General features: G+C 69.0%; 49 protein-coding genes (2 of these 49 cut by a window edge). 23 read left to right on the top strand and 26 right to left on the bottom strand.

Annotation, left to right across the window (positions count from 1 at the left end):
- The 3 genes in view from WT53_RS21135 to WT53_RS21125 are tightly spaced (at most 31 nt apart) and all read right to left on the bottom strand, a layout consistent with a single transcriptional unit that may run on beyond the window.
- Window positions 1-630: the 5' portion of an ABC transporter substrate-binding protein gene (locus tag WT53_RS21135; RefSeq protein ID WP_060261265.1), read on the bottom strand. It extends 405 nt beyond the left edge of the window; 630 of the gene's 1,035 nt are visible here — the first part of the coding sequence; its start codon is at window positions 628-630; the stop codon falls past the left edge of the window.
- A 31-nt stretch (window positions 631-661) separates the two neighbouring features.
- On the bottom strand, window positions 662-1,501 hold the full coding sequence (locus WT53_RS21130) for a class II aldolase/adducin family protein (RefSeq protein WP_060261262.1): 840 nt from the start codon (window positions 1,499-1,501) through the stop codon (window positions 662-664).
- A gap of 16 nt (window positions 1,502-1,517) precedes the next feature.
- A complete protein-coding gene (locus tag WT53_RS21125; RefSeq protein WP_034204934.1) occupies window positions 1,518-2,603 on the bottom strand; it encodes an LLM class flavin-dependent oxidoreductase in 1,086 nt (361 codons plus the stop codon).
- Window positions 2,604-2,849: 246 nt separating this feature from the next.
- On the opposite strand from WT53_RS21125, the gene WT53_RS21120 reads away from it, so the two are divergent.
- Entirely contained in the window at window positions 2,850-4,196 is a 1,347-nt protein-coding gene (locus WT53_RS21120) for an acyl-CoA dehydrogenase family protein (RefSeq protein ID WP_060262091.1), read from the top strand.
- A gap of 70 nt (window positions 4,197-4,266) precedes the next feature.
- Here the strand turns inward: WT53_RS21120 and WT53_RS21115 are convergent, their stop codons facing one another.
- The gene (locus tag WT53_RS21115; RefSeq protein ID WP_179949039.1) at window positions 4,267-5,241 is read right to left on the bottom strand and encodes a LysR family transcriptional regulator; all 975 of its coding nucleotides are present in this window, start codon (window positions 5,239-5,241) and stop codon (window positions 4,267-4,269) included.
- A gap of 17 nt (window positions 5,242-5,258) precedes the next feature.
- On the opposite strand from WT53_RS21115, the gene WT53_RS21110 reads away from it, so the two are divergent.
- A complete protein-coding gene (locus WT53_RS21110; RefSeq protein WP_060261255.1) occupies window positions 5,259-5,825 on the top strand; it encodes a cysteine dioxygenase in 567 nt (188 codons plus the stop codon).
- Window positions 5,826-5,930: 105 nt separating this feature from the next.
- The gene (locus tag WT53_RS21105; protein WP_060261252.1) at window positions 5,931-7,556 is read left to right on the top strand and encodes a rhodanese-related sulfurtransferase; all 1,626 of its coding nucleotides are present in this window, start codon (window positions 5,931-5,933) and stop codon (window positions 7,554-7,556) included.
- A 70-nt stretch (window positions 7,557-7,626) separates the two neighbouring features.
- Here WT53_RS21105 and WT53_RS21100 read toward each other — a convergent pair whose 3' ends face one another.
- Window positions 7,627-8,772 carry a glycerophosphodiester phosphodiesterase gene (locus tag WT53_RS21100; RefSeq protein WP_059783645.1) on the bottom strand — a complete coding sequence of 382 codons (1,146 nt, stop codon included), beginning with the start codon at window positions 8,770-8,772 and terminating at the stop codon, window positions 7,627-7,629.
- Window positions 8,773-9,123: 351 nt separating this feature from the next.
- On the opposite strand from WT53_RS21100, the gene WT53_RS21095 reads away from it, so the two are divergent.
- Together WT53_RS21095 and WT53_RS21090 are read left to right on the top strand one after the other, a co-directional pair.
- On the top strand, window positions 9,124-10,191 hold the full coding sequence (locus WT53_RS21095) for a phytoene/squalene synthase family protein (RefSeq protein WP_059783643.1): 1,068 nt from the start codon (window positions 9,124-9,126) through the stop codon (window positions 10,189-10,191).
- Between the two features lie 480 nt (window positions 10,192-10,671).
- Window positions 10,672-11,892, top strand: coding sequence for a porin (locus WT53_RS21090; protein ID WP_059822509.1), 1,221 nt, complete (start codon window positions 10,672-10,674; stop codon window positions 11,890-11,892).
- A 104-nt stretch (window positions 11,893-11,996) separates the two neighbouring features.
- Here WT53_RS21090 and WT53_RS21085 read toward each other — a convergent pair whose 3' ends face one another.
- From WT53_RS21085 to WT53_RS21075, 3 genes are all read right to left on the bottom strand, one after another.
- A complete protein-coding gene (locus WT53_RS21085) occupies window positions 11,997-12,416 on the bottom strand; it encodes a cupin domain-containing protein (RefSeq protein WP_059822507.1) in 420 nt (139 codons plus the stop codon).
- A gap of 10 nt (window positions 12,417-12,426) precedes the next feature.
- Window positions 12,427-12,864, bottom strand: a complete 438-nt coding sequence (locus WT53_RS21080; RefSeq protein ID WP_006479143.1) for a carboxymuconolactone decarboxylase family protein — start codon at window positions 12,862-12,864, stop codon at window positions 12,427-12,429.
- 96 nt (window positions 12,865-12,960) lie between these two features.
- Window positions 12,961-14,445 (bottom strand): PLP-dependent aminotransferase family protein, encoded by a 1,485-nt coding sequence (locus WT53_RS21075; protein ID WP_060261249.1) that lies wholly within the window; start codon window positions 14,443-14,445, stop codon window positions 12,961-12,963.
- Between the two features lie 225 nt (window positions 14,446-14,670).
- On the opposite strand from WT53_RS21075, the gene WT53_RS21070 reads away from it, so the two are divergent.
- Together WT53_RS21070 and WT53_RS21065 are read left to right on the top strand one after the other, a co-directional pair.
- Window positions 14,671-15,588, top strand: a complete 918-nt coding sequence (locus tag WT53_RS21070) for a LysR family transcriptional regulator (RefSeq protein ID WP_034204925.1) — start codon at window positions 14,671-14,673, stop codon at window positions 15,586-15,588.
- Window positions 15,589-15,710: 122 nt separating this feature from the next.
- Entirely contained in the window at window positions 15,711-16,460 is a 750-nt protein-coding gene (locus WT53_RS21065) for an SDR family oxidoreductase (RefSeq protein WP_059822799.1), read from the top strand.
- A 67-nt stretch (window positions 16,461-16,527) separates the two neighbouring features.
- Here the strand turns inward: WT53_RS21065 and WT53_RS21060 are convergent, their stop codons facing one another.
- Together WT53_RS21060 and WT53_RS21055 are read right to left on the bottom strand one after the other, a co-directional pair.
- Entirely contained in the window at window positions 16,528-18,165 is a 1,638-nt protein-coding gene (locus WT53_RS21060; protein ID WP_060261246.1) for a glycoside hydrolase family 32 protein, read from the bottom strand.
- A gap of 196 nt (window positions 18,166-18,361) precedes the next feature.
- Window positions 18,362-19,945 carry a glycoside hydrolase family 68 protein gene (locus WT53_RS21055; RefSeq protein ID WP_034204922.1) on the bottom strand — a complete coding sequence of 528 codons (1,584 nt, stop codon included), beginning with the start codon at window positions 19,943-19,945 and terminating at the stop codon, window positions 18,362-18,364.
- Window positions 19,946-20,141: 196 nt separating this feature from the next.
- On the opposite strand from WT53_RS21055, the gene WT53_RS21050 reads away from it, so the two are divergent.
- The 5 genes from WT53_RS21050 (at window position 20,142) to WT53_RS21030 (ending at window position 25,272) form a co-directional block, all read left to right on the top strand.
- The gene (locus WT53_RS21050; protein WP_060261242.1) at window positions 20,142-21,167 is read left to right on the top strand and encodes a substrate-binding domain-containing protein; all 1,026 of its coding nucleotides are present in this window, start codon (window positions 20,142-20,144) and stop codon (window positions 21,165-21,167) included.
- Between the two features lie 361 nt (window positions 21,168-21,528).
- The gene (locus WT53_RS21045) at window positions 21,529-22,215 is read left to right on the top strand and encodes a type 1 glutamine amidotransferase domain-containing protein (protein ID WP_059783628.1); all 687 of its coding nucleotides are present in this window, start codon (window positions 21,529-21,531) and stop codon (window positions 22,213-22,215) included.
- 140 nt (window positions 22,216-22,355) lie between these two features.
- Window positions 22,356-23,465 carry an NADH:flavin oxidoreductase/NADH oxidase gene (locus WT53_RS21040; protein WP_034204919.1) on the top strand — a complete coding sequence of 370 codons (1,110 nt, stop codon included), beginning with the start codon at window positions 22,356-22,358 and terminating at the stop codon, window positions 23,463-23,465.
- A 137-nt stretch (window positions 23,466-23,602) separates the two neighbouring features.
- A complete protein-coding gene (locus WT53_RS21035) occupies window positions 23,603-24,673 on the top strand; it encodes an AI-2E family transporter (RefSeq protein ID WP_034204918.1) in 1,071 nt (356 codons plus the stop codon).
- Window positions 24,674-24,897: 224 nt separating this feature from the next.
- Window positions 24,898-25,272, top strand: coding sequence for a hypothetical protein (locus WT53_RS21030; protein WP_034204917.1), 375 nt, complete (start codon window positions 24,898-24,900; stop codon window positions 25,270-25,272).
- A 45-nt stretch (window positions 25,273-25,317) separates the two neighbouring features.
- Here the strand turns inward: WT53_RS21030 and WT53_RS21025 are convergent, their stop codons facing one another.
- The gene (locus WT53_RS21025; RefSeq protein WP_034204916.1) at window positions 25,318-26,112 is read right to left on the bottom strand and encodes an SDR family NAD(P)-dependent oxidoreductase; all 795 of its coding nucleotides are present in this window, start codon (window positions 26,110-26,112) and stop codon (window positions 25,318-25,320) included.
- 362 nt (window positions 26,113-26,474) lie between these two features.
- Between WT53_RS21025 and WT53_RS21020 the strand changes: the two genes are divergently transcribed.
- Complete coding sequence (locus tag WT53_RS21020; RefSeq protein ID WP_060261238.1) at window positions 26,475-27,320, top strand: AraC family transcriptional regulator; 846 nt, start codon at window positions 26,475-26,477, stop codon at window positions 27,318-27,320.
- Between the two features lie 20 nt (window positions 27,321-27,340).
- Here the strand turns inward: WT53_RS21020 and WT53_RS21015 are convergent, their stop codons facing one another.
- The 7 genes from WT53_RS21015 to WT53_RS20985 all read right to left on the bottom strand — a co-directional run bounded on the left by WT53_RS21015 (window position 27,341) and on the right by WT53_RS20985 (window position 37,201).
- The gene (locus tag WT53_RS21015; RefSeq protein ID WP_034204914.1) at window positions 27,341-27,928 is read right to left on the bottom strand and encodes a LysE family translocator; all 588 of its coding nucleotides are present in this window, start codon (window positions 27,926-27,928) and stop codon (window positions 27,341-27,343) included.
- A gap of 99 nt (window positions 27,929-28,027) precedes the next feature.
- On the bottom strand, window positions 28,028-29,512 hold the full coding sequence (locus WT53_RS21010) for a heavy metal sensor histidine kinase (protein ID WP_060261235.1): 1,485 nt from the start codon (window positions 29,510-29,512) through the stop codon (window positions 28,028-28,030).
- Window positions 29,509-30,204 carry a heavy metal response regulator transcription factor gene (locus tag WT53_RS21005; RefSeq protein ID WP_059505120.1) on the bottom strand — a complete coding sequence of 232 codons (696 nt, stop codon included), beginning with the start codon at window positions 30,202-30,204 and terminating at the stop codon, window positions 29,509-29,511. Before WT53_RS21005 ends, WT53_RS21010 begins: the two co-directional genes overlap by 4 nt.
- A 33-nt stretch (window positions 30,205-30,237) precedes the next feature.
- On the bottom strand, window positions 30,238-31,749 hold the full coding sequence (locus WT53_RS21000; RefSeq protein WP_060262087.1) for an efflux transporter outer membrane subunit: 1,512 nt from the start codon (window positions 31,747-31,749) through the stop codon (window positions 30,238-30,240).
- A gap of 5 nt (window positions 31,750-31,754) precedes the next feature.
- Window positions 31,755-32,987 carry an efflux RND transporter periplasmic adaptor subunit gene (locus WT53_RS20995; protein WP_034204911.1) on the bottom strand — a complete coding sequence of 411 codons (1,233 nt, stop codon included), beginning with the start codon at window positions 32,985-32,987 and terminating at the stop codon, window positions 31,755-31,757.
- A 36-nt stretch (window positions 32,988-33,023) separates the two neighbouring features.
- Window positions 33,024-36,272, bottom strand: coding sequence for an efflux RND transporter permease subunit (locus WT53_RS20990; RefSeq protein ID WP_034204910.1), 3,249 nt, complete (start codon window positions 36,270-36,272; stop codon window positions 33,024-33,026).
- A gap of 185 nt (window positions 36,273-36,457) precedes the next feature.
- Window positions 36,458-37,201: a Crp/Fnr family transcriptional regulator gene (locus WT53_RS20985; RefSeq protein WP_034204909.1), complete on the bottom strand. Its 744-nt coding sequence runs from the start codon at window positions 37,199-37,201 to the stop codon at window positions 36,458-36,460.
- Between the two features lie 168 nt (window positions 37,202-37,369).
- On the opposite strand from WT53_RS20985, the gene WT53_RS20980 reads away from it, so the two are divergent.
- Window positions 37,370-39,022, top strand: coding sequence for an acyl-CoA synthetase (locus tag WT53_RS20980; RefSeq protein ID WP_060261230.1), 1,653 nt, complete (start codon window positions 37,370-37,372; stop codon window positions 39,020-39,022).
- A 46-nt stretch (window positions 39,023-39,068) separates the two neighbouring features.
- On the opposite strand, the gene WT53_RS20975 is transcribed toward WT53_RS20980, so the two are convergent.
- The 3 genes from WT53_RS20975 to WT53_RS20965 form a co-directional block, all read right to left on the bottom strand.
- Window positions 39,069-41,051: a methyl-accepting chemotaxis protein gene (locus tag WT53_RS20975; protein WP_034204907.1), complete on the bottom strand. Its 1,983-nt coding sequence runs from the start codon at window positions 41,049-41,051 to the stop codon at window positions 39,069-39,071.
- Window positions 41,052-41,198: 147 nt separating this feature from the next.
- Window positions 41,199-41,630: a YqaA family protein gene (locus WT53_RS20970; RefSeq protein ID WP_034204906.1), complete on the bottom strand. Its 432-nt coding sequence runs from the start codon at window positions 41,628-41,630 to the stop codon at window positions 41,199-41,201.
- Between the two features lie 242 nt (window positions 41,631-41,872).
- On the bottom strand, window positions 41,873-42,529 hold the full coding sequence (locus WT53_RS20965) for a LysE family translocator (RefSeq protein ID WP_034204905.1): 657 nt from the start codon (window positions 42,527-42,529) through the stop codon (window positions 41,873-41,875).
- A gap of 283 nt (window positions 42,530-42,812) precedes the next feature.
- On the opposite strand from WT53_RS20965, the gene WT53_RS20960 reads away from it, so the two are divergent.
- Window positions 42,813-43,295 (top strand): Lrp/AsnC family transcriptional regulator, encoded by a 483-nt coding sequence (locus tag WT53_RS20960; RefSeq protein WP_006479115.1) that lies wholly within the window; start codon window positions 42,813-42,815, stop codon window positions 43,293-43,295.
- 423 nt (window positions 43,296-43,718) lie between these two features.
- Here the strand turns inward: WT53_RS20960 and WT53_RS20955 are convergent, their stop codons facing one another.
- Window positions 43,719-43,862 carry a hypothetical protein gene (locus WT53_RS20955; protein WP_230624783.1) on the bottom strand — a complete coding sequence of 48 codons (144 nt, stop codon included), beginning with the start codon at window positions 43,860-43,862 and terminating at the stop codon, window positions 43,719-43,721.
- Between the two features lie 225 nt (window positions 43,863-44,087).
- Complete coding sequence (locus tag WT53_RS20950) at window positions 44,088-45,737, bottom strand: IclR family transcriptional regulator (RefSeq protein ID WP_034204903.1); 1,650 nt, start codon at window positions 45,735-45,737, stop codon at window positions 44,088-44,090.
- Between the two features lie 177 nt (window positions 45,738-45,914).
- Between WT53_RS20950 and WT53_RS20945 the strand changes: the two genes are divergently transcribed.
- Both WT53_RS20945 and WT53_RS20940 read left to right on the top strand, forming a co-directional pair.
- Complete coding sequence (locus tag WT53_RS20945) at window positions 45,915-46,874, top strand: MBL fold metallo-hydrolase (protein WP_034204902.1); 960 nt, start codon at window positions 45,915-45,917, stop codon at window positions 46,872-46,874.
- 186 nt (window positions 46,875-47,060) lie between these two features.
- On the top strand, window positions 47,061-48,407 hold the full coding sequence (locus WT53_RS20940; protein WP_034204901.1) for an MFS transporter: 1,347 nt from the start codon (window positions 47,061-47,063) through the stop codon (window positions 48,405-48,407).
- A 250-nt stretch (window positions 48,408-48,657) separates the two neighbouring features.
- On the opposite strand, the gene WT53_RS20935 is transcribed toward WT53_RS20940, so the two are convergent.
- On the bottom strand, window positions 48,658-49,458 hold the full coding sequence (locus WT53_RS20935; RefSeq protein WP_034206194.1) for an SDR family oxidoreductase: 801 nt from the start codon (window positions 49,456-49,458) through the stop codon (window positions 48,658-48,660).
- A gap of 132 nt (window positions 49,459-49,590) precedes the next feature.
- Here WT53_RS20935 and WT53_RS20930 point away from each other — a divergent pair, with 132 nt between their 5' ends.
- Together WT53_RS20930 and WT53_RS20925 are read left to right on the top strand one after the other, a co-directional pair.
- Window positions 49,591-50,550, top strand: coding sequence for a GlxA family transcriptional regulator (locus tag WT53_RS20930; RefSeq protein WP_034204900.1), 960 nt, complete (start codon window positions 49,591-49,593; stop codon window positions 50,548-50,550).
- Between the two features lie 87 nt (window positions 50,551-50,637).
- Window positions 50,638-51,786, top strand: a complete 1,149-nt coding sequence (locus WT53_RS20925; RefSeq protein ID WP_034204899.1) for an epoxide hydrolase family protein — start codon at window positions 50,638-50,640, stop codon at window positions 51,784-51,786.
- A gap of 84 nt (window positions 51,787-51,870) precedes the next feature.
- Here the strand turns inward: WT53_RS20925 and WT53_RS20920 are convergent, their stop codons facing one another.
- The gene (locus WT53_RS20920; protein ID WP_034204898.1) at window positions 51,871-52,362 is read right to left on the bottom strand and encodes a 2,4'-dihydroxyacetophenone dioxygenase family protein; all 492 of its coding nucleotides are present in this window, start codon (window positions 52,360-52,362) and stop codon (window positions 51,871-51,873) included.
- A 167-nt stretch (window positions 52,363-52,529) separates the two neighbouring features.
- On the opposite strand from WT53_RS20920, the gene WT53_RS20915 reads away from it, so the two are divergent.
- The 3 genes from WT53_RS20915 to WT53_RS20905 are packed head-to-tail and all read left to right on the top strand — an operon-like array spanning window position 52,530 to window position 54,608.
- A complete protein-coding gene (locus tag WT53_RS20915; protein WP_034206193.1) occupies window positions 52,530-53,000 on the top strand; it encodes a MarR family winged helix-turn-helix transcriptional regulator in 471 nt (156 codons plus the stop codon).
- A gap of 37 nt (window positions 53,001-53,037) precedes the next feature.
- Window positions 53,038-53,373, top strand: a complete 336-nt coding sequence (locus WT53_RS20910) for a hypothetical protein (protein ID WP_034204897.1) — start codon at window positions 53,038-53,040, stop codon at window positions 53,371-53,373.
- Window positions 53,370-54,608: an MFS transporter gene (locus tag WT53_RS20905; RefSeq protein ID WP_034204896.1), complete on the top strand. Its 1,239-nt coding sequence runs from the start codon at window positions 53,370-53,372 to the stop codon at window positions 54,606-54,608. Before WT53_RS20910 ends, WT53_RS20905 begins: the two co-directional genes overlap by 4 nt.
- A gap of 18 nt (window positions 54,609-54,626) precedes the next feature.
- On the opposite strand, the gene WT53_RS20900 is transcribed toward WT53_RS20905, so the two are convergent.
- Window positions 54,627-55,577 carry a LysR family transcriptional regulator gene (locus WT53_RS20900; RefSeq protein ID WP_034206192.1) on the bottom strand — a complete coding sequence of 317 codons (951 nt, stop codon included), beginning with the start codon at window positions 55,575-55,577 and terminating at the stop codon, window positions 54,627-54,629.
- A gap of 105 nt (window positions 55,578-55,682) precedes the next feature.
- Between WT53_RS20900 and WT53_RS20895 the strand changes: the two genes are divergently transcribed.
- Window positions 55,683-56,015: the 5' portion of an aspartate aminotransferase family protein gene (locus tag WT53_RS20895; RefSeq protein WP_034204895.1), read on the top strand. The gene runs 1,023 nt beyond the window's last position; 333 of the gene's 1,356 nt are visible here — the first part of the coding sequence; the start codon lies at window positions 55,683-55,685; the stop codon falls past the right edge of the window.

The raw sequence follows: 56,015 nt of genomic DNA, 5'->3' as shown, positions 1-56,015 counted from the left end.
GTAGAGATTCGGGTCGCCGTCGGCGATCGCATGGATTTCGCCCTTGTCGACCGCGACGCCGAGCAGGTCGGCCGGATACTGCCGCCACGTGACGTCGCGCTCGGGATCGATGCCGTTCTTCGCGAGCAGGATCGAGAAGAAGTGCTTGCCGGGCGCGGCCAGATCGCTGACGCCGACCGTCTTGCCCTTGAGCGCCTGCAACGTCGTGACGCCGGCCGCCTTCGCGCCGAGCAGCCGCACGCAGCCGCCGTGCGAGCTGCCGATGATCTTCACGTCGAAGCCGGCTTCGAGCGGCTTCAGCCAGCGGTGGATCATCCCGACCGCCGCATCGGCCTTGCCGGTCGCGATCGATTCGAGCAACTGGTCGGTCGAGCCGCTGTAGTTGATCAGCTCGACTTTCAGCCCGTTTTTCTCGAAGAAGCCGCGCTCCTGCGCGACGACGATCGGTGTCAGGCAGAACGCGTTCTGGTTCCACGCGAACGTGAGTTTCTTCAGCGGCGGCGCGGACCAGGCCTTGCGGCCGAGCGTGATCGCCGGCACGGCGAGCGCGGCGGCGCCGGCCGCGCGCAGCAGCCGGCGGCGTCGGTCGTCGTGCGCGTCGGCGGGGATGGGTGCGGTGGTGTCGGTCATGGTCTGGTCTCCGGTGTGGCGCGAGAGCGGCTCAGTCGAGCAGGTCGGGTTCGTCGGCGACGACGCGTGCGAACAGGCTGTCGAACGCATGCAGCGCGCCGTCGGGGCCGCCGATCTGGCCGTGCGTGTGGCGCGCGGTTTCGTGATCGATCGGCTGCGGCGTGCCGGCCGCTTCGGCCAGCAACTGCGTGTGCGCGGCGTTGTCGAGCGCGATGTACCACCACGCGGCGGCCTCGACCGTCGGGCCGGCCGTCAGGATGCCGTGGTTCTTCAGGATCACGCCCTTGTGCGTGGTGCCGTCCGGCTTCGCGAGCGCATCGGCGATCCGTGCGCCTTCGCCGGTGTCGACGACCATCCCCGTGAAGTCGTCGAACAGCGCGTGGTCTTCGTAGAACACGCAGGCGTCCTGCGTGAGCGGGTCGAGCGGGCGGCCGAGCGTCGACCACGCCTTGCCGTACGTCGAATGCGTGTGCGCGGCGGCGACGACGTGCGGATGGGCTTCGTGGATCGCCGCATGGACCGCGAACGCGGCCTTGTTCAGCGGCCGCTTGCCGATCGCGGTTTCGCCGCGCGCGTTGACGAGCAGCAGGTCGGAGACCTTGATCTGCGAGAAATGCACGCCGAGCGGGTTCACCCAGAAATGATCGGGCAGCTCCGGATCGCGCGCGGTGATGTGGCCGGCGAGGCCCGACGCGAAGCCGAAGCGCGCGAACAGGCGGAACGCGGCCGCGAGCCGCTCCTGGCGGTGGCGGCGCTCGGCGGCCACGTCGACGCGCGGCGCGGGCGGATCGAACCAGAAGTGCTGGCGCGGGGTGTCGGCGAGCACGAGGCCCGATGCGGTGCGCCCGGGCGAGGAAAGGACGGCGGACATGATCAGGTATCGCTCCTCAGGCGGCACGGCGCGCCGCGTCGCGGGCGGCGACGGCGCTGCGCACGCGCGGAATCAGTTCGCGGCCGTAGTCGATCGCGTCGTCCAGCGGATCGAAGCCGCGGATCAGGAAGGTCGTCACGCCGAGGTCGTAGTAGTCGAGCAGCGCGTCGGCGACCTGTTCGGGCGTGCCGACGAGCGCCGTCGAATTCGAGCGCGCGCCGGTGAGCTTCGCGATCTCGGTCCACAGCCGCTTGTCCACCCGCGAGCCGCGTTCGGCCGCGGCGAGCAGGCGGCGTGCGCCTTCGCTCTGCTGCGGGCCGCCGGCGCCCAGGCCGGCCGCTTCGCGCAGCCGGCGCGTTTCGTCGAGGATGCGGTGCGCACGCGCCCACGCTTCGTCCTCGGTCGCCGCGAGGATCGGCCGGAACGACACGGAGAAGCGCACCTGGCGGCCGTGCTTCGCGGCTTCGGCACGCACGCGCGTCGTCAGGTCGCGCACCTGGTCGAGCGATTCGCCCCACAGCGCGTAGACGTCCGCGTGCTTGCCGGCCACCGCGAGCGCGGCTTCCGACGCGCCGCCGAAGTAGATCGGCACGTGCGGCTGCTGGAACGGCTTCACTTCCGAAAAGCCCTGCTTGAAGCGGTAATGCGCGCCGTCGTGATCGAACGGCTGCGTTTCCGTCCAGATCCGCCGCAGGATGCCGAGGTATTCGTCGGTGCGTGCATAGCGCGCGTCGTGATCGAGGAAATCGCCGTCGCGCTGCTGTTCGCTGTCCGAGCCGCCGGAGATGAAGTGCACGGCGAGCCGGCCGCGGCTGAACTGATCGAGCGTCGCGATCTGCCGCGCGGCGAGCGTCGGCGCGGTGAAGCCCGGGCGATGCGCGAGCATGAAATGAATGCGCTCGGTCGCGGCCGCCGCGAACGCGATCGTCAGCGTCGCCGACGGGCCGGTCGAGTGATGCGGCACGAGGATCCGGTCGAAGCCGGCCGTTTCGTGGGCGCGGGCAAAGTCGCGCACATAGTCGGGATCGACCGCGGGGCCGGACGCCGGGTGGATTTCCGACTGCTTCTGGCTCTGGATCATGCCGATGAATTCGACGCTCATCTGGGTCTCCGGTGCAGGGACGTTTCCGGCGCGCGGCCGGGCAGGAATGGAGCGCAGGTTAACGCCGGGATCATGCGGAATGGAAATAATCAATCCCGATTTGAATATCAGATTTGCATGGTTTGGGGCCGCATGCGTTACGCATACGCTGTGGGCTCGCGAATGATCGGGCGCGCGTTGGCGCAGGCTTTGCCGCCGCTGTCGTTTTACGCCGCCGTGTTCGAACTACCCAGGGAATCCGTTTCGATGTCCGCCAGCCTTGCCGCTTCCTCGCCGTCACGGCAGCCTGCACTGCACGTCCTGCCTGCCTCTGCCGAAGCCACTGCCGAAGCCTCCGCCGAGACGAGCGACGCGCGCCTCGCCGCGCTGCTCGAGCGCCTCGCCCCCGAATTTGCCGCCGATGCGGCCCGCAACGACGTCGAAGGCCGCTTTCCGCACGAGAATTTCGCGCGGCTGCATCGTGCCGGGCTGATCGCGCAGGTCGTGCCGCGCGAGCATGGCGGCGCGGGGGCGACGCTTGCGCGGGCGAGCCGGATCGTCGCCGCCGTCGCGCGGGCCGATCCGGCGACCGCGCTGGTGCTGACGATGACGTATCTGCAGCATCGCGCGCTCGGCCGCGCCGACAACCGCTGGCCGGCCCAGGTGCGGCGCGCGGTGTTCGACAGCGCGGTCGCGCACGGCGCGCTGATCAATGCGTTGCGCGTCGAGCCTGCGCTCGGTTCGCCGTCGCGCGGCGGGCTGCCGGCGACCGTTGCGCGCCGCGTTGCCGACGGCTGGCGGCTGTCGGGCCACAAGCTCTACAGCACCGGGATTCCGGCGCTGCGCTGGCTGGCCGTGTGGGCGCGCACCGACGAACCGGCGCCGCGCGTCGGCGTGTTTCTCGTGCCGCGCGACCGCGATACCGACGGCGAGCGCATCCGCGTGATCGAAAGCTGGAATCACCTCGGCCTGCGCGCATCCGGAAGCCATGAAGTCGTATTCGACGAGGTGCCGCTGCCGGCCGATCACGCGGTCGACGTGCGCGCGCCGGACGCATGGGCCGTGTCGGCTGCCACGCACGCGGATGCCGACGCGCAGGCGGACCAGCAGGCATGGATGGTCGCGCTGCTCGGCAGCCTGTACGACGCGGTCGCGCGCGCGTCGCGCGACTGGCTGGTCGAATTCGCGACGACGCGAGCCCCGAGCGGGCTCGGCGCACCGCTCGCGACGCTGCCGCGCGTACAGGAAGCGGTCGGCGAAATCGAGGGCTGGCTGCACACGAATCGCGTGCTGCTCGACGATCACATCGCGCGCACCGATGCGGGCGACGCGCCGTCGGCGACGACCAGCGGCCTCGTCAAACGCACCGTGACCGAGCAGGCGATCCGGACGGTCGAGCAGGCGCTGAAGCTGTCGGGCAATCACGGGCTGAGCCGCGGCAATCCGCTCGAACGCCACTATCGCGACGTGCTGTGCAGTCGTGTGCATACGCCGCAGGACGATGCGATCGCGGTGGCGGCGGGGCGGGCGGTGCTCGATGCGGCGACGCGCGGGGGAGCGAACGCGGACGCCACGTCACGCAACGGCGGCGAACGCGGCCGACATGATGCGTGAGCCGGAGCGGGTTGCCGCGCGCGGCAACGGCGCGACGCGACGCGGGCGCCGCGCGGCCGCGCGGGCCGCGTTATGCGGCCTTGTCGTGCGATTGCTCGGGCAGCGCGAATGCCGTGCGCGCATGCGCGGCGACGGCCGCGAGCGGCGCATCGAAGCGGGCCGCATCGTGCCGGCGCAGCAGCCACAGGTCGATCTGCGGCTTGAAATCGGCGAGCGGCACGATGTCGAGCGCGTCGCGCAGCGGGCTGCGTTCGACGAGCGGCAGCGGCATCAATCCGAGGCCGACGCCGTTTGCAACGCTTTGCAGTTGCAGGTCGCGGCCGTACGCATCGAGCGTGACCGGCATCGGCAGGCCCTGTGCGTCGAGCGCACGCCGCAAGCCCGCCCGAAAGCCGCAGCCGTCCGGATTGAGCACCCAGCCGCGCGCGTGGCAATCGGCGAGCCGATAGCTGCGGCGCGGCCAGTCGCCCTTGCGGCCGACCGCGACGAGCCGCGTGGCCAGCAGCCGAGCGCCCTCGACCTGCGGCGGCAGCATCATTTCGCGCGCGAGGAAGACCAGCGCCGCATCGAGTTCGCGGCGCGCGATGCGCTCGACGAGCTGGCCGCCCCATGCGGTCGTGACGTGCGTCGCGAGCGCGGGCCACTGCGCGGCGAGGTCCGCGATGAGCGCCGGCAGCATCAGCTCGCCGAGCCCTTGCGTGAGCCCGATCCGGAATTCGCCGGCGGGCGGTTGCTCGCCGGCCGTCAGTTCGCGCAGCGCGTCGACCTCGCGCAGGATCGCGCGACATTGCTCGAACACCTGCCGGCCGATGTCGGTCGGGCGCGGCGGCTTCGTGTTGCGGTCGAGCAGCGTCACGCCGAGCGCTTCCTCGAGATTCTGGACGCGCCGCGTGATCGCGGGCTGCGTCATCCCGAGCTCGGCCGCGGCCTGGCTCAGGGTCTGGCAGCGGACGACCGCTGCAAAAGCATCGATATCGCTAATTTTCATGTTTGTTCTGCATGGTCTTTCCGGTGCATCATGACGATTCATCATATTCGGCATCATATTCGAGGAGACGGCCGATGAGTAAGCTTTCGTTGCAGCAGACGCCGCTGCGTCCGTTCGTCGAGGGTCTGGATGCGCTGCTCGCGTCCGGCGCGGACGAGGCGCGCATTCTCGACGAGGGCGGCGCGCTGCTCGCCGCCCTCGTCGAACACGACGACTGGTTGCCCGACGCGTTCGCGCAGCCCGATCCCGAACGCTATCGGCAGTACCTGCTGCATCTCGACCCGGACGAGCGCTTCTCGATCGTCAGCTTCGTGTGGGGGCCCGGCCAGACGACGCCGATCCACGACCATACGGTGTGGGGGCTGATCGGGATGCTGCGCGGCGGCGAGTTCTCGCAGCCGTACCGGTTCGACGCGGCCGGCAAGCCGGTGCCCGCGGGCGACGCCGTGCGGCTGCAGCCCGGCGAGGTCGAGGCCGTGTCGCCGCGCATCGGCGACGTGCATCGCGTGACCAATGCGTTCGCCGACCGCGTATCGATCAGCATCCACGTGTACGGCGCGAACATCGGCAAGGTCGAGCGCGCGGTGTACCTGGACGACGGTACCGTGAAGCCTTTCGTGTCCGGCTATTCGAATGCCTGACGCGAAGCCCGCTCGCGCGGGCCGTTGCGAACGCGCGCCGGCGGGGTCAAGATCGATCCGCTCCGCTTTCTTCATCGACTTCAACGTATTCAACCCAGAGACATCGTGACGCACTCCGCCGATTCCACTTCCCGTTTTCCCGTCGCGTCGTACCAGGACGTACGCGCGCGCCTGCTGGCCCGCGACGAGATCGCGCTGATCGACGTACGCGAGGAAGATCCGTACGCACAGGGCCATCCGCTGTGGGCCGCCAACTTTCCGTTGTCGAAGCTCGAACTCGACGCGTGGACGCGGATTCCGCGCCGCGACACGCCGATCGTCGTGTTCGGCGAAGCCGGCGGCGAGGATCTCGCGCCGCGCGCGGCCGCGACGCTCGCGCGGCTCGGCTACACCGACGTGCGGCTGCTCGACGGCGGCCTCGCCGGCTGGATCGCCGCGGGCGGCGAAGTGTTCATCGACGTGAACGTGCCGAGCAAGGCGTTCGGCGAATGGGTCGAAGCCGAGCGCCATACGCCGTCGCTGTCCGCGCAGGAGGTGCAGGCGCTGATCGACACGAAAGCCGATGTCGTGATCGTCGACGCGCGCCGCTTCGACGAATACCAGACGATGAACATCCCGACGTCGACGAGCGTGCCGGGCGCGGAACTCGTGCTGCGCGTGCGCGCGCTCGCGCCGGATCCGCACACGCAGGTGATCGTCAACTGCGCGGGCCGCACGCGCAGCATCATCGGCACGCAGTCGCTCGTCAACGCGGGGCTGCCGAATCCGGTCGCCGCGCTGCGCAACGGCACGATCGGCTGGACGCTGGCCGGCCAGACGCTCGAGCGCGGCGCGGCGCGCCGTTTTCCGGACGAAATCGACGCGACGCAGCGCGCCGAAGCGCGTCGGGCCGCCCGCGCGGTGGCCGAGCGCGCCGGCGTGCCGCGCATCGCGCTGGCCGACGTCGCCGCGCTCGACGAACCGGGCCGCACGCTGTACCGCTTCGACGTGCGTACGCCGGAGGAATACGAAGCCGGCCACCTGCCGGGCTTCCTGAGCACGCCGGGCGGCCAGCTCGTGCAGGAGACCGATCATCACGCGGCCGTGCGCGGCGCGCGGATCGTGCTGGCCGACGACGACGGCGTGCGCGCGGACATGACCGCGTCGTGGCTCGCGCAGATGGGCTGGGACGTGCGTGTCGTCGAACCGGCCGGCGCCGCGGCATTCGTCGAGCGCGGCCAGCCGCCGCGCGACGTGCCGGCGCCGCCGCCCGCGACCGACGTGTCGCCCGCGACGCTGGCGGGCTGGCTGAAGGAGGCCGCGCCGGACGAACTCGCGATCGTCGACGTGACGGCCAGCGCGAACTACGTGAAGCGTCATGTCCCGGGCGCGTGGTTTGCCGTGCGCGCGCAACTGCGCGACGCGCTGGCGGCGATTCCGCCCGCGAAGCGCTACGTGTTCACGTGCGGATCGAGTCTGCTGGCGCGGTTCGCGGCGCACGACGCCCGCGCGCTGCTGCCGGCGTCGGCCGAGATCCGGGTGCTGACCGGCGGCACGGCCGCATGGATCGACGCCGGGCTGCCGCTGGAGAGCGGCGACACGCGTCTCGCGTCGCCGCGCGTCGATCGCTACCGGCGCCCGTACGAAGGCACCGACAATGCGGCGGCGGCGATGCAGGCATATCTCGACTGGGAATACGGGCTGGTCGACCAGTTGAAGCGGGACGGCACGCACCACTTCAACGTGATCTGACAGACGCGGGGCGACCGGGCACGGCACGTCGTGCGCGGCGCCCGGTCGCGATGCGGGTGGGTGCTTCGTATCAGCGCTTGAACGTATCGACGGCCGTGCGGCCGACGGCCGGATCGTCGGTGAAGAAGCCGTCGATGCCCGCGCGCAGGTACGCCTGGATCTCGCGCACCGAGCCGGCCGTGTTGCGCGTGGCCGGCGTGCCGCCGTCCTTCAGCGACGCGGGCAGGAAGTTGTTCTCGGGGCGGAACGTGTACGGATGCACGACGAGGCCGGCCTCGTGCGCGTAGCGCACGTATGGCGTCGGCTGCTGCAGCGTGCCGTCCGCGGCGACCGCGATGATCGACGTCTTGTACGGCCCGACGCCGTTCGCATAGGTCGCGATTTCGCGCATGCCGTCGCGCGTCGACAGGTCGCCGTAGGTGCGCTTGTCGTTCGCCTTCACGAAGTCGTACGGGCGCTGGCCTGCTTCGTCCATCAACTGCACGAGCTGCCAGTTCGGCTGGCTCGACTTGATCCGGTTGCGGATCGTCTTCAGGTTCGCGACTTCGAACGACTGGATGTAGACGGTCGCCGTGCGCGACGTGTACGGATCCTTCAGCAGTGCGTCGACGAGACGGTCCTCGAGCGGCAGGCCGATCGACTGGAAATAGGTCGGATGCTTGGTTTCCGGATACAGGTGGATCGTGCGGCCGGTCTGTGCGGACATCTGTTTCGCGAGCGCGACGATCTCGTCGAAGGTCGGAATCTCGAACTGGTCGTTGTACGCGGTGTTGGCGGGGCGCACCTGCGGAATGCGCTCGCGCGCCCGCAGCGTCTTCAGCTCGGCGAGCGTGAAATCCTCGGTGAACCAGCCGGTCAACTGCACGCCGTCGATCGTCTTGGTCGCCTTGCGGCTCGCGAACTGCGGCAGCGCCGACACGTTCGTCGTGCCCGAGATCTCGTTCTCGTGGCGCGCGACCAGCACGCCGTCGCGCGTCGCCACGAGGTCGGGCTCGATGATGTCCGCGCCGTCCTCGATCGCCTTGCGGTACGACGCGAGCGTGTGTTCGGGGCGCAGCGCGCTCGCGCCGCGATGGCCGACCACCTGGACCTTAGCGGAAATCGGCTGCGTGGGATCGCGCGTCAGATCGTCGTCGCCGCCGCACGCGGCGAGCAGGAACGCGGCAGCACAGGCGAACGGGACGTAGCGCAGGGAGGTCGGGCGCTTGAGGAGCATGTCGATGAACCTTCGAAACGGAGTCGGAAAAGGGCGCTCGCGCCGGTGGCCGGGCGGGGCGCCGGGCTGAACGGGATCGAACGGAGCGCGATCGTCGCACTGAATAATTACATATGTATTACTCGTGCCTTTCCGTTTGTTTTTGAGGGCGGCGCATGCGCCGGGGCGGTCGAGCGCGGGTTTGCCCGCGCGGGCATCCGCCCGCCGCAGGCTGCCCGCGCGCCGGATGCACTAAACTTGCGGGAATTTTGCATCGCCGCACCGGGGCCGCCGCCGCCGGGCGCGGCGATGCGGCGACTCGCGGGCCGGCGCGGGCGCCCGGGGCGCGCGCCGGCCGATTTTTCCCGACCCATGACGACCCATACCGATCCCGCCTATCTGCTCGGCGAGCTGCTGAAGAACGTTTCCCGCTCCTTCTACCTGACGCTGCGCGTGCTGCCCGACGGCATGCGCGACCCGGTCGGTCTCGCGTATTTGCTTGCGCGCGCGGCCGACACGATCGCCGACACGGCGCTCGTCGCGCCCGACCGCCGTGCGACGCTGCTGACCGACCTGCGCGACGACGTCGAGCGGCTCGGCGACGGCGCGGCGCTGTCGCGTTCGCTCGAGGACGTGACGCGGATGCAGACCGATTCGCACGAACACCTGCTGCTGGGCTCGATGGAGCCGATGCTCGCGCTGCTGCGCGCGCAGCCGGAGGCCGATCGCGCGTCGATCCGCAAGGTCGTCGCGACGCTCACCGCGGGGATGGAATTCGACCTGCGCACGTTTCCGGACGAGCAGTCGGGGCAGGTCGCCTCGCTGCCGACGCGCGATGCGCTCGACCGCTACACGTACCTCGTCGCGGGCTGCGTCGGCGAGTTCTGGACCGACATGACGGACGCGCACACGCGCGCCGCGCGCGGCTGGGATCTGCCGGACATGCGCGAGAAGGGCATCCGTTTCGGCAAGGCGCTGCAGATGACCAACATACTGCGCGACTGCGCGAAGGATCTGCGCATCGGCCGCTGCTACCTGCCCGACGACGTGCTGCGCGCGCACGGGCTCGTCGTGGCCGACCTGATGCAGCCGGAGGCTTCGGCGCGCGCGCGCGGCGTGCTGGTCGACCTGCTGCGCGTCGCGCTCGACCAGTATCGCGACGCCTGCTTGTATACGCTCGCGATTCCGCGTCGTTTCGTGCGGCTGCGGCTCGCCTGCCTGTGGCCGATCATGATCGGCCTCGAAACGCTCGAACTGCTGGCCGGCCACGCTGCGTGGCTCGACCCGGCGAAGCCGGCCAAGGTGCCGAGAAAGCGCATCTACCGGATCATGGCGGCGTCGCTCGCGCGGGTCGGTTCGAACACGGCGATCCGCGCGCGTCTGAACGCGCTCGTCGATGCCGTCAGCGCGCGGCTCGCGCACCCCGCGACGCAGCATTGAAGATCGCCGGCGCGGCAGGCGCCGGCATTCCCTCCCGGCCCGCATTCGTCGGGCCGTTCCCGTTGCGTCTGCGGCACGCCGACTAAAACGTTTTCATGATTTCGCGTTTCGAAACGTGGGTGTCATGAACGTCGGCGATCCTGCGCGGCGGCGTGAATCGAGGCGTCAGCTTCGATCGCGCATTTGTAAGACGTTTCATTGCCGAAGGCGTCTGACGACATCGGACGGTCGCGTGGCACCCGTAAAAATGTAAAGCTAGGGTTTTCACCGGCAAACGCCGGAAACGCCCGCCGCACAAGCGTTTTGGGCTGTCATGTAACCGTTTGGTGAACCCGCGCGTTGCGTCGATCATACGATGACCGACTGCACATGTTGGGAAACAATTGGTAATCCGTCAGAATCGCGTCGGCATGTACTCGCACATGTGTCAGTCATAAAACCACACCAGAAAAGAAATCATTCTTTGAGGACGGAGAATCAATGAAAAAGCGCGTCGCTTTCGCCATGACGGCAGTCGGTCTCGCAGCCGCTACCGCCGCCCACGCCCAGAGCAGCGTGACCCTGTACGGTATCGTCGACAACGGTCTGGCCTGGCAGAACAACTCGTCGGCAGTCGGTGCAACCTCGGGTGGTCACTCGAAGGTGCAGATGTCCACCGGCGTGTGGGCAGGCAGCCGCTTCGGCCTGAAGGGCAGCGAAGATCTCGGCGGTGGCACGAAGGCGATTTTCCAGTTGGAAGCCGGCGTCAACACGGCTAACGGCTCGTCGCAGTGGACCAACGGCATCTTCACGCGTCAGGCATGGGTTGGTCTGACCAACACCACGTACGGTACGCTGACGGCCGGCCGCCAGTACACCGCGTACTACACGCTGCTGTCGCCGTACAGCCCGACGACCTGGCTGACCGGTTACTACGGCGCGCACCCGGGCGATATCGACTCGCTGGATACCAGCTACCGCGCGAACAACTCGCTCGTCTACATGTCGCCGAAGTTCTACGGCTTCACGGTCGGCGGTTCGTACTCGTTCGGCGGCGTTGCAGGCGCGACGAACCGCGGCTCGACGTGGAGCGCGGCGATCCAGTACCTGAACGGCCCGGCAGGCATCGCGGTCGGCTACCAGAAGGTCAACAACTCGACGCTCGGCGGCGGCGTGTGGGGCGCGAATTCGACGGTCCAGAACGGCCTGACGGCAACGGGCGACGGCAACCAGCCGGCCGTTTCGTCGATCAACAACGGCTACGCGACCGCGCAGTCGCAGCAGCGGATCGCCGTGACGGCGGGCTATCAGTTCACGCCGGCATGGGACATTTCGGCGTCGTACTCGAACGTCCAGTACACGCCGGGCACGGGTTCGTTCTTCCGGAACAAGGCCATCTTCAACACGGCTGGCGCCGTGCTGCACTGGAAGGCAGCGGCTCAGTGGGACTTCGCGGCAGGCTACTCGTACACGGCCGCCACGCAGTCGAACGGCATCACCAGCTCGGCCAAGTACCACCAGGTCACGCTGTCGCAGTACTACAGCCTGTCGAAGCGCACGGGCCTGTACGCGGTTGAGGCTTACCAGCACGCAAGCGGCAACACGCTGAACACCAAGGGCAACGCAATCATCTCGGCGACCACGTCGATCGGTGATGGCGTGGGCGCGGGTTCGAAGCAGAACCAGATCGGCGTCGGCGTCGGCCTGATCCACCGCTTCTGATGCCGCGCGGCGCGCGAGCGCCGCTCACGGCATGCGGGATGAAAAAACCGGCTTTCGAGCCGGTTTTTTCGTTTACGTCGCGAGCGTTCGCCCGATCCTCAGGATCACCGATCGATCGGCGACTTCAACGGCTGATGCTCGCCCGTCAGCCCGAACACGACGAGTTGCGCGGGCTCGGTCGCGCTCGCATTGCGCGACACCTGGTGCCGCGAGCCGGGCGGCTCGTACCAGCCTTCGCCGGCGCGATAGCGTTGCAGCGGGCCGCCGTTCACCTGCGACAGCACTTCGCCTTTCGACACGACGGCGAACACCGAGCCGAGATGCCGATGCGCTTCGGACGCCTGACCGGGCGCATAGTCGACCGTCGCGACGACGACGCGCTTGCCGGGCGCTTCGGGCACGGCCTGCTGCATGATCGCGTGCACGGCGTCGCCGGCGTCGTGCGCATGGGCCGCGGCCGGCAGCGCCGCGGCGAGCACGAGCCCGGCGGACAGCGCGACACGATGGAGCGGGGCACGGATCATCGTCGCCTCCTTACTCGGGCATCTTGCGGAACGCGATCGCGAAGCGGTTCCACGAGTTGATCGTCGCGATCAGCATCGACAGGTCGAACAGCTCCTCGTCGGTGAAGTGCGGCTTCACGGCTTCCCAGACGGCGTCGGGCACATGGTTGCTGGCCACCAGCGTCAGCGCCTCGGTCCATTCCAGCGCCGCGCGTTCGCGCTCGGTGAAGAACGGCGTTTCGCGCCACGTGACGACGGTCGCGAGACGGCGATCGGTTTCGCCGCCCTTGCGCGCATCGGTCGTGTGCATGTCGACGCAGAACGCGCAGCCGTTGATCTGCGACGCGCGCAGGCGGACGAGCTCGGCGAGCGGCTTCTCGATCGAGCTCTTCGCGAGGAATTCCTCGGCGTTGCGCATCACCTTGATGGCATTCGGGCTGGCGGCATAGAAGTTCAGGCGCGGTTGCATGGCAGGTCCTTTTCGGTTGGGTAGCGCCGGGGTGGCGCGACAGGACCCACTTTAAGAGCCGCACTGGCCTGCTTGAATAACCAATTCCGGGAAAATTTAGGTAACCAGTGGCGACCCGCCCGCGAGGCTGGCCTCCAGCAAACCGGCCAGCTTCGCGAGCGCCGCGTCGATGCGCAGCGCGTCGATTCCGCCATAGCCGAACAGCAGCCCCGGGCGCACCGGCACGCCCACGTGGAACGCCGAGATTCCGTACAGACCGATGTCCTGCGCCCGCGCCGCGCGGACCAGCGCCGCTTCGTCGAGCCCCGGCTTCAGGTGCGCGGCCAGGTGGATGCCGGCGGTCGGCACGATTGCGTCGAACCACGGCGCGAGTTCGCCGCGCAGGTGGGCGATCAGCATCTTGCGACGCGCGTCGTAGTGCTTCTGCACGCGTTTCAGGTGCCGCGCGAAATCGCCTTCGAGCATGAAGCGCGCGAGCGCCGCCTGCGTCAGCGTGCACGTGTGCCAGTCGACGATCTGCTTGGCCTTGGCGAGCGCGCCGCGCAGCGCGCGCGGCGGAATCGCGTAGCCGATCCTCAACTCGGGGAAAATCGTCTTCGAGAACGTGCCGACGTACGCGACGAGGCCCGTGCGGTCGAGGCTCTTCAGCGATTCGACCGGCCGCCCTTCGAAACGGAATTCGCCGTCGTAGTCGTCCTCGATGATCACCGCGCGACGGTGCTGCGCCCATTCGAGCAGCGCGACGCGGCGATCGAGCGTCATCGGCATGCCGAGCGGGAACTGGTGCGACGGCGTCACGTAGACGAGCCGCGCGTCGTCCGGCAGCCGCTCCGTGACGAGGCCGTGCGCGTCGACCGGCACGCCGATCACCGTCGCGCCGAGCGACGCGAACGCGGCGCGCGCCGGCGGATAGCCGGGATCCTCGACCGCGACGACGTCGCCCGGCCGCACGACGACGCGCGCGAGCAGGTCGAGCGCCTGTTGCGCGCCTTGCGTGACGAGCACGTCGTCCCAACTGCAGGCGACCGCGCGGCTGAATGCGACGTAGCGCGCGATCGCGCCGCGCAACTGCGGGTCGCCGGCCGGGTCGTGATACTGGCCGGGGCCGCGCGCCTGCCGACGCAGCGCGTGATGCAGGCAGCGCCGCCATGCGTCGAACGGGAACAGCGTCTTGTCGGTCACGCCGCCGCGAAAGTCGAAGCCGGGCGCGTCCTGCGGCGCGGGCATCGCGAGCGCATCGGGCAGGTCGTTCCACAGCGCGCGCGCATCGACCGCGTCGACGCGCGGCGTCTCGTCGACGATCGACTGCGCCGACGTCGCCGCGGCGTGCGGCACGCGCGCCAGGCCGTCGGCGACGAACGTGCCGTCGCCGGCGCGTGTCGTCAGGTAGCCCTCGGCGACGAGGCGCTCGAAGGCGTCGAGCGTCGTCTTGCGCGACACGCCGAGCTGTTTCGCGAGGTCGCGCGTCGACGGCAGCCGCGCGCCACCTTCGAGACGCCCGTCGACGATCGCGGTGCGCAGTTGCCGGAAGATTTGCCCCGTCAGGTCGTGACGGCCTTCGATGCGGATCGCGATGTCCATCGCAGTGGTTACCTCGATTCGAGTCGTTTCGCGTGAATCAGCATACCGGAAGTTGCCGGCATCAGCGGCGGGTTGACAGTGGGCGAGCGGCTTCGCGCGAGAGCGGCCGGGCCACGCATTCCCGCGGCGGGAACCGGCCGTCCCGGCAAGCCGGCCCGTCGTCCGATTGGACCGCCGCGTGCCGCTGCCGTACGATCCACGACAACCTCATCCCGGAGCGACCTCATGCTGTCCGAAGACGAACTGGCGCTGCTCGATGCGATCCGCGCCACCGGCAGCCTGTCGCGTGCCGCCGCGCGGCTCGGCAAGGCGCCTTCGACGGTGTCGCATGCGGCGCGCCAGCTCGAAACGCGGTTCGACGCATTGCTGTTCGACCGGCGCGGCTATCGGCTGCAACTCACGCCGGCCGGACAATTGCTGGCCGACGAGGCGGCGCGGCTGGCGCTCGACGTCGCACGGCTGACGCAACGCGTGCGACAGGTCGCGAGCGGCTGGGAGGACCGGCTGTGGATCGTCAGCGACGAAGTGCTGGAGTTCGATACGCTGCTGCCGGTCGTTCGCGCATTCGATGCGCTCGATTCCGGCGTGTCGCTGCGTTTCACGCACGAGGTGCTCGGCGGGACCTGGGAGGCGTTGCGCGACGGCCGCGCGGATCTGGTCGTCGGTGCGACCAACGAGCCGCCGGCGATTCCGGGCCTCAAGTGGTTCGAACTCGGTGCGATGGAATGGGTGTTCGCGGTGTCGCCGCGCCATCCGCTGGCGTCCGCGAGCGCGGTGCTGACGCGCGATGCGATCGGCGCGCACCGCGCGGTCGTCGTCGCCGATTCGTCGCGGCGCGCGGCCGGCCGCGCGTACGGCCTGCTCGGCGGGCAGGCGATGCTGGCGGTGCCGTCGATGCGTGCGAAGATCCTCGCGCAGCGCGATGCGCTCGGCGTCGGCTGGGTGCCGCGCCGGCGCGTGACGTCGTTGCTCGCGCGCGGCGAACTGGTCGAGAAGCAGACGGCCGATCCGCGCGAGCCGAATCTGCTGTACGTCGCGTGGCACGGCGACCGCGACGGTCGCGCGCTGCAATGGTGGCTGGAGCGACTGCGCGAGCCGCGACTCGCGCGGCGATTGCTCGACGGGATCGACGTGGTCGGTTGAGCGCGCTCGCTTCAACATGTTCGACGTTTTCGAACATGTTCGCCGCGCCGGTCGTAAGGCAACGCCGCGCGTCGCGCGCATCCTGTGCTCACGGTCAACTCACCGGTTCACAGGAGAACATCATGCAACGCTTCGAAGGAAAGACGGTCCTCGTCACGGGCGGCAACAGCGGCATCGGCCTGGCGGCCGCCCGCGCATTTGCGGCCGAAGGCGCGCGAGTCATCATCACCGGGCGCGACGCCGACACGCTGGAAGCCGCCCGTCGAACGCTCGGCGAAGAGGCGCGGGCGATTCGCAACGAAGCCGGCAGCGTCGCGTCGGCCCGCGCGCTGGCCGACGCGATCGCCGCCGCCGGCGTGCGGCTCGACGCGGTATTCGTCAACGCGGGCGTCGCGAAACTCGCGCCGTTCGCCGACAGCGACGAAGCGATGTGGGACCTCGTCTTCAACACCAACGTGAAGGGCGCGTATTTCCAGATCCAGTCGCTCGTGCCGCTGCTGAACCGCGGCGCATCGATCGTGATCAACGGCTCGATCAACGCGCACATCGGGATGCCGGGTTCGTCGGTGTACGCGGCGAGCAAGGCGGCCGTCAATTCGTTCGCGAAGACGTTGTCGACGGAACTGCTGCCGCATGGCGTGCGCGTGAACGTGGTCAGCCCGGGGCCGGTGCAGACACCGTTGTACGGCAAGCTCGGGCTCGATGCGGCGACGCTCGACGAGACGGCCGACAAGATCAAGGGCCTCGTTCCGATCGGCCGGTTCGGCACGCCGGACGAAATCGCGTCGACGGTGCTGCACCTGAGCGCGCCGGAATCCGCGTTCATCGTCGGCGCGGAAATCATCGCGTCGGGCGGGATGGGTTTGCTCTGAGGGGCGAGGCGGGCGGGGACCGTCACCGGCCGATACGGTGCCGGGCGAGCGGCCCCCGTCACATGCGCTAGCGGGATGCACACGCGCCGCGCGCGGCGTCGCCGGTTTCCAGTTGCGTCACCGTCAACCCCGCGAACGTCGCGCGGCCTTGCTCGGCGAACACGGCCACGCGATCCGCATCGAGCGGCGGAAAGATCAGGTCCGTCAGCGCTACGCGGCCGCCGTTCGCGAAGACCTCGACCGACCCGCGATCGACGACGATCTCGAGCCGCAGTTGCCCGTGTTCGAGCGGCAGATCGACGATGTGCTCGCGGCTGAACGTGCCGACGAAATTCGCTTCGCCGGATTGCGAGCGGTCGAGCGTCAGCGTGCGCTTCGCGGTGTCGTACACGATCCGGGTGCCGATCGAGCCGTCGCCCGAGCGCCGGACGATCAGCCCCGCGCGCGCGGCACGCTGCGGCGAGATCGTCACGGTGATGCGCTGGACGACGCCGCGCGTGGCGGCCGACAGCACCCGGGTAGCGGAGTCGACCGTGACGTCGCCTTCATGCACGGCGGGCCGACCGTCGGCCCATGCGTCGAAGGCGGCGGCGGGTGCGACGACGAGTCTCGGCTCGCCGTCGATCGTCTTCAGCGACAGTTCGCGCGGCAGCGTGGTCGCGCCGCGCCATGGGGCGGTCGGCGCCTTTGCCGCGTAATCCCAGTTGCTCATCCATGCGATCGCGACCGGCCGGGCGCCGGGCGCGCCGGAGAACGTGCCGGCCGCATAGAAATCGGCGCCGTGATCGACCCAGCGGAATTGCGCGGGATCCGAGCCGCTCGGCGCGACGCGGTCGGGCACGAACGTGCGGCCGTCGAAGTCGCCGACGAAATACATCGCGCCGGAGCCGCCGGCGATCGACCACGGATTCACGTTGACGATCATCACCCACTTGATGCGGCGGGGATCGCCGTCGAGCGGCAGCGGGACGAGATCGGGCATTTCCCACAGCGCGCCCGCATGCGGCACGTCCGGCAGCGTGAAATCGCTCAGGAACGACCAGTGGATCAGGTCGTCCGAACGATAGAGCTTCACGACCTGCGCATCGGCGACGACCGTCGTCATCAACCAGTAGCCGCCCGGCGCATACCACGACACTTTCGGGTCGCGAAATTGCTTCGATTCCGGATCGAGCGTCAGCACCGGGTTGTGCGCGTACGGCTGCCACGTCGTACCCCGATCGAGGCTGTACGCGAGCGACTGGGCCTGTATGCCGGGTGCGTGACCCGAGCCGGGCTTGTAGACGCTCGTATAGAGCGCGACGAGCGGCGTGTGGCCCGGTTTGCCGAGGCCGGACGTGTTCAGGGTATCGGCGACGATCGAGCCGGAGAAGATTTCCTCGGTGGCGTTCGCGCGCATCGCGACCGGCTGCTCGCGCCAGTGGACGAGATCGGTGCTGATCGCGTGGCCCCACGACATGTTGCCCCAGTCGTTGCCGAGCGGGTTGTACTGATAGAACAGGTGATAGCGGCCGTTCTCGTAGACGAGCCCGTTCGGGTCGTTCATCCAGTTGCGCTGCGGCGTGTAGTGGAGGGCGGGCCGCCATTGCGGCGTGCCGTTGTCGGCCGGCGTGTGGCATGGCGCGGCGGCGGCCTGCGTGCAGGCCATGCAGACGAGCAGCAGCCGGACGAGGCGGACGGAGCAGCGAAAAGACGTCGATTTCATGCGGGGCCAGGCGCTTCGTCGGACGAAGCGGGAAAGGAGGGCGCAGGCCGGCTGCAACGGCGGCATGCGCGATGGTCGAAAGAAAAGTCGAAATAAAAAAGAGGAGGCGCACACGCGACACGCGCGATACGCGCCTCCTGAACCTCGTGCCTTCAGAGACGATCGTTATCGTTGGTTGTCCTGATTGCCGCCGCCGTTACGGACGGGTGCCCGGGCCGCCGTCGTGGCCGGCGCCCGTCGCCGGCAGGTTCGCGGGGATGTCGCCGTAGCCGCCGAGGCCGCCGCGTCCGTACGTGCGGTCGACCGCCGTCGACGTGCCGTTGATGTTGACCTTCACCGTCGGCGCGAGCGTGCCGCCGCGGCGCGGGCCGATCGCATCGATGAACGACTCGACGAGCCCGCCCGGCATCACGTAGTGCGAATACGACTGGAATTCGCGCGGGTTCTGGTTCGGGTCCTGCGAATACGGTGCGCCGGCCGGCGCGGAGAAGTCGGTCGGGTTGCCCAGCACGAGGCCGCTGCCGCCGTTCAGCGGCAGGAAGTCGCTGCGGATGCCGTTGCCGACGAAGCCGTACACGCCGTCCGGGCCGTCGACGCCGGCCGCCATCGTCGTGCGGTGGCTGATCGTGAACAGGTAGTACTTGCCGTCCTTCAGATAGATTTGCGGACGCTCGGTCTGGTCGTCGACGCAGTTCGCCGACAGGATCGGCGGCAGGAACTTCCACTGGGTCAGTTGCGGATTCGTCGCGACCGCAAGGCCGACGTTGGCCTTTTGATACACTGCGCCCGAATTCATCACCGCGTTGAGATCTTCCCGGTTCGGATCGTTCGGCGCATAGCCGAGATCGGCCTCGGTGCAGGTGCGTGCGCCGCGCGGGCCGCCGGTATTGCCTTCGAACACCATGTAGGTCTTGCCCGGATGGGCGGGATCGGTGAACACGAACGGATCGCGGAACGAGAAGTAGGTGTTCTGCTGGCCGGTCTGGTAGTAGTTGCCGTCCGGTTCAAGCAGCGCCTTGTGATCGTCGAAGCCGGTGAACCACACGTGCTTGTCGTCGGCGTGGATGTGGCCGTCGGCGCGCGTGATGATCGCCTGCGGCGGCGTGATGTCGGCGCCGCCGGGGGCCGAGCGGTTGAACGACGTCGCGGTGTAGTAGAGGCTGACGTTGTCGCCGTTGGTGAGGCGCGCGGAGCCCGACCATTCGGCGTTGTTGGTCATCGGTGCGGTGCCGAACACCTTGACGCTCGCACCGTCCGGGAACAGGTGGCCGCCCCAGGTCCAGCCGCCGTTCGCGGGGCGTTGCGACGCGGGGATGCCGGCGCGGCGATAGAAGAAGCCGATGCGGGCGTGGACGTGACGGTCGTCGAACGTGTAGCCGGCGTGCGGATCGGCGGTGAGCGAGAAGATCACCTCCCAGCCCTTGTAGCTGAGCTGGTTCGCGCGCAGGTCGGCCAGCGGCCACGTGTCCCATACCCACACGTTCGAGTTGATCAGCGGGAAATCCTGCGGGATGTCCGGCATCGTCAGCGCTTGCGGCAGCGAATTCCTGTCGGCGCCGGCGGTGTGCGATTGCGCGACGATCTGGCGGATGTCCGCCCGCGTCCAGCGCATCGTGAAATTGCCTTCGGGATCGTAGGCCTGCTGCGTATGGGGCGTGGGCATCGGCGCGCCCGTGCCGCCGGACTGCGCGTGCGCGACGGACGCGAAGGCGGCGAGTGCGCCGCCAGCGAGCAGCAAACGTTTGGCCGCGGTCGGGCGGAAAAGGGGAAAGTATGTCATCTCGTCGTCGTTTCCTGGATAGTTGAAAGTGAACGGCTGAGTGGGCATCGATGTCCAAACCGGTTTGGATGCTATTTCAAACCGGTTTGGAACGCAAAAGATATTTATTTGACGGTAATCATTACCCAATGGAAATAATTACCCGCTCGGCGCGTCCGAGTGTTCGGGCGGCCGGGCGGATCGGCGACTGCGAGGGATGACGGTGACGGGGAAGGTGAATCTGAAGGCGCTGTCGGACGCGCTCGGGCTGTCGCGGACGACGGTCAGCCGTGCGTTGAATGGCTACGACGATGTCAGCGAGGCGACGCGCGAGCGGGTGGCGAAAGCCGCGCGGGAAATGGGCTACGTGGCCGATCCGACCGCGCGCCGGCTCGCGACCGGGCGGGCCGACATGATCGGGATCGTCTACCCGTTCGGCGCCGGCGATCTCGGCGATCCGCGCTTTGGCGAAGTCGTCGCGGGCATCACCGAGCGGCTCGCCGAGCGCAATCTCGATTTCATCATCGCGTCGGCGCGACCGAACGCGGAACTGGATACCTATCGGCGCATCGTCGACGGCAAGCTCGTCGACGGGCTGATCGTCGCGCGCACGCTGGTGGACGACCCGCGTATCGTGTACCTGCGGGCGAGCGCGTTTCCGTACGTCGCGTACGGCCGCACGCAGGCGGCCGGCCCGTATGCGTGGTTCGACTTCGACAACGAGGCGGGCGCGCGCGACGCGGTGCGCCGGCTGATCGGCTTCGGGCATCGGCGCATCGCGATGATCAGCGCGCCGCTGACGCTGAATTTCGCCGCGCAGCGGCGCGCCGGTTATCTGTCGGCATTGCGCGAAGCCGGTATCGACACGCAGCCGGCGCTGCTCGTCGAGTGCCCGTTTACGCACGACGGCGGGCTGCAGGCGGCGCGGGCGTTGCTCGCGCACGCCGAGCCGCCGACCGCGCTGCTGGTCGACAACAACATCGCGGGCGGCGGCGCGTTTCGCGCGCTGGTCGACAGCGGATTGCGCCTGGGCGCGGACATGTCGCTGATCGTCTATGACGGCGTGCCGCCGGATATCGCGCATCCGTACCGTGTCACGGCGGTCATGCAGCCGACCGGGCATGCATCGGGACGCACGCTGGCGGAACTGATGCTGCGGCTGCTGGACGACGGCGTGTGCGATCAGCGGCTCGAAGCGCCGGCAATCGAAGCGGGCGATACGGACGGTCCGTTGCGCGGATAGCCGGCGGTGGCCGGCGCACGGCAGGGCGGCGGGACGGCGGGAGGCGGCGATGGCGATGCCGGACTGCGCGCTCCGTCGAAAAAGCCATGACGATGGCAGGGGCGAATACGCGTTCTTCTAGACGACCGGTCTAATCCGGGGATATCATCCGTCCTCGTGAATGCGGCGACGTTCCTGGCAGGTTCATGCAGCGGGACGCCGTCGTTTTATTTCGGCCGCTTCTAGACGACTGGTCTAATAGGCGTATATCGCATGCGGACGAATGGATCGCACGTTGCCGCCCGCTGGGTGACTAACCGACAGGCGCGCCGTGCCGACGTGCGGCCCCGTTCCCCGTTCATTTTCGAAGGAGTGTCCGATCATGAAGATTCTGGTTGTCCTGACCTCGCACGATGCGCTGGGCGACACCGGCAAGAAAACCGGCTTCTGGCTCGAGGAACTGGCCGCGCCGTACTACACGTTCAAGGATGCGGGCATCGAGCTGACGCTCGCGTCGCCGAAGGGCGGCCAGCCGCCGCTCGACCCGAAGAGCAGCGATCCGACCGCCCAGACCGACGCGACGCGCCGCTTCGACGCCGATGCGGCGGCCAAGGCCGAACTCGCGTCGACGCGCAAGCTGGCCGAGGTGTCGGCGGACGACTACGACGCCGTGTTCTACCCGGGCGGCCACGGCCCGCTGTGGGATCTCGCCGAGGATCTGCATTCGATCGGCCTGATCGAGCGCATGCTCGCGGCCGGCAAGCCGGTCGCGGCGGTCTGCCACGCGCCGGGCGTGCTGCGCCACGTGAAGAACCCGCAGACCGGCGAGTCGGTCGTGCGCGGCAAGCGCGCGACGGGTTTCACCAACAGCGAGGAAGCGGCCGTCGAGCTGACCGAAGTCGTGCCGTTCCTCGTCGAGGACATGCTGAAGACCAACGGCGCGGCATTCGAGCGCAGCGCCGACTGGGCGCCGCATGTCGTCACCGACGGGCTGCTGATCACCGGGCAGAACCCCGCGTCGTCGGCGCCCGCGGCCGAGGCGCTGCTCGCGAAGCTCGGCCACCGCTAAGCGCATGGCGCCGGCCGGGCCGGCGCCGTTTCCTTGCCGTCGTCGGGCGCAGCCGGTCCGCCGACGGCCCGCATCGTCGCGCCGTGCGCTCCGCACCGCGCATCCCATCCGTTTCGTAGAACCCAGCAAAGGAGTCGTGGATGTCTGCCCTGTTCGAACCGTTCAAACTCAAGGATGTCACGCTGCGCAACCGCATCGCGGTGCCGCCGATGTGCCAGTACGTCGCCGAGGACGGCGTCGTCAACGACTGGCATCACGTGCATCTGGCCGGCATCGCGCGCGGCGGCGCGGGCCTCGTGATCGCGGAGGCGACGGCCGTGTCGCCGGAAGGGCGCATCACGCCGGGCTGCGCGGGGTTGTGGAACGACGCGCAGGCCGACGCGTTCGCGCCGTCGGTCGCGGCGATCAAGGCGGCCGGCGCGGTGCCCGGCATCCAGATCGCGCATGCAGGCCGCAAGGCGAGCGCGAACCGTCCGTGGGAAGGCGACGACCATATCGCGGACGGCGATCCGCGCGGCTGGCAGACCATCGCGCCGTCGGCGGTGCCGTTCGGTGCGCACCTGCCGAAGGTGCCGCGTGAAATGACGCACGACGACATCGCCCGCGTGCAGGCCGACTTCGTCGCCGCGGCGCGGCGTGCACGCGACCTCGGTTTCGAATGGCTCGAATTGCACTTCGCGCACGGCTATCTCGGCCAGAGCTTCTTCTCGGTGCATTCGAACCAGCGCACCGACGAATACGGCGGTTCGGCCGAAAACCGCGGCCGCTTTCTCGTCGACACGCTCGCGGCCGTTCGCAAGGTGTGGCCCGAGCATCTGCCGCTGACCGCGCGCCTGGGCGTGATCGAATACGACGGCCGCGACGAAGAGACGCTCGCCGAGTCGATCGCGCTCACGCAGCGGATGAAGCGGGAAGGGCTCGACATGTTGAGCGTGTCGATCGGCTTCTCGACGCCTGCCGCGCAGATTCCATGGGGGCCGGCGTTTCTCGCGCCGATCGCCGAGCGCGTGCGTCGCGAGGCCGGGCTGCCGGTGTCGTCCGCGTGGGGAATCGACACGCCGCAACTGGCGAACCGCGTGATCGAGCAAGCGCAGCTCGATCTCGTGATGGTCGGCCGCGCGCACCTGGCCGACCCGCACTGGCCGTACTACGCGGCCAAGCAGCTCGGCGTCGAGCGTCCGTCGTGGACGTTGCCCGCGCCGTACGCGCACTGGCTCGAGCGCTACCGGATCGCCGACAAGGCCGCCTGAGCGGGGCGCGTCGACGTCGCGCCGGGCGGCCCGCGCATCGCGCGGGCCGCCGATCCGGCGCCGATGGATAGAATGGCGGTTCGTCCAGGCCGGTTGCCTGGGCGAGCCGCCATTTTTTTCATTTCGACAGAGGTGCCATGGGCGCACATGTCCCGTCGTCTCACGATTCCGCCGCGCGGCCGCGCGCGCAGCAGATCGCCCGCGTCGCGCTGTATGCGGCGCTGCTGGTGCTCGCGCTGTGGGTGATCCGCGACTTCATCCCCGCCATCGCATGGGCCTGCGTGATCGCGATCGCGATGTGGCCGCTGCTGAAACGCTTCGAATCGCACCGGCTGTTCCGCGATCGGCCGACGTTGATCGCGACCGTCATCACGGCGGCGATTTCGCTGCTCGTCGTGCTGCCGGTGGCCGTCGCGACGGCCCAGGCGATCGCGCAGGCGCACGACCTGCGCGAGTGGCTGCGCACGGTCCAGGACAACGGCATTCCGCTGCCTGACGTGGTCGGCCGCTTGCCGTACGGCGCCGCGCAGATCACCGAATGGTGGCAGGCCAATCTCGGCCATCCGCTGCATGCGGCCACCGCGATGCATGGCGTCAACGGTGAGAAATTCCTCGCGTTCGGCCGGCAATTCGGCACGAAGCTCGCGCATGTGCTGCTCGAATTCGGTTTCATGCTCGTCACGCTGTTCGTGATCCTGCGCGCCGGCCACAAGCTGTCGGGCGCGCTGCTGCAGGGCGCGCGGCGCGCGTTCGGGCGCAACGGCGCGCAACTGATCGAGCGCATGGTTGCGGCCGTGTACGGCACGGTGACCGGGCTCGTCGTCGTCGGGCTCGGCGAGGGCGCGTTGCTCGGCGTCGCCTATGCGCTCGCCGGCGTGCCGCACGCGGCGCTGCTCGGGCTCGTCACGGCGGTCGCCGCGATGCTGCCGTTCTGCGCGCCGGTCGTGTTCTGCGGCGCGGCGCTCTGGCTGTTCGTGCAGGGGGCGACCATGTGGGCCGTCGTGGTGGCGGCGCTCGGGTTCGTCGTCGTGTTCGTCGCCGAGCATTTCGTGCGGCCGGTGCTGATCGGCGGGTCGACGCGGCTACCGTTCCTGCTCGTGCTGTTCGGCATCCTCGGCGGCGCCGAGACGTTCGGCCTGATCGGGCTGTTCGTCGGGCCTGCGCTGATGACGGTGCTGACGATGCTGTGGACCGAATGGATCGCCTGATCGCGCATGCCGCTGCACGGGTCGATGCGCCGATGCAGCGGCGCGGATGCGCGCGCACCGGCGCATCGTCTGCGACGATCGATGACGATTCGGCCGTCGCCGCGAAGACGCGCAAATGCAGAGATCCGGATAAAGATCTCTACATTTCTTTTCGATCCGGACCCAAAGGTCGAGTAGCATGGGGCTTTCGATCACGCCGGTACGGCGCAGCAGATTTCCCGAGCATGCGATTGATTTCGATGTCCCGTCCCGCAGCGACGCTGTCCCTGGCCGCCAGCTGCCTGATGTTGCATGGCTGTGCGTGGTTTGACTCGTGGCTGCCGTTCTCGTATTCGCGCACGCCGCTTGCGCGGGCCGCGTCGCGGCACGGCGCGACGCGCGCCGACGTCGTCCGCGCCGCCGGCAACCCGCGCAGCGTCTGGATGGTCCGCAACGGCAGCGGCGTCTGCTACAACTACTTCATCGAGCACGGCAACGATCACCGGCCGTACTTCGTCGTGTTCGACAAGGCCGGCGTCGTCACGCAGTACGGCTTCGATACCTGCATGGACGCCGATCGCAAGGGCGCGCTTCAGGCGGGCAAGAGCGCGTCGCGATAGGGCGGCGGCCGCACGCCGCGCGAGTGCGAGCGCGTCATGCTGCCGTCACGCTATCGTGTCGACCACGCCGCCGTCGACGCGCAACGCCGCGCCGGTCGTCGCCGACGCCTGCGGCGAGCAGACGTACACGACCAGGTTCGCGACTTCCTCCGTCGTCGCCGGTCGCTGGATGATCGAGCTCGCGCGCTCGCTGCGCACGAATTCCACTGCGACGTCGTCGATGCTGCGGCCCGTTTCGTCGGCCTGCGCCTTCAGCATTGCGCGCACGCCTTCCGACATCGTCGGCCCCGGCAGCACCGAATTGACGGTCACGCGGGTCCCGGCCGCAAGCTTCGCCAGGCCGCGAGCGATCGACAACTGCGCGGTTTTCGTGAACCCGTAATGAATCATGTCGACGGGGATGTTCAGGCCCGATTCCGACGAAATGAACACGATGCGCCCGGCATTGCGTTCGATCATGCCTTTCAGGTAATGCCGCGCGAGCCGCACGCCGGACATCACGTTGATCTGGAAATAATGTTCCCATTCGGCGTCGTCGATGTCGAAGAACGCCTTCAGGCCGTAGATGCCCGCATTGTTGACGAGAATGTCGGCATCCGGCGTGTGCTGCGTGACGCGCGCGACGCCGGCCGCGTCGGACAGGTCGGCGGCGACGCCGTCGAAGCGTGCGCCGGGCACGGCGTCGCGCAGTTTCTCGAGCGCGGACTGCACCGACGCATCGCTGCGGCCGTTGACGACGACGTGCGCGCCGGCGCGCGCGAGCCCTTCGGCGATCGCGAGCCCGATGCCGGCGGTGGAAGCGGTGACGACCGCGGTCTTGCCTTTCAGATCGATCTGCATGAGCGTGACGGGGGAAGAGTGAACGGGAACCGCCGCGCGTGCCGCGGCGGACGGAATTCAAAGCTTAGGCAAATTCCGGTCGATCGGCCATGTCGCGAGCGTGTCCGCGGCGTCGATGCGAAGCCGATCCTTTCGGCTCGAGCGCCCGAGCAGGCGGCATGCCTGCAAGCGAGGGCGGGGGCTGTTATCGCGTCAGCGCGACATGCTCCGCATCTTGTGTCGAAGCTTCGGCGGGGCAGGATTGTGCCGCGATCGGTTTCGCGCGTGCAATCGCGCCGAACGTCGAAGCCGGCGGGGCGGTTGCGCGGCGCTGCACAGTCTTGTACGGTGAGCGTTCGTCGTCCGACCCGGGAGCCCGCCGCGTGAGCCGCATTGCCAACCGATCCGCCGTACCGTCGCCGTTCTGGCGCGATACCGCGCTGCCGTTCATCGAGGCGCGCACCGTCGACGACGGGCGCGCGATCTGCTACGCGAAGCACACGCACGACACGTTTTCGGTGGGCGCGATCGTTGGCGGCACGAGCACGTACGTGAACGGTGCGACGAACGCACACGTCGGGCGCGGCGTGCTCGTGATCATCGATCCGGAGCAGGTGCACGCATGCAACCCGTACGGCCCCGACGCGTGGGCGTACCGGATGGTCTATGTCGACGTGCCGTGGCTCGCGCGCCTGCAGCACGCGCTGGGCCGCGATCCGAACCGCGATTTTCACGGGTTTTCGCCGAAGTTGACCGAGCGCGGCGATCTGTTCGCGCAATTTGGGGGCTTCTACCGCACGCTCGTGTCGCCCGGCATCGACGCGCTCGGCAAGGAGAGCGCGGCGGTCGAATTCTTCACGGCGCTGCACGGCGCGCTCGATCGCGAACTGCCCGATTCGCGGCCGGGCGACGACAACGCGAAGCTCGCGCGCGCGGCCGACTACATCGCCGCCCATTGCCGCGAGGTCGTCACGCTCGATGCGATCTGCGCGGCGGCCGACCTGTCGCCGTCGTACCTGATCCGCGCGTTCAATGCGCGTTACGGGATGACGCCGCACGCGTTCCTGATCGATCGGCGCGTGCAGTACGGCCGCACCGAACTGCGCCGCGGCCGGCCGATCGCCGAAGTCGCGCTCGACGCCGGCTTTGCGGACCAGGCACATTTCCAGCGCGCATTCCGGCGGATCGCGGCCGCGACGCCCGGGCAGTACCGCAGCGCCATGCGCTGAATGCAGCTGCGGCCAGCTCGCTACACGTCGAGTAGAAACAGCGCACTGCCCGCGAGCAGCAATGCCATCAGCCGGTTGAACACGCGCATGCGTCGCGCGTTCGCGAGCCGGTGCCGCAGCGACGCGCCCGCATAGCCCCAGCATGCGATAGATGCAAAGCAGATCACCAGATACAGCGCGGCGAATTGCCAGATCTGCGCGCGATCGCCGTCGGCCGCGTACGCACCCATCGCGGCCACGCACGCGAGCCATGCCTTCGGATTGAGCCACTGCATCGCCGCGCCCGCCGCGGCCGACGGGCCGGCTACGTCCGGCTCGGCCGACAGTCGGCCGTCGTCGAGCGCGAGCCGCAGCGCCATGTACAGCAGGAACGCGATCCCCGACCACTGCGTGGCCGTCGTCAGCATCGGCCAGCGCGCGAGCGCCGCGTGCAGGCCGAGGCCGATCAGCAGGAACAGCGCGACGAAGCCGAGCGTCGCGCCGGCCGCGTAGCGCAGGCTCGCGCCGAGACCGTGGCGTGCGCCTGCGCTGAGCGCGACGATGTTGACGGGACCGGGGGTGATCGACGAGGCGAGCGCGAACGCGGCCATCGAAACCAGCATGCTCATCGGGTGTCTCCATGCGACATGTCGAAAGTCGCATCGAGACTACGGGCGCCGCGTCGGCCCGTATTGAAGAAAACTGCTCTCGGCGGCGCGCGGCCGCCGTCAGTGCAACGCGCGCGGCGCGTGCGCCGGCCGCGCGCCGCGCGGATCGGCCGAATCGGCGGCACCGGCGGGATCGGCCGGGCCGACGGCGTCGGCCGGACGCGGCGGCCCGCCCGACCAGGGCTGCGTCGACACCGAGAAGCCGAACGTGTTGACGCCGCCCGAGCACGAGACGAACACGCCGCCACCGTGCATCTCGGCCACGGCCTTGACGATCGACAGCCCGAGCCCGTGGTTTTCCTTGCTGTTCGCGCGCGCTTCCTCGAGCCGGTAGAAGCGCTCGAACACGTGCGAGCGCCGCACCGGGTCGATCGGCTCGCCGGGGTTCGACACGGCCATCTCGACGAGCGTGTCGCGGCGCGTGATCGTCACGTTCAGCGTCGCGCCCGGCGCCGAATGCTGGATCGCGTTGATCAGCAGGTTCGTCATCGCGCGGCGGAACAGCGACGGATCGACGGCCGCACGCGCGTCGCCGTGCAATTCGGCGCGCAACTGCGCCTCGTCGAGCGGGATTTCGAGGAAGTCGAGCATGCGCCGCACCTCGTCGGCGAGCGATACGTCCTTCAGGTCGGTCGCGCGTTCGCCGCGGTCGCTGCGCGACAGGAACAGCATGTCGTTGATGATCACGCGCAGCCGCTCGAATTCCTCGAGGTTCGACTGCAGCGTCTGGCGCATCCGCTCGACCGAGCGGTCGCGGCTCGTCAGCGCGACCTGGGTCTGGCCGATCAGGATGCTGATCGGCGTACGCAATTCGTGCGCGACGTCCGCGTTGAACGCTTCGAGCCGTGCGTAGGTTTGCTGGATCCGTTCGAGCGCGCCGTTGAACGACGTCGCGAGATCGCGCAGCTCGGTCGGCAGCGCGTCGGTGTGCAGCCGCTGGCGGCGGTTCGTCGCGCTCACGCTTGCCGCGTCCTGCGACAGCCGGTCGAGCGGCGCGAGCCCGAAGCGCGCGACCGCGCGGCTCAGCAGCAGCGTGACGACGGTGGCCGTCGCGATCAGCGCGGCCAGCGTCCACGCGAAACGGCGCAGCATCCGCTGGGTGCGCTCGCACGACGACGCGACGATCAGCTTCACGTCCGGACGCTCGCCGCTGCCCGCGATCGCGACGGTCTTCGTCATCACGTTGTAGCTGCTGTTGTTGAGCGCGTACTGTTGGAACGCGCCGAACGGTTTGCCGTCGGGCACGCCGTCGACCGGATGGCCGAAGCGGAAATCGGCGTCGGGGCTGTCGACCTGATAGCGCGTCGATCCGTCGGGCGGTTCGAGGTCGGCGAGTTTTTCCTGCATCAGGCGGCCGCGCGCGGCTGTTGTCGCATGCGACACGATCATCTGCGCGACCTTCGCGCGCGTATCGATGGTCGCGCGCAGCTCGGCGAGCAGTTGGCGCTCCATCATCACGAACAGCCCGCAGCCGACCAGCGTGAACACGAGCAGCGACACGATGCCGAACATCGCCGACAGGCGCAGGGCGATCGAGCGTTTCATGCGTGCTTCTCCGCGTCGCCGTCCTCGCGCGCCTCGAGCACGTAGCCCATGCCGCGGATCGTGTGCAGCAGCTTGTCCGCGAACGGGCCGTCGAGTTTCGCGCGCAGGCGCTTGATCGCCGTCTCGACGACGTTCGCGTTGCTGTCGAAGTTCACGTCCCACACGAGTTCGGCGATGGTCGTTTTCGACAGCACCTCGCCGCTGCGCCGCGCGAGCACGCCGAGCAACTGGAATTCCTGAGCGGTCAGATCGAGCCGCGCGCCGTCGCGGGTCGCGCGGCGGCCGATCAGGTCGACGCGCAGGTCGCCGATCGAGATCAGCGTCGATTCCTGCACGCGCGCGCGGCGCGTGAGCGCCCGCAGCCGTTCGATCAGTTCGAGGAACGAGAACGGCTTGGTCAGGTAGTCGTCGGCGCCGCCGCGCAAGCCTCGCACGCGGTCGTCGACGCGATCGCGCGCGGTCAGCATGATCACGGGCGTCTGCTTCTGCGCGCGCAACGCACGCAGCACGCCGAAGCCGTCGAGCTTCGGCAGCATCACGTCGAGCACGACCACGTCGTAATCGAATTCGACGGCCTTCCACGCGCCGTCCTCGCCGTCGAGCGCGGTGTCGACGACCCAGCCTTCCTCGGTCAGGCCGCTCTTCAGGTATTCGACGACTTTCGGTTCGTCTTCGACGATCAGTACTTTCATGTTCGTTGTCCGCGTAACCGGGTTAAGGGCGGGTCAAGGGCCGACGCCCGCGCTGCGCTGCGGGGCCGCCGACGCGACGTCGGACGGCGCGGGGGCGTTCGCCGCACCACCGTCCCAGCCGCCGCCGAGCGCCTTCGCGAGAAACACGACGAGCGCCGCGCGCTGGCCCTGGATCTGCACGGCCTGGCGCTCGCTCGTCAGCAACTGCTGCTGGGCCGTCAGCACGTCGATGAACGGCGTCAGGCCGCCCGCGTAACGGTCCTGCGCGAGCGAGACGAGCTTGCGCGCGTCGTCGACGGCCGCGGAAGCCTGCTGCGCCGCCTGCGCCAGCACCGACAGGCCGGTCACCGCATTTTGCACCTCCTGGAACGCGGTGAGCACGGTCTGCCGGTAGCTGGCCTGCGCGGCCACGTAGCCGGCCTGCGCGAAATCGACGCCGGCCTTCAGCTTGCCGCCTTCGAACAGCGGCTGACTGAGCGACCCGCCGACCGACCACAGCAGCGCCGGCACGGTGAACAGGCCCGCGAAGCGCGTCGCGTCCCAGCCGATGTCCGGCGACAGCGCGATGCGCGGGAAATACGCGGCGCGCGCGACGCCGATCTGCGCATTCGCGGCGGCCATCGCGCGCTCGGCCGACGCGACGTCGGGGCGCCGCTGCAGCAGGTCGCTCGGCATGCCGGTCGGCAGCGCCGGCGCGTTGATCGGCGCCACGCGCGGCGGCAGCGAGAAGGCGGGGGCCGGCGTGCCGACCAGCGTCGCGATCGCGGTTTCGACCTGCGCGCGCTGCTGGATCAGCAGCTGTGCCTGCGTGCGCGTCGCGTCGAGCTGCGCGCGCTGCTGCAACAGATCGAGGCCCGACACCGCGCCGAGGTCGTGGCGTGCGCTCACGTAGTCGAGCGCCTTCTGCTGCAACTCGATCGAGCGCTTGACCACGTCGATCTCGGTGTCGAGTTCGCGCAGCGCGAAATAGCTCGATGCGAGATCGGCGCTCAGCACGAGGCGCGCGTTCGCGAAATCGTCGCGGGCCTGCTCGGAGCTGGCCTGCGCGGCTTCGACGCCGCGTCGCACGCGGCCGAACAGGTCGAGTTCGTAGCTGACCGCCGCGCCGACCTGGATCTCGTTCTGCACGGTCGACATGCTCTTCGTCGCGTAGTTGGTCTGCGGCCGGTCGGCGGAGATCTTGAAGCGCTGGCCGCTCGCGTTCAGGCCGACGGCCGGATATTGCGCGGACGCCACCGATGCGAGCGTCGCCTTCGCCTGGTCGTAGCGCGCGGCCACCGCCTTCAGGTTCTGGTTGTTGCGCAGCGCGTCGGTTTCCAGCGCGTCGAGCTGTGCGTCGCCGAACGCGGTCCACCAGGCCGGATCGAGCGGCGCGCGGGCCGGCGCGGCCGGATGCCAGTACGCGTCGGCCGGGTCGAGCCGCCACGCGGCCGGCGTGTCGACGGCCGGGCGCCGGTAATCCGGGCCGACCGTGCAGGCGGCGAGGGCGGCCGCCGCGACGATCGCGACGGCGCCGATCGCGGCCGGGCACAGGCGCGTGCGCATCGCGCTCACGACTTCGCTCCGGCGACCGCGGATGCCGGCTTCGCGGCCGGCGCCGCCTGCACGACGACCGTGTCGCCGTTCGCGAGCGCGTCGCTCGGGTTTTCGACGAGGCGGTCGCTCGGCGTCAGCGGGCCGTCGACTTCGAGCGTCTGCCCGATCGTGCGCGCGATGGTCACGGCTTTCAGATGCACATGGCCGTTCGCATCGACGGTCGCGACCGTCGGGCCTTCGGCGCGGAACAGCAGCGTATTGGCCGGCACCTGCAGGCGGCCGACCGGCGTCATCGGCAGCGTCGCCTGCACGTACGCGCCGGGCAGCAGCCGCCCGTCCGGGTTCGGCAGCGTGATCTCGATCTGCAGCGAACGCGTCGCGACGTCGATCGCCTCGGACGTGCGCGTGATCGTGCCGTCGAACGTCCGCCCGGGCAGCTCGGCCTGCGCGACGCTCACGTGCTGGCCGACCTTCACCTGCTGCGCATACGCCTGCGGCACCTGCACGTACAGCCGCAGCCGGTCGGCCTGCACGACCGAAAACAGCGAGCGGCCCGCGTTGCCGGAATTGACGAGATCGCCGACGTCGACGTTGCGCTGCGTGACGATCCCGTCGATCGGCGCGACGATCCGCTGGAAGCCCTTCAGCTCGGTGAGGCGGCGCATGTTCGCATCGGCCGCGGCGAGGTTCGCGGCGCCCTGGTTGAACGCGCCTTGCCGGTCGTCGAGCTCCTGTTGCGACACGGCATCGCGCTGGCGCAACTGCTGCGCGCGGTCGAACGACGTCTTCGCGAGCGCGAGCGCGGCTTGCGCCTGCTGGCGCTGCGCGGTGGCTTGCGCCAGTTCCTGGTTCAGTTCCGGCGTGTCGAGTTCGGCGAGCGTTTGCCCTTGCTTCACGTGCGCGCCGATGTCGGCATGCCAGCGCAGCACGTAGCCGCTCGCGCGCGCATAGATCGGCGCCTCGACGAAGCCGCGCAGCGTGCCGGGCAGCGTCAGCTTGCCGCCGGTGGCCGCGTCGACCGGATGCGCGACGCTCACGTACTGGCGCGTGTTCTGCTCGGCGACCGCGTCGAGCCGGCTGCGGTTCAGCCCGTTGACGATGAGCGTGCGCGCGGCGCCGGCGGCCAGCAGCACGCCGATCACGATCGCGACGATGCGCGCGCGTCGCGACACCGACGCGCGCGCCGGCAGGTGCATGCCGTGTTCGTCCACCTGAATGCCGACGGCGCTGTGATGTTTCTCTTCCATGAATTCAACCAATTCAACCGGGTAGTGGGGCGAAAGTCAGTGTCCGGCCCGGCGCGCGCGCCGCCGGGCCAGCCGCGAATGCACGCCGCCGAACACGAGCGGCACGAACAGCAAGGTCGAAACGGTCGCGAACAGCAGCCCGCCGATCACCGCGCGGCCGAGCGGCGCGTTTTGCTCGGCGCCTTCGCCGAGGCCGAGCGCCATCGGCACCATCCCGATGATCATCGCGAGCGCCGTCATCAGCACCGGCCGGATCCGTGTCGCGCCGGCCTCCAGCGCGGCCGTGAGCGGCGGCGCGCCGTCCGCGAGGCGTTGCCGCGCGAACGACACGACGAGAATGCTGTTCGCGGTCGCGACGCCGACCGTCATGATCGCGCCCGTCAACGCGGGCACGCTCAGGTGCGTGCCCGTGACGAACAGCATCCACGCGATGCCGGCGAGCGCGGCCGGCATCGCGCTGACGATGATCAGCGGGTCGAGCCACGACTGGAAATTGACGACGATCAGCAGATAGACGAGCACGATCGCCATCGCGACACCCGCGCCGAGGCCGAGATACGACGTGCGCATCGTCTCGATCTGGCCGCGCATCGCGAGGCTGGTGCCGCGCGGCAGCGTCGCGCGCGCGTCCGCGACGATGCGGTCGATCTCGCCCGCGACCGCGCCGAGATCGCGGCCCTCGACGCTCGCGTATACGTCGATCGCCGGGCGGATGTTGAAGTGCGTGATCACGGCCGGGTTCGCGGCACTGCGCACCTGCACCAGATTGCCGAGCAGTTGCAGCGGCATGCCCGTGCGGCCGCCGGCCGAGATCGGCGTGCCGAGCAGGTCGTCGACCGACGAGAGGTTGTATTGCGGGGTCTGGATCTGCAGCGGGTACTGGACGCCGGTGCGGGGGTTGATCCAGAACGACGGCGTCGTCTGCGAACTCCCCGACAGCGAGATCAGCATGTTCTGCGCGACGTTCTGGGCGGAGAGATTGAGCTGCTGCATGCGCGTACGGTCCATGTCGGCCAGCAGGGTCGGCTCGTCGTTGCGTTGCAGCACGTGCACGTCGACGGCGCCGGGGATTTGCCTGATCTTTTTCATCAGGTTGCTCGCAATGGTCATGTTACTCGCGAGATCGTTGCCGAGCACTTGCACGTCGATCGCGGCCGGCTGCCCGAAGTTGAGGATCTGCGTGATGATGTCCGACGGCTGGAAGAAGAACTCGACGCCCGGGAAGCGTTGCGGCAGCAGCGTGCGCAGCGTCTGCACGTAGTGGCCGGTTGCGCGGTGGCCGGGCTTGAGCGCGATCAGCAGCTCGCCGTCGAGCGTGCCGATCGTGCCGGCGTTGCTGTACGACAGGTTGATGCCGCTCACCGGCAGCCCGAGGTTATCGACGATCGCGCCGAGCTCGTCGGGCGGCACGGTGGCGCGGATCACGCGCTCGACCTGGTCGGCGAGGCGTGCGGTTTCCTCGATCCGGTAGCCGGTCGGCGCGCGCAGGTGCAGACGGATGTTGCCGGAATCGGCGTTCGGGAAGAAGTCGCGGCCGAGCACGAACACGAGGCCCGTCGACGCCACGCAGAAGCCGAGGAAGCACAGCGCGTAAAAGCGGCGGCGCACGAGCAGGATGCTGAGCAGCACGATGTACCACGCGCGCAGCCGTTCGAACGCCGCGTTGAACGCGTGATGAATGCGTGCGAAGCGCGACGTGGAATGGCCGGAGCCGGTGCTCGCCTGCTGCGGGCGGAACAGCAGCATCGCGAGCGTCGGCACCAGCGTGCGCGACAGCACGTACGACGCGAGCATCGCGAACACCACGGCTTCGGCGAGCGGCACGAACAGGAAACGCGCGACGCCGGTCAGAAAGAACATCGGCACGAACACGATGCAGATGCACAGCGTCGACACGAGCGCGGGCACCGCAATCTCGCCGGCGCCTTCGAGGATCGCGTCGTGCAGGTTGGTGCCGAACGACGACCCCCACGCTCCCTCCGGTCGCTGCCCCCCGAGGGGGCTGCTCGGCACGCCAGGGGCGGCCCGGCGCGTGCCGAGATGCAGATGCCGCTCGATGTTCTCGATCGTGACGGTCGCATCGTCGACGAGAATGCCGACCGCGAGCGCGAGGCCGCCGAGCGTCATGATGTTGATGGTCTCGCCGAGCGCGGACAGCGCGATCAGCGACGTGAAGATCGACAGCGGGATCGAGATCGCGATGATCAGCGTGCTGCGCCAGTTGCCGAGGAACAGCAGGATCATCATCGCGGTCAGCACGGCGGCGATCAGCGCCTCGTGGATCACGCCCTGGACGGCCGCGTCGACGAACACCGACTGGTCGAACAGCGGCGTGATCGCGAGCCCCTCGGGCAGCGTCGGGATCACCTTCGGCAGCAGCGCCTTCAGGTCCGACACGACCTTGAGCGTCGATGCGTCGCCGCTTTTCAGGATCGAGATGAGCACGCCGCGCTGGCCGTTCTGGCGCACGACGTTGGTTTGCGGCGCGAAGCCGTCGCGTACCGACGCCACCTCGCGCAGGTAGGTCGTCGCGCCGTTGACGGTCTGGACCGGCAGGTCGTTGATGTCGGCGACCGTATCGGCCGACGCGTTCGTGTCGATCCGGTACTCGGTCTGGCCCATCTTCGCGGTGCCGGTCGGCAGCACGAGGTTCTGCGCGTTGACCGCGTTGACGATGTCGGCCGGCGTCAGGCCCTTCGCGAGCAGCGCCTGCGGATCGAGGTCGATCGCGACCACGCGCGTGCGCCCGCCGTACGGGAACGGAATCTGCACGCCCGGCACCGTGATCAGTTGCGGGCGCAGGAAGTTCAGCGCGATGTCGGCGAGCGACTGTTCGCTGAGCGTCTTGCTCGACAGCCCGAGCTGGATCACCGGAATGCTCGACGCGGAATAGGTGATCACGAGCGGCGGCGTCGCGCCCTGCGGCATCTGTCGCACGATCGCCTGCGCGGACGAGACCGTCTGCGCGATCGCCGTCTGCACGTTCGCACCCGGTTGCAGGAACACCTTCACGACCGCGATGCCGGGCAGCGACGTCGATTCGACGTGCTGGATGTTGTTGACGGTCGTCGTCAGGATCCGTTCATGCACGGACGTGATGCGGTTCGTCATCTCCGTCGCGGAGAAGCCGGTGTAATTCCAGATCACGCTGATCACCGGGATGTTGATCGCGGGCAGCACGTCGACCGGGGTGCGCATCAGCGCAAGCGGGGTGGCCAGCACGATCATGATGGCCATGACGATGAACGTGTAGGGGCGCCTGAGCGCGAGATTGACGATCCACATGGAGGCGGCGGAACAGGCGGTGATCGGGCGTCGGTGAAGGGAACCCGAATGATAGGCGTCGGGCCGGCACGGGTTACTGTCGCGAAACTGGCTGAATCGTCAGGTTGGGGTGCGCCGGCCGTCGGCCGATTCCGCGGACGAAATGCCCCGCCGCGATGGCGGCGGTTTCGCGCATCGGGCGGCGCTCACAGCTGCTCCATGCCGAAGCGGGCGAGCGCGTCGAGATCGACGACGTCGATCTGGTTGTACGCGAGCCGCAACGCGCCGAGCTTCTCGAGCTGCTGCAGCGCCTGGTTGATCCGCTGGCGCGACACGCCGACGAGCATCCCCAGTTCCTCCTGCGAGATCGACAGCGACGGGCCGGTATCCGGGTACAGCGCGGGGTTGAAGAGCTGCGCGAGCGCTTGCGCGACCCGTGCGTCGACATCGAGCAGCCGGCTGTTCTGGATCGACGCGATGAATTCGCCCATCCGGTTGTTCAACTGATGAATCACGAAGCGCGTGAACGGCAGGCTCGTGTCGAGCAGCGCATGGAACGTGTCGACCGGCACGAACAGCACGGTCGAGCGCTGGATCGCGACGACCTCGTACTTGCGCCGCTCGCGCTTGATCACGCTGCCTTCGCCGAACCAGCCGCCCGACGGCACGCCGGAAAACGTGCAGCCGCGTCCCGACGCGTTGAAGATCGCGAGCTTCAGCAGCCCCCGATGGACGCCGATCCAGTATGCGGACGGCGCGAGCCGGTGCGCGATCACGTCGCCGGCTTCGCACTGCGCGACGTGCGACTGGGCGAGCACGAGCGCCTGGTGTTCGGGCGCCAGCGTGCGGAACCACGCGCACTGGCCGAACAGCGTCGCCAGCGGCGGCAGCGGGCCCGGTTCGGGAAGCGTGTCGGCGGGGGCGGCGGCCGCGTCGGGGTGGTCGTGCATGGGTGCGGGTTTGCGAGGATAGGGATAACGCGCAGCGCTCGAGCGGCACTCTGTCGTTTCGACGACAGACGGCTCACAATAGCGCCCGTTAGGCTGTCGGCAATTGAACCACATCAAAACGCTCCGGGGTGCAGGCGCCCTGGTCGACAGAACACGGGAGACAGGATCATGACGCAGATGTTCGAGGCCGGGCTCGGCCGCCGCGACGCCAACTACGTCCCGCTCACGCCGATCGATTTTCTGGTCCGCGCGGCCGAAGTCTACGGCGAGCGCACGGCGATCGTGCACGGCGACGTGCGGCGCACGTGGGGCGAAACCCATACGCGGGCAAAGCAACTGGCGAGCGCGCTCGCGCGAGCCGGCGTCGCACGCGGCGACACGGTCGCGGCGCTGCTGCCGAACATCCCGGCGATGGTCGAGGCGCACTTCGGCGTGCCGATGGCCGGCGCCGTGCTGAACACGATCAACACGCGGCTCGACGTGTCGTCGGTGCTGTTCATGCTGCGTCACGGCGAGGCGAAGGTGCTGATCGTCGACACCGAATACGCGGAGGTCGCGCGCCGCGCGGCGCTCGAGGTGCCGGGCCTGAAGATCGTCAGCGTGGCCGACGCGATGCCGGCGGATCCCGACCGTTTCGCGGGCGCGACCGACTACGAGGCGTTCGTCGCCGGCGGCGACCCCGACTACGCATGGACGCCGCCCGCCGACGAATGGGAGGCGATCGCGCTGAACTACACGTCGGGCACGACGGGCGATCCGAAGGGTGTCGTCTACCACCATCGCGGCGCGTATCTCGCGGCGATCAGCAACATCCTCGAATGGGACATGCCGAAGCACGCGGTGTATCTGTGGACGCTGCCGATGTTCCACTGCAACGGCTGGTGTTTCCCGTGGGCCGTCGCGGCGCGCGCGGGCGTGAACGTGTGCCTGCGCAAGTTCGACGCGAAGACCGTGTTCGACCTGATCCGTCGCGAGCGCATCACGCACTACTGCGGCGCGCCGATCGTGCAGAGCGCGATCGCGAACGCACCGGCCGAGCTTCGCGACGGCATCGACCATACGGTGCACGCGATGGTCGCGGGCGCGGCGCCCGCGCCGGCCGTGATCGCGAAGATGAAGGAGATCGGCTTCGACCTGCTGCACGTGTACGGGCTGACCGAGGTCTACGGCCCGGCGACCGTCTGCGCGAAGCAGGCGCACTGGGAAGCAGCGTCCGACGAGGAACGCGCGCGGCTCAATGCGCGCCAGGGCGTGCGCTATCACCTCGAAGCGGGCGCGACGGTGCTCGATCCCGACACGATGACGCCGGTGCCGGCCGACGGCGAAACGCTCGGCGAGATCATGTTCCGCGGCAACATCTGCATGAAGGGCTACCTGAAGAACCCGAAGGCGACCGACGAGGCGTTTCGCGGCGGCTGGTTCCATACCGGCGATCTCGCGGTGCTGATGCCGGACGGCTATATCCGGATCAAGGATCGCAAGAAGGACATCATCATCTCGGGCGGCGAGAACATCTCGAGCATCGAGGTCGAGGACGCGCTGTACCGCCATCCGGCCGTCGCCGTGGCGGCCGTCGTCGCGATGCCCGACCCGAAATGGGGCGAGGTGCCGTGCGCGTTCGTCGAGCTGCGCGAAGGCGCGAGCGCGACCGAGGAGGAGATCGTCGCGCACTGCCGGCAACTGCTCGCGGGCTTCAAGGTGCCGAAGGCCGTGCGCTTCGGCGAGCTGCCGAAGACGTCGACCGGCAAGATCCAGAAGTTCCAGTTGCGCCATGCGGTCGGCTCGGACAAGGCGATCGATCTGGCCGGCGAGAAGAAGTAGAAGCAGGCGGCGGGCTTTCCGCCGCCGCGCGTCGACGATCGCGAGATTACGCGCCGCGCGCCAGCCGGAACACGCTCACCGCCTCCGACAGTTGCGCGGCCTGGTCGCGCAACGCGACGGCCGCGCGCTCGGCGTCCGAGATCAGCCTCGCATTCTGCTGCGTCGCGTCGCCGATCTGCGTGACGGCCAGATTCACCTGCTCGATGCCGGTCGATTGTTCGCGCGACGCGGCGCTGATCTCGCCGATCAGCGTGCGGACCTGGTCGACCCGCGCGACGATGTCGCGCATCGTGCCGCGCGCGGCGTCCGCGATCCGGTAACCCTGTTCGACCGTCGTCGACGATTCGGTGCTCAGCGTGTCGATCTCCTTGACCGCGGCCGCGCTGCGTTGCGCGAGCGCGCGCACCTCGGCCGCGACCACCGCGAAGCCCTTGCCGTGTTCGCCCGCGCGGGCGGCCTCGACGGCCGCGTTCAGCGCGAGGATGTTGGTCTGGAACGCGATGCCTTCGATCGCGCCGGTGATCTCGGCGATCCGGCGCGTCGCGCGGCCGATGTCGTCCATCGTCGCGACCACGCGCTGCACCGCGGCGTCGCCGTTCGTCGCGGCGGCCGATGCGTCCGCGACCAGCGCGTTGGCTTGCGCCGCATGCTCGGCGCTCTGCTGCACGGCGGCGGTGATCTGTTCCATGCTCGCGGCCGTCTGTTCGACGCTGCTCGCTTGCGTCGCGATGCGCGCGGCGATGTCGCCGCTACCGGCCGCGATGCCGACCGTGCCGTGCGCGATGTCGGCCGCGCTGTTGCGCACCTGCGCGACGATTCGCGCGAGGCCGTCGCCGATCCCGTCGACGGCCTGCACGAGCCGGCCGATCTCGTCGTTGCCCGCGCTGTCGTGCGCGTTCGCGCCGTCGCGGATACGCACGCTGAGGTCGCCCGCCGCATAGCGCTCGGACGCGCGTGCCGCGGCTTCCAGCGGCCGGCTCACGACGCGCCGCACGACGATGACGAACAGCGTCGCGAACGCCGCGACGAGCACGGCGCCGATCATCAGGAAACGGTTGCGGGTGGCGCGCATGGTGGCGAGCAGTTCGTCGTCGAGCGCGATGCCGCCGACGAGCCATTGCCACTGCGGAATCGTCGTGAACGACACGACTTTCGCGGTCGGCCCGCGGTCGTGCGCAGCCGGGTCGGTCGACGTGTACGCGAGCCGGCCCTGGCCGGCCGCGAGCATCTGCGCGTAGGGCGCGCGCGTGCCGTCGGCCGGTTGGCCCGCCGCGTCGGGATGCACGACGAACGCGCCGCGCGACGGACCCTGCGATGCATCGAGCACGAAGTAGTAGCCGTTGTCGCCGATTTTCAGCGAGCGGATGCCGTCTTCGACGAGCTTGAGCTCGGCGCCGATGTCGAGGCCGACGAACAGCGCGCCGATCACGCGGCCGGTCGCGTCGGTCACCGGCTTGTACTGCGTGATGTACGGCCGGCCGAACAGCTTCGCGAGGCCGGTGTAGCTGCGCCCGGCGACCAGCGGCGCGTACGCGGGGCCGGCGCGGTCGAGCTTCGTGCCGACCGCGCGCGCGCCGTCCTGCTTCTTCAGCGACGTCGTGATGCGCACGAAGTCGTCGCCGTCGCGCGCGAAGATCGTCGCGATCGCACCGCTTTTCTTCAGAAACTGGTCGGGAATCGAATAGTCGAGGTCGAGCGGCTGGCCGCCGGCGGACAGCGTCGGCGCGGCGACGCCGCCGATGTCGACGGTGCGTGCCGGATCGAGCGCGAAATCGGCCGGCAGGAAGCTCGCGAACAGCGTCATCGCGCGTGTCGCTTCGGCCGACAGCGCCTTGTCGAACAGCTCGACCATCGCGCCGATCGACTGCTCCTTGTCGGCGATCCGTGCGTGCGCCTCGTCGGCGAGTTGCTGGCCGGCAAAATGGGCGAGCGCCCACGCGAAAACGGTGAACAGCAGTGCAACGAGCGCGCACGCCAGCGCGGCAAGACGCGTACCGACGCTCACCCGGCCCAATTGGGTCAATCTCATACGGGATCCTGAGTGGGGAGAGAGGGGCGGAACGCACGCGTCACCGCTTGTCGACGGGTCATCGGCAGTTTCGGCGAATTCTTTAGCGGCGCGCGCACGGCGGCGGCATGCGTCGGCTCGACCCGCGCAACCGGATGACGGACGGTTTCAGTGCGTCACGAGCCACGCGACGGCCAGATAGCGGCCGACCTTCGCGATCGTCACGATCGCGAGAAACGTGGGCAGCGGCTCGCGCAGCACGCCGGCGATCATCGTCAGCGGATCGCCGATCACCGGCGCCCAGCTCAGCAGCAGCGACCAGCGGCCGTAGCGCGCATACCAGCGCTCGGCGCGCGCGAGCGCGGACGGCTTGACCGGAAACCAGCGGCGCTCGCGGAAATGCTCGATCCCTCGGCCGAGCGCCCAGTTGATCGCCGACCCGGCGACATTGCCGACGCTCGCGACGAACACCAAAGCCCACACAGGCTCGCGCCCGGCCAGCAGCAGGCCGGCGAGCACGGCTTCGGATTGCAGCGGGAACAGGGTCGCGGCGACCATCGACACGGCGAACAGGCCGCCGTAGGTGAGCAATTCGGACATCGCGCGATTGTACCGGCCGCGCGGCGGCGGGCCGGGGTCACACGGCTCCGGGATCGCCGGCGCGCGGCATCAACGCGGCATCGGCCGTGCCGAACGGCGGTTCGGAATCGTCGACTTGTCGACCGGTTCGTCGTCGACCGGTGCGGGCGAACCGTTGCGGCAAGAACACGTTGTCGGGCGTCAACGGCCGCAGCCGTGCAGGGCGCGGCCACGCTCACGCGCGCGACCGTCCGCGCGGCCGTTCAATTCCAGCCGACCATGATCGCGCCCATCCCGACGAGCAACCCGCCCGTCACGCGGTTCATCGCACGCATGCGCGCCGGCCGCTGCAACGCGCGGCTCAGCCGATGCGAGAACAGCGCCATCGACGCGACGCCGCCCGCGAACAGCAGCGCGAACGTCGCGGCGAGCAGCAGGTATTGAAGGTTCAGGCTCCAGTCGGCATTCGGGCTGATGAACTGCGGAAAGAACGACGGAAAGAACAGCAGCGTCTTCGGATTCAGCCCGGAAGTCGCGACGCCGCGCCAGAACAGCGCGCGCCCGGTGTCGGTGTCCGGCGCGGCGCTCGCCGTTCCGGCGCCGGCGTCGGCCGGTGCCCCGGCTGCACCGCCTGGCGCGCGACTCAGCCATTGCTTGCCGCCGAGCCAGACGAGATATGCGGCGCCGGCCCAGCGCAGCGCGGTCAGCGCGTGTTCGTCGAGGTGGACCAGCGAATTCAGGCACAGCGCGGTCAGCGCGAGTTGCAGCAGCACGGCGAGCGTGCCGCCCCACACGCACGGCAGCGCGCGGCGCCAGCCGGTGCGCAGCGCCTGGTTCATCGTGAGCAGGTTGACGGGGCCTGGCGCGTAGATGAGGACGACGGAAGCGGCGAGGAACGACAGATAAAGCTTGAACGACATGACGGACAGGCAGGAACGGGGACGCAGGCACCGGCCCCGCACGCGGTCGGATAGGCGTGCGGGCGGCGGGGAATCGCATGCCTGCAGGCCGGCACCGCAACTCGTGATTGCGGCCGTGCGTCCCGCTGCGACGGGTATCGCGGGGAGCGTGCCGGCCAGCAGGCATGGAGAAAATGTATCAAGCGGCCCGGTTAAAAGGCTTCCTGTTTTCCAGCAAAATGGACCTGAAACCGGAATCCTGTTCAGATAGAATGCCGATTTTCAGTAGAAGATTCTTCCTGTCATGGCTACCCGCGAACGCACGCCGAAAACGCTCGACAATCAGGACCGCAAGATCCTCGGTGCATTGCAGAAAAATGCGCGTCTGTCGAACGCCGAACTGGCCGAACAGATCGGCATGTCGACCACCGCCTGCTGGAACCGCACGCGACAACTCGAACTCGACGGCTACATCGACGGCTATGTCGCGCTGGTCAACCAGCGCAAGCTCGGCTATGCGGACATCGTGATCCTCGAAGTCACGCTCGATCGCCACGAGGACGACGCGCTGGCGCGCTTCGGCGCCGAGCTGGCGGCGCTGCCGGAGGTGCTCGAGGCGTATCTGGTGTCGGGGGAGTACGACTACTGGATCAAGGTGGCGGTGGACGGCACGGCCGGCTACGAGCGCTTCCTGCGCGAAAAGCTGTACCGGATTTCGAGCATCCGCCACAGCCGCTCGATGTTCGCGCTGCGGTGCATGAAGGACGTGCCTTCGATTCAGGTGTGACGGAGCGGAGCCGCGCGCGCGGCCGTCGTTGCAACGGCGGGCGTTGGCGGCGACGCGCTGGCGCGGACGAAACCGGCGAACGGCCGACGGCGACGGCTCGCTAGGGAGACGGCCGGCGAACACGCGAAAACGGAAGAATCTTCCGTCCGCGATGGCCGGGCACGATCGCGGGCCGGCCGGGAACGGCTTTGGGCCGAGGCATGCGGCCGGCGGCAATCCGTATCAATCGGCGCCGATCTCGGGCTGCACACGGCCTGAAACACGGCCTCGAGACGATCTTGAAACGCTCGCCGCACGGCGAGCGTATTCGGCCGGGACGAGCCCGGCCGCTTGCCAGCTGACCGGCGCGACCGCCGGTTGCCCGGCGCAACGGCCGCTGTCGGCGTGCGTCACCGCAAGCGCATCAAGCGGCCGGCAGTCGGCTCAGCGCGGCAGGCGCGCGTGTGCTTCGGCGATGACTTCGCAGTTCGCGAGATGCAGTGCCCAGGCTTCTGCCAACAGCTCGCCCACGCGTGCGAGCCAGCCAGCGGATTGGGTGGAACGATCGGAGACATTAGACGTTTGCATGACGAAGCCCCATGTAGGTGGCGAGTTAGGGATAACCCTAATCATAGCGAAGGGCTGCCGCCTTGTGAAATGCGATTTCGTTATATGAGAATTACTGACAATTCCTGTTGCTGCTACGCAACATGAACGTCGGCGGCGCAGGCGTGCCGGACAGCCGCGACGCGGCCGTGCCGGCAAGGATGCACGTGGAGGAAAAAGGAATTCGAGCGTACGGAACGGGCGCGATTACCGGCCGATCCATCCGAAGCGCCACGACAATCGCCGCGTCGCGGCCCGCAGCGTCTGCGCCAGCTCGCTGTCCGGCCCGCGCGGAAAGCCGCGCGACGAGCCGATGATCGCGATCACGAGCCGGATGCTGCCGGTGTGATCGAACACCGGTGCGGCAATCGTTCCGATGCCCGGCACCGGCGCGTCGAACGCGAAATCGAGTTCGTCCGCGCGGATCGCCGCGAGCCGGGCGCGGAAGGCCGCGTCGTCCGGTGCGGCGGGCGCGCCGGCGAGGCGCACGGGTTCGTTGGCGAGCAGGTCGGCCAGCACGTCGTCGGACATGCCGGACGCGAAAATCCGGCCGATCGCCGTATTGACGAGCGACATCACGGTGCCGACCTGCAGGCTCACGTGCTGCGGCCGCGCCGATTCCTCGAGCCGGATCACGGTCGGCCCGAGCGGCCCGAGCGTCGCGGCGGCCACGCTCATGTCGGTCGCGCCGGCGAGCGCGACGATCTCGGCTTCCGCGTCGCGCGTCGGCGACACGCGCTGCATCGCGATCAGGCCGAGCGCCTGCGCGAGCGGGCCGCCGTCGAAGCAGCCGGCGTCGTCGCGGCTCAGCAGGCCGATCTTCTGCAGGCTGACGAGATGCGGAAATGCCTTCGCGGCCGGCATGCCGGCCGCCGTCGCGAGATCGCGCAGCGGCAGCGCGCGACCTGCCGACACCAGCGCGAGCAGCAGCTCGCCGGTGCTGTCGAGCGCATGGATTCCGCGCTGGGCTTTCGCGTCGTCGGCCAGCGCGGGCGGGACGCGCGCGGCGCCCGGCGCCGGCGCGGGCGCCGGTTCCGCACGCGCGGCGCCGAGCGACGCGGTGGCTTGCCGCGCCGCGTCGCGCAAGGCCGCCGCGATCGGGCCGTCCCAGTCGACATCGATCGATCCCGTCGAACCGATCACCGTCAACGCGAGTTGCAGGCGTCCGTGCGTATCGAAAACGGGCACGCACATCCCGCTGACGCCCGGGCTCGGCCGGTCGATGCTGCGTTCGATGCCGCGCAGGCGAATCGTGTCGAGTTCGACCTGTTGCGTATCGCCGTCGGGCGCGCCCGACGCGCTGTCGGCGCCGGCGAGCGTGCCGCCCGCGCCGGCTTGGCTGGCCGCCATCGCGTCGAGTTGCGCGGCGTCGCCGAACGCGCGGAACACCCGGCCGGTCGCCGTCGTGTCGAGCGACATCACCGAACCGACGTGCAGGTTCATGTGCAGCGGATAGCCGCCGCGCTCGATGCGCACGATCGTCGGGCCGAGCACGCCCGGCACCGACAGCGCGACGCTCAGGCCGACCGTTTCCGCGAGCCGCGCCGCGTGCGGCAGCGTCGCGCGGTAGGCCGGCTGGCGCTCGATCGACATCAGCCCGAGCCGCAGCGACAGCGGGCCGGGTTCGTAGTTGCCGGTGATCGCATCGCGCTTGACGAGCGCGAGCCGCGTCAGGCTCACGAGATAGGTGTGCGCCTGCGCGGTGGAAAGATCGGCGGCCGCGGCCAGCTCCGACAGCCCGAGCGGCTTGCGCCGGCGCGCGAGCGCGTCGAGCAGCCGGCCGCCGACCTCGACACTCTGGATACCGCGCTGCGCCTTGAGCGGCGCATCGTCCGCGCTGACTTCGTGGTTCTGCACGCGATGATTCTTCCGTTGACGAAACCCCGCATGGTATCCGACGCCATTTCCCGCGCCAGCCCGCAGGTTTACCCGCATTAGACAATAACAAGTGTGTTTGTCATTGACAAATATTCGATGCGGGCAGATGATCCGCTCATTCCCCTCAACACATGGCTCGAAGCCACGGAACGCACAATGGCCAAAGCATTTGCCTCCCAAGCCGATCTGGAAGAGAAGAAAGTCACCTGGACGCAATTGTCCGAGAACGCATACGCGTACACGGCCGAAGGCGACCCGAATTCGGGCGTGATCGTCGGCGACGACAGCGTGCTGATCGTCGATACGACCGCGACGCCCGCGATGGCGCAGGACCTGATCGCGAAGATCCGCAGCGTGACCGACAAGCCGATCAAGCACGTGGTGCTGTCGCACTACCACGCGGTGCGCGTGCTCGGCGCGTCCGCGTACTTCGACGAAGGCGCGCAGCACGTGATCGCGAGCCGCGGCACGTACGAGATGATCGTCGAGCGCGGCGAGGCCGACATGAAGTCGGAGATCGAGCGCTTTCCGCGCCTGTTCGCCGGCGTCGAGACGGTGCCGGGCCTGACCTGGCCGACGCTCGTGTTCGAGCGCGAGATCACGCTGTTCCTCGGCAAGCTCGAAGTGAAGATCATGCACGTCGGCTCGGGCCACACGAAGGGCGACACGATCGTGTGGCTGCCGTCGCAGAAGGTGCTGTTCTCGGGCGACCTCGTCGAATACGACGCCGCGTGCTATTGCGGCGACGCCCAGCTCGAACAGTGGCCGGCCACGCTCGAGGCGCTGCGCGCGCTCGGCGCCGAGAAGCTCGTGCCGGGCCGCGGCCCCGCGCTGCTGAATCCGGCCGAGGTCGACAAGGGCCTCGACTACACGAAGGATTTCGTCACGACGCTGCTCGCGCAGGGCCGCAAGGCGGTCGAGCGCAATCTCGACCTGAAGGCGGCGATGGCGCTCACGCGCGAAGCGATGGATCCGAAATTCGGCCACGTGTTCATCTACGAGCACTGTTTGCCGTTCGACGTGTCGCGCGCGTTCGACGAAGCGAGCGGCATCACGCATCCGCGCATCTGGACCGCGCAGCGCGACAAGGAAATGTGGGCCGCGCTGCAGGACTGAACGGCGCACGGCGGCGGGGCGGCGTTCACATGACCGCATCGCCGTTTTTCTGAGGGTGGCGGCATTCGCGGCGGCATCGCGCCGCGGTGCCGGCAACCGTATCCGGTCTCGCAAGAAAGCAGGGCGCATGCACGCCCTCGGAGACTGCTGCGCGCTCGACGGCGCGCGGCCCGTTTGGAGAGAGACATGCCCCAATCGCTTCCCGCCGAAGCGACGCTCGCGCACGCGAGCGCTTCGGCGCCGACTTCCGCATCGAACGATGCGCTGCTGTTCCGCAAGATCGCGTGGCGGATCGTCCCGTTCCTGTTCCTCTGCTACGTCGTGTCGTTTCTCGACCGCATCAACATCGGCTTCGCGCAGTTGCAGATGAAGCACGATCTCGGCTTCAGCGACGCGATGTACGGGCTCGGCGCCGCGGTGTTCTACGTCGGCTACGTGTGCTGCGAAGTGCCGAGCAACATGCTGCTCGCGCGGTTCGGCGCGCGCCGAACGTTCACGCGGATCATGCTGCTGTGGGGCATCGCGTCGACCGGCATGATGTTCGTGTCGCAGCCGGCGCATTTCTACGTGCTGCGCTTCCTGCTCGGCGTGTTCGAGGCCGGCTTCTTCCCCGGCATCGTGCTGTACCTGACCTACTGGTTTCCCGCGAACCGGCGTGCGGCGGCGATCTCCGTGTTCTTCGCGGGCGTCGCGGTGGCCGGCGTGCTCGGCGGGTTGCTGTCCGGCTGGATCATGCGCGACATGAGCGGCGTGCTCGGGCTGCACGGCTGGCAGTGGATGTTCGCGATCGAGGGCGCGCCGGCGATCCTGCTCGCATTCGCCGCGTTCACGTGCCTCGTCGACCGGCCTCGGGACGCCACGTGGCTCACGTCCGACGAAAAGGCGCGCGTCGCCGCGCTGTGCGCCGAAGGCCGCGCACACGGCGGCGCGCACGACGGGCGCAGCGTGATGGCCGCGCTCGCGAACCCGCGCGTGTACCTGTTCGCGTTCGTCTATTTCTCGCTGACTTGCGCGTCGCTGACGCTGAACTTCTGGATGCCGCTGATGATCCGCGACTTCGGCGTGACCGACGTCGTCGCCGTGAGCCTCTATACGGTCGTGCCGAACGCGGTGGGGGCGGTCGGGCTGATCCTGATCGCGCGCCGCTCGGATCGCACCGGCGAGCGCCGCAAGCACTTCGCGTGCTGCACGATCGGCGGCGGGCTCGCGCTCGCTGCGCTGACGCTGCACCTGCCCAGCTTCGCGGCGATGCTCGTCTGCCTGTCGATCGCGGCGACGCTGATCTTCGCCGCGCTGCCGATCTTCTGGGCCGTGCCGACCCGCTACCTGTCCGGCAACGCGGCCGCGGCAGGGATCGCGCTGATCAGCAGCATCGGGATCACGAGCGGCATCGTCAGCCCGTGGGTGATCGGGATGATCCGCACGCGCACGGGCAGCATGGATCTGGCCGTGTATCTGCTCGCCGCGCTGCTGGTCGCGAGCGGCGTGGCGCTGACGGTCGGCGTGAAGGGCGAAGGCCCGCGGCGCGGCTGAACGGGCAAGGGCCGGTCGTCGCCCGCGGGCGGCGGCGATCGGCGTTCATCCCCCGTCTGCACCGGAATCCGTCGAGGAGACGAGCGAGGTAAGCCCGTCTGCAAGCTCACGCCGCGCGCGACGCGACGGCGCGACCGGCGACGCGTTGTAGCGCCGCATCGGCGCGCGGATCGTGCCGTTCCTCATCTGCCATATCGTGTCGATCCCGGACCGCGGCAACAGTACGAGCCGCCGGCGGTCCGGCGTGCGCTCAGCGAGCCGGCGCGTAGCGCGGCGCGGGCGTATCCGCCGACAAATGCGGCGCCATCGTGCGGCGTGCAGCCTCGTACGCCTCCCATTCGTCGCCCGCATGCAGCGACGGAATCGTCACGAGTTCGCCGCGATCGAACCCGACCAGCGCCGCATCGACCAGGTCCGTCGCCTTCATCACGATCTCTTTGGGCAGGTGCTCGAGCGGCAGGCCGCCCGTCTGCCAGAAATCGGTGGCCGTCGCGCCGGGCAGCACGGCCTGTACCTGCACGCCCTGGCCGGCGAGCTCGTGATGCAGCGACTGGCTGAATGCGAGCACGAACGCCTTGCTGCCGCCGTACACGCCGTTCAGCGTTTCCGGCGAGATCGCGACGATCGACGAAATGTTGATCACCGCGCCGTGGCCGCGTGCGACGAAACCGGGCACGGCCGCATAGGTCAGGCGCGTGAGCGCGGTCACGTTCAGCTCGATCATCCGCGTCATCGCGTCGACGTCGCTGTCGAGCAACGGCGCATGCGTGCCGATGCCGGCGTTGTTCACGAGCAGCGTGATGCTCGCGTCCTGTTTCAGCTTCGCTTCGACAGCGGCGAGCGCCGTGCGGTCGTTGAGATCCGCGTCGACGATCTCGATGCTGCGCTGCGTGTCGTTCGTGATGCGGTCGGCGAGGGCGCCGAGCCGGTCGCGGTTGCGCGCGACCAGGATCAGGTCGTAGCCGCGGCGCGCGAGGCGATCCGCGTAGACGGCGCCGATGCCCGACGATGCGCCGGTAATGAGGGCGGTACCGCGATGTGCTTGCGTCATGATGTACTCCGTTTCGCTGAGGATGGCCGGATGGCGTGAATGCATTCTGGCCTCGAAGCGTTGCGACACAAATGACGTAGATAGGTATGATTCCGGACATCGGGCCCATCGGCACGCGACCGGAGAACGCACATGCACCGAATCGGCTTCTTGATCAGCGACGGCTTTCAGATCATGGCGCTCGCCGCGCAGTCGGTGTTCGAGTACGCGAACATGGGGCTGGACACGCCGTTCTATGCGATGGCCAACTACTCGGTCGACGGCGGCGACGTCCGCTCGTCGCTCGGGCTGCCGGTCGCCACGCGTGCGCTGCGCGGCCGGCTCGGCGTCGATACGTGGATCGTCGCGGGCGTGAACGACCCGCTCGCCGCGCCGGCGCCGCTCGGCGTCGTCGCTTACCTGCGCCGCGCGAACGCGCATGCGCGGCGGATTGCCGGCATCTGCACGGGCGCATTCGTGCTGGCGGAAGCCGGGCTGCTCGCGCAGCGTCGCGCGACCACGCACTGGGCGTTCGGCCGCGACATGCAGCGGCACTACCCGGAGATTCGCGTCGAGGACGACCGGATCTTCATCGTCGACGGCCCGATCTGGACGTCGGCCGGGATGACGGCCGGGCTCGATCTCGCGCTCGCGATGGTGGAAAAGGACCTCGGCGCCGACGCCGCGCGCTCGGTCGCGCACAAGCTGGTGATGCATCAACGCCGGGCCGGCGGCCAGTCGCAGCATTCGGAAATGCTCGATCTCGCGCCGAAATCCGACCGGATCCAGAACGCGCTCGACTACGCGCGCCGCAATCTCGGCCGCGCGCTGACCGTCGAGACGCTGGCCGAGGCCGTCCACCTGAGCCCGCGCCAGTTCAGCCGCGTGTTTACGCTCGAAACCGGGCAGTCGCCCGCGAAGGCGATCGAGCGGCTGCGGCTCGAATCGGCGCGGCTGATGATCGAACAGAGCCGTCATCCGCTCGATGTGATCGCGAAGGAAAACGGTTTTCGCGATCGCCGGCACATGCGCGACGCGTTCGTGCGCGGGTTCGGCGTGCCGCCGCAGGCGTTGCGGCGCGATGCGCGGGCGGACGCGCCGGCAGCGGGCTGACGAGCCGGCGGGGCAGCAGGCGCCGTCCGACGCGTGCCGGCAAAATCGCGCAGAATCTCCATCGACGTTCGTCGCGAAGGAGACACCATGCACACGGAACCGTTCGACATTGCGATCCCCGAGCACGCGCTCGACGATTTGCGTCGGCGCGTGCGCGACACCCGCCCGCCGAACCTGACGCCCGCCGAGCCGTGGCAGCAGGGCGTCGACGGCGCGTGGCTGCGCGAATTGGCCGCGTACTGGGCCGACGGCTTCGATTGGCGCGCGGCGGAGCGCGCGCTGAACCGGCTGCCGCAGTTCGTCGCGGACGTCGGCGGGCGGCGCGTGCATTTCGTGCATCGGCGCGGTACGGGGCCGAAACCCTATCCGCTCGTCGTCACGCACGGCTGGCCGGGTTCCGCATTCGAATTCCATGCGCTGATCGACCGCCTGTGCGATCCGGCCGCGTTCGGCGGCGATCCGGACGACGCGTTCGACATCGTCGCGCCGTCGCTGCCCGGCTTCCTGTTCTCTCCCGCACCGGCGGCGCCCGGCACGTCGGCGCTTCAGGTCGCCGACTGCTGGGCGGAGTTGATGGCCGGCCTCGGTTACCGCCGGTTCGGCGCGCAGGGCGGCGATCTGGGCGCAGGCGTGTCGATCGCGCTCGGCGCGCGGCACGAGGGCGTGGTCGACGGCATCCATCTGAACTACCTGCCGGGCAACTACGACCCGCCGATCGATGCGGCGCGGCCGCCGACCGACGACGAGCAGGCGTTCCTGAAGCAGCGCGGCGATTGGGCGGCGCTCGAAGGCGGATACGCGCACGTCCACATGACGAAGCCGCAGACGCTGGCGGTCGCGCTCAACGATTCGCCGCTCGGGCTGGCCGCGTGGATCGCCGAGAAATTCCGTGCGTGGAGCGATTGCGACGGCGACGTCGCGCGCCGTTTCTCGCACGACACGCTGCTGACCGGCATATCGCTCTACTGGTTCACCGGCTGCATCGGCTCGTCGATGCAGATGTATTGGGAGAATCGGCTGCAGCCGATGCGCTTCGCGGCCGGGCAGCGCGTGGCGGTGCCGGTCGCGTTCGCGCGCTTTCCGAAGGAGATCAGCCGGCCGCCGCGCAGCTGGCTCGAACGCGTATTCGACGTCGTGCAGTGGACCGACATGCCGAGCGGCGGCCATTTCGCGGCGATGGAGGAGCCGGACTTGCTGGCCGACGATATTCGGCGGTTTTTCAGGCGCTTCCGGTGACGGGGGCGAGCCGGCGGGGGCAAACCTGTACCGGACCCCGCTCACGCGGGACGGGGGCGGCCGATGCGGATCGCGCCGCCTGCCTTACCGCGTCACGAACGCCGTGGCGGCATCCGGCGCCGTACGCGCATGCTTGCGCTGGCGCAGCAGCGCGACGCGGCAATTCTCGCGCGCCGTTTCGCGGCCGTCGTCGTTGAGCAGCACGAGATCGCCGCGCATCACGTTCAGCGTGATCACGTCCTCGCCCGGCGCGCCGAGCGTTTCAGGCGTGTGCACCGAGCCGGCCGGTTCGAGCACCGTCGAGCCGGCGTGCGCGACCCAGTCGTATTCGCGGTAGCGCCACGCACCCTGCAACGTATGGACGAACACCTCGCCGTCGTGACGGTGGCGCGGCAGCGTGCCGCCGGCCGGCATCTTCAGCAGCGCGGTCAGCGTGTCCTCGGCCGCATTGATGTGCAGGTACTTGATCGCGAGCCCCGGCAGGTCGGCGCTCATCGGCAGCCACGGCAGCGCATCGCCGGGCAGGCACGAGATCGGCGGCAGGTCGGTGGAGAGCGAGGCGGACGGCTGCGTCATGGCGGAAGGCGGCGCGAAAACGGGAAGCCCGCATTATCGCAGAGCCGGATCGCGCGGCCGAGCGGGGACGGCCTCGTGCCGAACCCGTGCGCGACGGGCCGATCCTTATGCGCCGAAATAGACAGTCAAACTGTACAGTTTAGCTGTCGATGTGCTATCTTGAATTCATGAACCCGCCATCGTCCCCTCCCGACACGCTCCCGCTGGCCGGTCTCGCCGGCGAACTCCGCATCTCGGTCGGCAAACTGATGCGGCGGATGCGCGAGCAGACCCATCCGAACGACCTCACGTCCTCGCAGAAATCGGTGTTGCTGCGGCTCGATCGCGACGGCCCGGCGACCGTGTCGGCGCTCGCGCGTGCCGAAAGCGTGCGCCCGCAGTCGATGCGCGTGACGGTCGCGACGCTCGAGGCGCTCGGCGCGGTCGCCGGCGCGCCCGACCCCGGCGATGGCCGGCAGACGCTGATCGCGCTCACGCCCGGTTTCCGCAAGGTGCTGCAAGCGAACCGCGCGGCCAAGGACGACTGGCTGTTTCGCGCGCTGCACGCGCAACTGTCGGCGGCGGAACAGGCCGAGCTGGCGGCGGCCGTGAAGCTGTTGCAGCGGCTCGCCGAATTCGAGGACCCGGCGCGTCCGTAAACCGTATCGACCCGCTCGCCGAAAGGATGGCCCGTACATGAACCTTCTGCATCTCGTGTCGTACTTCTTCGGCGGCGCGTTTCTCGCGAACGCCGTGCCGCATCTCGTCAGCGGGCTGCGCGGCGAGCCGTTCCAGACGCCGTTCGCGCATCCGCCCGGGCGCGGGCTGTCGTCGTCCACCGTGAACGTGGTGTGGGGCGTCGCGAATCTCGCGATTGCTTATGTGCTGGTGTGCCGGGTCGGCGATTTCGACCTGAAGGTCACGGCCGACGCGGCGGCGTTCGGGCTCGGCATCCTGCTGCTCGGCCTGTTTCTCGCGCGGCACTTCGGCGCATTGCACGGCGGCAACGCGCCTGCCCGGGAGCGGCGATGAGCGTGCCGGCCGCGGGCGTGTTCCGCTCGCTTCGCAGCTTCAACTATCGGGTGTGGGCGATCGGCTCGCTGGTGTCGAACATCGGCACGTGGATCCAGCGTACCGCGCAGGACTGGCTCGTCCTCACGCAGCTCACGCATCACGACGCGTCGGCGGTCGGCACGGTGATGGCGCTGCAGTTCGGGCCGCAACTGCTGCTGTTGCCGTGGACCGGCTACGCGGCCGACCGCTACGACCAGCGCAAGCTGCTGATGGCGACGCAGGCGCTGATGGGCGCGCTGGCGCTCGTGCTCGGCGTGCTGACGGTCACCGGCGCGGTGCGGCTCGAGCACGTGTACGTGTTCGCGTTCCTGTTCGGCTGCGCATCGGCGTTCGACGCGCCGGTGCGGCAGACCTTCGTCGCCGAACTGGTCGGCGACCGCGAGCTCGCGAACGCGGTCGCGCTCAATTCGACGTCGTTCAACGCCGCGCGGATGGTCGGTCCGGCGGCGGCGGGCTTCCTGATCGCATCGGTCGGCACCGGCTGGGCGTTTCTCGCGAACGGGCTCAGTTTCTTCGCGGTACTGGCGTCGCTGTCGCGGCTTCGGGAAGACGAGCTGCGCGCGAACGTGCGGGCAAATCGCTCGCGCAGCAGCCTGCTCGACGGGTTCCGCTACGTGTGGGGCCGGCCGGACCTGACGGCGATTCTCGCGATGCTGTTCCTGATCGGCACGTTCGGGCTCAATTTCCAGCTGTTCATTTCGACGATGGCCGCGAGCGTGTTCCACGTCGATGCGCGCGGGTTCGGTTTCCTGTCGTCGATGATGGCGGTCGGCACGATTTCGGGCGCGCTGCTCGCCGCGCGCCGCGAGCAGCCGCGGTTCCGCCATTTGTGGATCGGCGCGGCGCTGTTCGGGCTCGGCTGCACGTTCGCCGCGCTGGCGCCCGGTTACTGGTCATTCGCCGCCGCGCTGGTGCTGACCGGGATCGCCGCGATCACCTTCATGAATTCGACCAATAGCCTGATGCAGTTGTCCACCGAGCCGGCGATGCGCGGCCGCGTGATGGCGCTGCGCCTCGCGGTCGCGCTCGGCGGCACGCCGATCGGCGCGCCGGTGGCCGGCTGGGTCGCGAACCATCTCGGCCCGCGCTGGGCGCTCGGGGTCGGTGCGGCGTCCGGTTTTGCGGCGGCGCTCGTCGCGACCCATTTCGTCGCACGCAAGCGGGCGCCGCGCGCGGGCGACGGCGCGGCCTGATCGAACCGAACGCCGCCGCTATGCCGCCGGCCGCGTTGCCGCATGCGCGGCGTCGAGGCACGACTGGAACAGCAGCGCGGCCCGCGACGGCTGCGGCGAGCGTCGCAGCAAGCTCACGAACCGGCACCGGTAATTGAACCGGTGCGGCGCGATCGGCTGCATCAGCCCCTTGCTTTCGAAACTCTCCGCGTAGTGATCGGGCAGGAAGCCGAGATAGCGGCCGGACAGGATCAGCGTCGCGATCGATTCCTGGTCGGATGCGGTCGCGCTGCGCGTGAGCTTCGCGCGATGGCTCAGCTCCATGTTCGGCGAATGGAAGCCGAGCCCGGCGAACGCATGGTTGCGGATCGTCGTCCACGTGAGCTTGCCGTGGGGCGCGTCGAAGAGCGGATGCTGGCGGCCGCAGTACAGCAGCATCCGTTCGTCGAACAGCGCCGAATAGACGAGGCTGCCCGAGTTGCGGTGCACGGGAATGATCCCGACCTGGTAACTGCCGTCGATGACCCCGCGCTCGACTTCGTTGATCGACGCGACGTGCAGGTTCAGCGCGACGTCGGGCGCTTCGTCGGCGAACTGGCGGATCGCGTCGCCGAGCCGGGCATTCGCGTTGGTGGCCGTCTTGTCGAACACCGCGATGTGGAGTTCTCCGCCCATCTTGTCGTGAATGCCGTCGATCCTGCTGCGAAATGCCTCCATCGAAGCAAGCAGCCGCAGCGTCTCCTCGTACACCGTCTGGCCCTCGGGCGTCAGCGTGAAGCCCGCGCGGCCGCGCCGGCACAGCACGAGGCCGAGCCGCGTTTCCAGATCCTTCACGTGCCGGCTGATCGTCGAGATGCCGATATTCAGTTCCAGTTCGGCGGCCGCCATCCCGCCGCACTGCACGACGCCCTTGAAGACCCGCAGCAGGCGCAGATCCATGTCGCTGAGCTGCCCGAGCAGCGCGCGGCTCTTCGGTTTCTTTGCTTGCATGATCGAGCAAGTGAACATTGATATTGCGATATTCAAAAGACTAATTGTCGTCCCGACAATGTGCAACATCATCACGAGGAGGAGGGGCGCGCCGCGCCGACCGACATGACCGACATCACCACTGCCCAGCACGACGACACGAACCTCCGCACCGACGCCGCGTGGCTCGATGCACACTGGATGCCGTTCACGGCCAACCGCCAGTTCAAGGCCGATCCGCGCATGATCGTGTCCGGCAAGGGCGCGTATTACACCGACGGCGAAGGCCGCAAGATCTTCGACGGCCTGTCGGGGCTCTGGTGCACGGGCCTCGGTCACGGCCGCACGGAAATCGTCGAGGCCGTGAGCCGTCAGGTCGCGCAGCTCGACTACGCGCCGGCGTTCCAGTTCGGCCATCCGAAATCGTTCGAGCTCGCCAACAAGATCAAGGAACTGACG

This window comes from Burkholderia sp. MSMB2157WGS (assembly GCF_001532755.1).
In the GTDB taxonomy this organism is placed as follows: domain Bacteria; phylum Pseudomonadota; class Gammaproteobacteria; order Burkholderiales; family Burkholderiaceae; genus Burkholderia.
The sequence above is the reverse complement of the archived record's forward strand: the minus strand, read 5'-3'. Positions and strand labels throughout refer to the sequence as shown.

Excerpts from the sequence above, each read along its gene's own strand:
- WT53_RS21130 (WP_060261262.1), bottom strand. The coding sequence starts at position 1,501 with ATGTCCGCCGTCCTTTCCTCGCCCGGGCGCACCGCATCGGGCCTCGTG.
- WT53_RS21125 (WP_034204934.1), bottom strand. The coding sequence starts at position 2,603 with ATGAGCGTCGAATTCATCGGCATGATCCAGAGCCAGAAGCAGTCGGAA.
- WT53_RS21120 (WP_060262091.1), top strand. The coding sequence starts at position 2,850 with ATGTCCGCCAGCCTTGCCGCTTCCTCGCCGTCACGGCAGCCTGCACTG.
- WT53_RS21115 (WP_179949039.1), bottom strand. The coding sequence starts at position 5,241 with ATGATGCCGAATATGATGAATCGTCATGATGCACCGGAAAGACCATGC.
- WT53_RS21110 (WP_060261255.1), top strand. The coding sequence starts at position 5,259 with ATGAGTAAGCTTTCGTTGCAGCAGACGCCGCTGCGTCCGTTCGTCGAG.
- WT53_RS21100 (WP_059783645.1), bottom strand. The coding sequence starts at position 8,772 with ATGCTCCTCAAGCGCCCGACCTCCCTGCGCTACGTCCCGTTCGCCTGT.
- WT53_RS21095 (WP_059783643.1), top strand. The coding sequence starts at position 9,124 with ATGACGACCCATACCGATCCCGCCTATCTGCTCGGCGAGCTGCTGAAG.
- WT53_RS21090 (WP_059822509.1), top strand. The coding sequence starts at position 10,672 with ATGAAAAAGCGCGTCGCTTTCGCCATGACGGCAGTCGGTCTCGCAGCC.
- WT53_RS21085 (WP_059822507.1), bottom strand. The coding sequence starts at position 12,416 with ATGATCCGTGCCCCGCTCCATCGTGTCGCGCTGTCCGCCGGGCTCGTG.
- WT53_RS21080 (WP_006479143.1), bottom strand. The coding sequence starts at position 12,864 with ATGCAACCGCGCCTGAACTTCTATGCCGCCAGCCCGAATGCCATCAAG.
- WT53_RS21075 (WP_060261249.1), bottom strand. The coding sequence starts at position 14,445 with ATGGACATCGCGATCCGCATCGAAGGCCGTCACGACCTGACGGGGCAA.
- WT53_RS21070 (WP_034204925.1), top strand. The coding sequence starts at position 14,671 with ATGCTGTCCGAAGACGAACTGGCGCTGCTCGATGCGATCCGCGCCACC.
- WT53_RS21065 (WP_059822799.1), top strand. The coding sequence starts at position 15,711 with ATGCAACGCTTCGAAGGAAAGACGGTCCTCGTCACGGGCGGCAACAGC.
- WT53_RS21060 (WP_060261246.1), bottom strand. The coding sequence starts at position 18,165 with ATGAAATCGACGTCTTTTCGCTGCTCCGTCCGCCTCGTCCGGCTGCTG.
- WT53_RS21055 (WP_034204922.1), bottom strand. The coding sequence starts at position 19,945 with ATGACATACTTTCCCCTTTTCCGCCCGACCGCGGCCAAACGTTTGCTG.
- WT53_RS21050 (WP_060261242.1), top strand. The coding sequence starts at position 20,142 with ATGACGGTGACGGGGAAGGTGAATCTGAAGGCGCTGTCGGACGCGCTC.
- WT53_RS21045 (WP_059783628.1), top strand. The coding sequence starts at position 21,529 with ATGAAGATTCTGGTTGTCCTGACCTCGCACGATGCGCTGGGCGACACC.
- WT53_RS21040 (WP_034204919.1), top strand. The coding sequence starts at position 22,356 with ATGTCTGCCCTGTTCGAACCGTTCAAACTCAAGGATGTCACGCTGCGC.
- WT53_RS21035 (WP_034204918.1), top strand. The coding sequence starts at position 23,603 with ATGGGCGCACATGTCCCGTCGTCTCACGATTCCGCCGCGCGGCCGCGC.
- WT53_RS21030 (WP_034204917.1), top strand. The coding sequence starts at position 24,898 with ATGCGATTGATTTCGATGTCCCGTCCCGCAGCGACGCTGTCCCTGGCC.
- WT53_RS21025 (WP_034204916.1), bottom strand. The coding sequence starts at position 26,112 with ATGCAGATCGATCTGAAAGGCAAGACCGCGGTCGTCACCGCTTCCACC.
- WT53_RS21015 (WP_034204914.1), bottom strand. The coding sequence starts at position 27,928 with ATGAGCATGCTGGTTTCGATGGCCGCGTTCGCGCTCGCCTCGTCGATC.
- WT53_RS21010 (WP_060261235.1), bottom strand. The coding sequence starts at position 29,512 with ATGAAACGCTCGATCGCCCTGCGCCTGTCGGCGATGTTCGGCATCGTG.
- WT53_RS21005 (WP_059505120.1), bottom strand. The coding sequence starts at position 30,204 with ATGAAAGTACTGATCGTCGAAGACGAACCGAAAGTCGTCGAATACCTG.
- WT53_RS21000 (WP_060262087.1), bottom strand. The coding sequence starts at position 31,749 with ATGCGCACGCGCCTGTGCCCGGCCGCGATCGGCGCCGTCGCGATCGTC.
- WT53_RS20995 (WP_034204911.1), bottom strand. The coding sequence starts at position 32,987 with ATGGAAGAGAAACATCACAGCGCCGTCGGCATTCAGGTGGACGAACAC.
- WT53_RS20990 (WP_034204910.1), bottom strand. The coding sequence starts at position 36,272 with ATGTGGATCGTCAATCTCGCGCTCAGGCGCCCCTACACGTTCATCGTC.
- WT53_RS20985 (WP_034204909.1), bottom strand. The coding sequence starts at position 37,201 with ATGCACGACCACCCCGACGCGGCCGCCGCCCCCGCCGACACGCTTCCC.
- WT53_RS20980 (WP_060261230.1), top strand. The coding sequence starts at position 37,370 with ATGACGCAGATGTTCGAGGCCGGGCTCGGCCGCCGCGACGCCAACTAC.
- WT53_RS20975 (WP_034204907.1), bottom strand. The coding sequence starts at position 41,051 with ATGAGATTGACCCAATTGGGCCGGGTGAGCGTCGGTACGCGTCTTGCC.
- WT53_RS20970 (WP_034204906.1), bottom strand. The coding sequence starts at position 41,630 with ATGTCCGAATTGCTCACCTACGGCGGCCTGTTCGCCGTGTCGATGGTC.
- WT53_RS20965 (WP_034204905.1), bottom strand. The coding sequence starts at position 42,529 with ATGTCGTTCAAGCTTTATCTGTCGTTCCTCGCCGCTTCCGTCGTCCTC.
- WT53_RS20960 (WP_006479115.1), top strand. The coding sequence starts at position 42,813 with ATGGCTACCCGCGAACGCACGCCGAAAACGCTCGACAATCAGGACCGC.
- WT53_RS20955 (WP_230624783.1), bottom strand. The coding sequence starts at position 43,862 with ATGCAAACGTCTAATGTCTCCGATCGTTCCACCCAATCCGCTGGCTGG.
- WT53_RS20945 (WP_034204902.1), top strand. The coding sequence starts at position 45,915 with ATGGCCAAAGCATTTGCCTCCCAAGCCGATCTGGAAGAGAAGAAAGTC.
- WT53_RS20940 (WP_034204901.1), top strand. The coding sequence starts at position 47,061 with ATGCCCCAATCGCTTCCCGCCGAAGCGACGCTCGCGCACGCGAGCGCT.
- WT53_RS20935 (WP_034206194.1), bottom strand. The coding sequence starts at position 49,458 with ATGACGCAAGCACATCGCGGTACCGCCCTCATTACCGGCGCATCGTCG.
- WT53_RS20930 (WP_034204900.1), top strand. The coding sequence starts at position 49,591 with ATGCACCGAATCGGCTTCTTGATCAGCGACGGCTTTCAGATCATGGCG.
- WT53_RS20925 (WP_034204899.1), top strand. The coding sequence starts at position 50,638 with ATGCACACGGAACCGTTCGACATTGCGATCCCCGAGCACGCGCTCGAC.
- WT53_RS20920 (WP_034204898.1), bottom strand. The coding sequence starts at position 52,362 with ATGACGCAGCCGTCCGCCTCGCTCTCCACCGACCTGCCGCCGATCTCG.
- WT53_RS20915 (WP_034206193.1), top strand. The coding sequence starts at position 52,530 with ATGAACCCGCCATCGTCCCCTCCCGACACGCTCCCGCTGGCCGGTCTC.
- WT53_RS20910 (WP_034204897.1), top strand. The coding sequence starts at position 53,038 with ATGAACCTTCTGCATCTCGTGTCGTACTTCTTCGGCGGCGCGTTTCTC.
- WT53_RS20905 (WP_034204896.1), top strand. The coding sequence starts at position 53,370 with ATGAGCGTGCCGGCCGCGGGCGTGTTCCGCTCGCTTCGCAGCTTCAAC.
- WT53_RS20900 (WP_034206192.1), bottom strand. The coding sequence starts at position 55,577 with ATGCAAGCAAAGAAACCGAAGAGCCGCGCGCTGCTCGGGCAGCTCAGC.